The 56,497-nt window shown below is 61.2% G+C and carries 54 protein-coding genes (2 of these 54 only partly in view); 28 read left to right on the top strand and 26 right to left on the bottom strand.

The annotated features are described in order from the left end of the window. Together ACTJLB_RS15250 and ACTJLB_RS15245 are read right to left on the bottom strand one after the other, a co-directional pair. Positions 1-940, bottom strand: partial view of an FAD-dependent oxidoreductase gene (locus tag ACTJLB_RS15250; RefSeq protein ID WP_440783745.1) — the 5' portion only. It extends 779 nt beyond the left edge of the window; only the first 940 of its 1,719 coding nucleotides appear in the window; it begins with the start codon at positions 938-940; the stop codon falls past the left edge of the window. Between the two features lie 73 nt (positions 941-1,013). Then, positions 1,014-1,973 carry an MBL fold metallo-hydrolase gene (locus ACTJLB_RS15245; protein ID WP_020068808.1) on the bottom strand — a complete coding sequence of 320 codons (960 nt, stop codon included), beginning with the start codon at positions 1,971-1,973 and terminating at the stop codon, positions 1,014-1,016. A 276-nt stretch (positions 1,974-2,249) separates the two neighbouring features. Here ACTJLB_RS15245 and ACTJLB_RS15240 point away from each other — a divergent pair, with 276 nt between their 5' ends. Continuing rightward, positions 2,250-3,107 (top strand): IclR family transcriptional regulator, encoded by an 858-nt coding sequence (locus ACTJLB_RS15240; protein WP_440783744.1) that lies wholly within the window; start codon positions 2,250-2,252, stop codon positions 3,105-3,107. After that, the gene (locus ACTJLB_RS15235) at positions 3,104-3,949 is read left to right on the top strand and encodes an IclR family transcriptional regulator (RefSeq protein WP_408199980.1); all 846 of its coding nucleotides are present in this window, start codon (positions 3,104-3,106) and stop codon (positions 3,947-3,949) included. The genes ACTJLB_RS15240 and ACTJLB_RS15235 overlap by 4 nt, the downstream gene beginning before the upstream one ends. A gap of 4 nt (positions 3,950-3,953) precedes the next feature. Here ACTJLB_RS15235 and ACTJLB_RS15230 read toward each other — a convergent pair whose 3' ends face one another. From ACTJLB_RS15230 to ACTJLB_RS15220, 3 genes are all read right to left on the bottom strand, one after another. Next, positions 3,954-4,814, bottom strand: a complete 861-nt coding sequence (locus tag ACTJLB_RS15230; protein ID WP_440783743.1) for a MurR/RpiR family transcriptional regulator — start codon at positions 4,812-4,814, stop codon at positions 3,954-3,956. 63 nt (positions 4,815-4,877) lie between these two features. Next, the gene (locus ACTJLB_RS15225; RefSeq protein WP_408130400.1) at positions 4,878-5,960 is read right to left on the bottom strand and encodes an ABC transporter ATP-binding protein; all 1,083 of its coding nucleotides are present in this window, start codon (positions 5,958-5,960) and stop codon (positions 4,878-4,880) included. Positions 5,961-5,987: 27 nt separating this feature from the next. Then, positions 5,988-6,761 carry an SDR family oxidoreductase gene (locus ACTJLB_RS15220; RefSeq protein ID WP_204523237.1) on the bottom strand — a complete coding sequence of 258 codons (774 nt, stop codon included), beginning with the start codon at positions 6,759-6,761 and terminating at the stop codon, positions 5,988-5,990. Between the two features lie 333 nt (positions 6,762-7,094). Between ACTJLB_RS15220 and ACTJLB_RS15215 the strand changes: the two genes are divergently transcribed. From ACTJLB_RS15215 to ACTJLB_RS15205, 3 genes are all read left to right on the top strand, one after another. Next, positions 7,095-8,327 carry an ABC transporter substrate-binding protein gene (locus tag ACTJLB_RS15215; RefSeq protein WP_027778172.1) on the top strand — a complete coding sequence of 411 codons (1,233 nt, stop codon included), beginning with the start codon at positions 7,095-7,097 and terminating at the stop codon, positions 8,325-8,327. A 204-nt stretch (positions 8,328-8,531) separates the two neighbouring features. Next, complete coding sequence (locus ACTJLB_RS15210) at positions 8,532-9,422, top strand: carbohydrate ABC transporter permease (RefSeq protein ID WP_020068801.1); 891 nt, start codon at positions 8,532-8,534, stop codon at positions 9,420-9,422. Continuing rightward, entirely contained in the window at positions 9,419-10,270 is an 852-nt protein-coding gene (locus tag ACTJLB_RS15205; protein ID WP_020068800.1) for a carbohydrate ABC transporter permease, read from the top strand. Before ACTJLB_RS15210 ends, ACTJLB_RS15205 begins: the two co-directional genes overlap by 4 nt. Before the next feature lie 100 nt (positions 10,271-10,370). Here ACTJLB_RS15205 and ACTJLB_RS15200 read toward each other — a convergent pair whose 3' ends face one another. Continuing rightward, on the bottom strand, positions 10,371-10,664 hold the full coding sequence (locus tag ACTJLB_RS15200; protein ID WP_020068799.1) for a DUF1330 domain-containing protein: 294 nt from the start codon (positions 10,662-10,664) through the stop codon (positions 10,371-10,373). Between the two features lie 342 nt (positions 10,665-11,006). Between ACTJLB_RS15200 and ACTJLB_RS15195 the strand changes: the two genes are divergently transcribed. Next, entirely contained in the window at positions 11,007-11,795 is a 789-nt protein-coding gene (locus ACTJLB_RS15195) for a hypothetical protein (protein WP_440783742.1), read from the top strand. 192 nt (positions 11,796-11,987) lie between these two features. On the opposite strand, the gene ACTJLB_RS15190 is transcribed toward ACTJLB_RS15195, so the two are convergent. Next, on the bottom strand, positions 11,988-13,301 hold the full coding sequence (locus tag ACTJLB_RS15190) for an MFS transporter (protein WP_440783741.1): 1,314 nt from the start codon (positions 13,299-13,301) through the stop codon (positions 11,988-11,990). A 311-nt stretch (positions 13,302-13,612) separates the two neighbouring features. On the opposite strand from ACTJLB_RS15190, the gene ACTJLB_RS15185 reads away from it, so the two are divergent. From ACTJLB_RS15185 to ACTJLB_RS15175, 3 genes are all read left to right on the top strand, one after another. Next, entirely contained in the window at positions 13,613-14,503 is an 891-nt protein-coding gene (locus ACTJLB_RS15185; RefSeq protein ID WP_440783740.1) for a LysR family transcriptional regulator, read from the top strand. A gap of 125 nt (positions 14,504-14,628) precedes the next feature. Beyond that, positions 14,629-15,795, top strand: a complete 1,167-nt coding sequence (locus tag ACTJLB_RS15180; RefSeq protein ID WP_440783739.1) for a CaiB/BaiF CoA transferase family protein — start codon at positions 14,629-14,631, stop codon at positions 15,793-15,795. Then, positions 15,792-16,556 (top strand): enoyl-CoA hydratase, encoded by a 765-nt coding sequence (locus ACTJLB_RS15175; RefSeq protein WP_440783738.1) that lies wholly within the window; start codon positions 15,792-15,794, stop codon positions 16,554-16,556. The genes ACTJLB_RS15180 and ACTJLB_RS15175 overlap by 4 nt, the downstream gene beginning before the upstream one ends. Before the next feature lie 56 nt (positions 16,557-16,612). On the opposite strand, the gene ACTJLB_RS15170 is transcribed toward ACTJLB_RS15175, so the two are convergent. The 4 genes from ACTJLB_RS15170 to ACTJLB_RS15155 form a co-directional block, all read right to left on the bottom strand. Beyond that, complete coding sequence (locus tag ACTJLB_RS15170; protein ID WP_020068793.1) at positions 16,613-17,053, bottom strand: hypothetical protein; 441 nt, start codon at positions 17,051-17,053, stop codon at positions 16,613-16,615. 150 nt (positions 17,054-17,203) lie between these two features. Then, complete coding sequence (locus tag ACTJLB_RS15165) at positions 17,204-18,892, bottom strand: purple acid phosphatase family protein (RefSeq protein WP_440783737.1); 1,689 nt, start codon at positions 18,890-18,892, stop codon at positions 17,204-17,206. An 88-nt stretch (positions 18,893-18,980) separates the two neighbouring features. Beyond that, a complete protein-coding gene (locus ACTJLB_RS15160; RefSeq protein WP_440783736.1) occupies positions 18,981-19,424 on the bottom strand; it encodes a hypothetical protein in 444 nt (147 codons plus the stop codon). Positions 19,425-19,478: 54 nt separating this feature from the next. Next, on the bottom strand, positions 19,479-21,413 hold the full coding sequence (locus ACTJLB_RS15155; RefSeq protein WP_440783735.1) for a putative bifunctional diguanylate cyclase/phosphodiesterase: 1,935 nt from the start codon (positions 21,411-21,413) through the stop codon (positions 19,479-19,481). Between the two features lie 353 nt (positions 21,414-21,766). On the opposite strand from ACTJLB_RS15155, the gene ACTJLB_RS15150 reads away from it, so the two are divergent. The 6 genes from ACTJLB_RS15150 to ACTJLB_RS15125 all read left to right on the top strand — a co-directional run bounded on the left by ACTJLB_RS15150 (position 21,767) and on the right by ACTJLB_RS15125 (position 27,790). Next, positions 21,767-22,861, top strand: a complete 1,095-nt coding sequence (locus tag ACTJLB_RS15150; protein ID WP_440783734.1) for an ABC transporter ATP-binding protein — start codon at positions 21,767-21,769, stop codon at positions 22,859-22,861. Continuing rightward, positions 22,848-23,972 (top strand): ABC transporter ATP-binding protein, encoded by a 1,125-nt coding sequence (locus ACTJLB_RS15145; RefSeq protein ID WP_310070306.1) that lies wholly within the window; start codon positions 22,848-22,850, stop codon positions 23,970-23,972. Before ACTJLB_RS15150 ends, ACTJLB_RS15145 begins: the two co-directional genes overlap by 14 nt. Continuing rightward, positions 23,969-24,865, top strand: coding sequence for a carbohydrate ABC transporter permease (locus ACTJLB_RS15140; RefSeq protein ID WP_020068787.1), 897 nt, complete (start codon positions 23,969-23,971; stop codon positions 24,863-24,865). The genes ACTJLB_RS15145 and ACTJLB_RS15140 overlap by 4 nt, the downstream gene beginning before the upstream one ends. Next, positions 24,855-25,667: a carbohydrate ABC transporter permease gene (locus ACTJLB_RS15135; RefSeq protein WP_027801006.1), complete on the top strand. Its 813-nt coding sequence runs from the start codon at positions 24,855-24,857 to the stop codon at positions 25,665-25,667. The genes ACTJLB_RS15140 and ACTJLB_RS15135 overlap by 11 nt, the downstream gene beginning before the upstream one ends. After that, complete coding sequence (locus ACTJLB_RS15130) at positions 25,667-25,948, top strand: DUF2160 domain-containing protein (RefSeq protein ID WP_027778187.1); 282 nt, start codon at positions 25,667-25,669, stop codon at positions 25,946-25,948. Before ACTJLB_RS15135 ends, ACTJLB_RS15130 begins: the two co-directional genes overlap by 1 nt. Positions 25,949-26,050: 102 nt before the next feature. Continuing rightward, positions 26,051-27,790 (top strand): ABC transporter substrate-binding protein, encoded by a 1,740-nt coding sequence (locus ACTJLB_RS15125; RefSeq protein WP_087751810.1) that lies wholly within the window; start codon positions 26,051-26,053, stop codon positions 27,788-27,790. 116 nt (positions 27,791-27,906) lie between these two features. Here ACTJLB_RS15125 and ACTJLB_RS15120 read toward each other — a convergent pair whose 3' ends face one another. After that, positions 27,907-28,416: a DUF1697 domain-containing protein gene (locus ACTJLB_RS15120; protein WP_410802715.1), complete on the bottom strand. Its 510-nt coding sequence runs from the start codon at positions 28,414-28,416 to the stop codon at positions 27,907-27,909. A gap of 33 nt (positions 28,417-28,449) precedes the next feature. Continuing rightward, complete coding sequence (locus ACTJLB_RS15115; RefSeq protein WP_440783822.1) at positions 28,450-29,013, bottom strand: DUF2182 domain-containing protein; 564 nt, start codon at positions 29,011-29,013, stop codon at positions 28,450-28,452. Positions 29,014-29,026: 13 nt separating this feature from the next. Here ACTJLB_RS15115 and ACTJLB_RS15110 point away from each other — a divergent pair, with 13 nt between their 5' ends. Continuing rightward, entirely contained in the window at positions 29,027-29,212 is a 186-nt protein-coding gene (locus tag ACTJLB_RS15110; protein ID WP_440783733.1) for a hypothetical protein, read from the top strand. Positions 29,213-29,303: 91 nt separating this feature from the next. On the opposite strand, the gene ACTJLB_RS15105 is transcribed toward ACTJLB_RS15110, so the two are convergent. Beyond that, positions 29,304-30,071, bottom strand: a complete 768-nt coding sequence (locus ACTJLB_RS15105; RefSeq protein WP_440783732.1) for a DUF899 domain-containing protein — start codon at positions 30,069-30,071, stop codon at positions 29,304-29,306. Positions 30,072-30,200: 129 nt separating this feature from the next. On the opposite strand from ACTJLB_RS15105, the gene ACTJLB_RS15100 reads away from it, so the two are divergent. Together ACTJLB_RS15100 and ACTJLB_RS15095 are read left to right on the top strand one after the other, a co-directional pair. Further along, positions 30,201-31,421: a helix-turn-helix domain-containing protein gene (locus ACTJLB_RS15100; RefSeq protein ID WP_440783731.1), complete on the top strand. Its 1,221-nt coding sequence runs from the start codon at positions 30,201-30,203 to the stop codon at positions 31,419-31,421. Between the two features lie 9 nt (positions 31,422-31,430). Continuing rightward, on the top strand, positions 31,431-32,084 hold the full coding sequence (locus ACTJLB_RS15095) for a Vgb family protein (protein WP_440783730.1): 654 nt from the start codon (positions 31,431-31,433) through the stop codon (positions 32,082-32,084). Positions 32,085-32,120: 36 nt separating this feature from the next. Here the strand turns inward: ACTJLB_RS15095 and ACTJLB_RS15090 are convergent, their stop codons facing one another. Beyond that, positions 32,121-33,068 carry a GlxA family transcriptional regulator gene (locus tag ACTJLB_RS15090; RefSeq protein ID WP_020068778.1) on the bottom strand — a complete coding sequence of 316 codons (948 nt, stop codon included), beginning with the start codon at positions 33,066-33,068 and terminating at the stop codon, positions 32,121-32,123. Between the two features lie 119 nt (positions 33,069-33,187). Here ACTJLB_RS15090 and ACTJLB_RS15085 point away from each other — a divergent pair, with 119 nt between their 5' ends. Continuing rightward, positions 33,188-33,985, top strand: coding sequence for an SDR family NAD(P)-dependent oxidoreductase (locus tag ACTJLB_RS15085; protein WP_440783729.1), 798 nt, complete (start codon positions 33,188-33,190; stop codon positions 33,983-33,985). 115 nt (positions 33,986-34,100) lie between these two features. On the opposite strand, the gene ACTJLB_RS15080 is transcribed toward ACTJLB_RS15085, so the two are convergent. From ACTJLB_RS15080 to ACTJLB_RS15065, 4 genes are all read right to left on the bottom strand, one after another. Beyond that, positions 34,101-35,003, bottom strand: a complete 903-nt coding sequence (locus tag ACTJLB_RS15080; RefSeq protein ID WP_087751816.1) for a DMT family transporter — start codon at positions 35,001-35,003, stop codon at positions 34,101-34,103. 161 nt (positions 35,004-35,164) lie between these two features. Beyond that, a complete protein-coding gene (locus ACTJLB_RS15075) occupies positions 35,165-36,535 on the bottom strand; it encodes an MFS transporter (RefSeq protein ID WP_440783728.1) in 1,371 nt (456 codons plus the stop codon). Positions 36,536-36,854: 319 nt separating this feature from the next. Then, positions 36,855-37,787, bottom strand: coding sequence for an MBL fold metallo-hydrolase (locus tag ACTJLB_RS15070; protein WP_440783727.1), 933 nt, complete (start codon positions 37,785-37,787; stop codon positions 36,855-36,857). Positions 37,788-38,152: 365 nt separating this feature from the next. Further along, positions 38,153-38,563 carry a rhodanese-like domain-containing protein gene (locus ACTJLB_RS15065; RefSeq protein ID WP_440783726.1) on the bottom strand — a complete coding sequence of 137 codons (411 nt, stop codon included), beginning with the start codon at positions 38,561-38,563 and terminating at the stop codon, positions 38,153-38,155. A gap of 126 nt (positions 38,564-38,689) precedes the next feature. On the opposite strand from ACTJLB_RS15065, the gene ftrA reads away from it, so the two are divergent. Beyond that, a complete protein-coding gene (gene ftrA, locus ACTJLB_RS15060) occupies positions 38,690-39,718 on the top strand; it encodes a transcriptional regulator FtrA (protein ID WP_440783725.1) in 1,029 nt (342 codons plus the stop codon). Between the two features lie 59 nt (positions 39,719-39,777). On the opposite strand, the gene ACTJLB_RS15055 is transcribed toward ftrA, so the two are convergent. Beyond that, entirely contained in the window at positions 39,778-40,653 is an 876-nt protein-coding gene (locus ACTJLB_RS15055) for a LysR family transcriptional regulator (RefSeq protein WP_440783724.1), read from the bottom strand. Between the two features lie 453 nt (positions 40,654-41,106). After that, entirely contained in the window at positions 41,107-42,051 is a 945-nt protein-coding gene (locus ACTJLB_RS15050; RefSeq protein WP_440783723.1) for a LysR family transcriptional regulator, read from the bottom strand. Positions 42,052-42,184: 133 nt separating this feature from the next. Here ACTJLB_RS15050 and ACTJLB_RS15045 point away from each other — a divergent pair, with 133 nt between their 5' ends. After that, positions 42,185-42,949: an SDR family oxidoreductase gene (locus ACTJLB_RS15045; protein ID WP_440783722.1), complete on the top strand. Its 765-nt coding sequence runs from the start codon at positions 42,185-42,187 to the stop codon at positions 42,947-42,949. A 73-nt stretch (positions 42,950-43,022) separates the two neighbouring features. Further along, positions 43,023-43,814, top strand: coding sequence for an SDR family NAD(P)-dependent oxidoreductase (locus tag ACTJLB_RS15040; protein ID WP_392394833.1), 792 nt, complete (start codon positions 43,023-43,025; stop codon positions 43,812-43,814). 160 nt (positions 43,815-43,974) lie between these two features. Here ACTJLB_RS15040 and ACTJLB_RS15035 read toward each other — a convergent pair whose 3' ends face one another. From ACTJLB_RS15035 to ACTJLB_RS15020, 4 genes are all read right to left on the bottom strand, one after another. After that, positions 43,975-45,105, bottom strand: a complete 1,131-nt coding sequence (locus ACTJLB_RS15035; RefSeq protein WP_440783721.1) for an amidohydrolase family protein — start codon at positions 45,103-45,105, stop codon at positions 43,975-43,977. Positions 45,106-45,107: 2 nt separating this feature from the next. After that, positions 45,108-46,415, bottom strand: a complete 1,308-nt coding sequence (locus ACTJLB_RS15030; RefSeq protein WP_408175751.1) for an MFS transporter — start codon at positions 46,413-46,415, stop codon at positions 45,108-45,110. A 72-nt stretch (positions 46,416-46,487) separates the two neighbouring features. Beyond that, positions 46,488-47,762, bottom strand: a complete 1,275-nt coding sequence (locus ACTJLB_RS15025; protein WP_020068764.1) for a CaiB/BaiF CoA transferase family protein — start codon at positions 47,760-47,762, stop codon at positions 46,488-46,490. After that, on the bottom strand, positions 47,759-48,745 hold the full coding sequence (locus ACTJLB_RS15020) for a hydroxymethylglutaryl-CoA lyase (protein ID WP_440783720.1): 987 nt from the start codon (positions 48,743-48,745) through the stop codon (positions 47,759-47,761). Before ACTJLB_RS15020 ends, ACTJLB_RS15025 begins: the two co-directional genes overlap by 4 nt. Before the next feature lie 337 nt (positions 48,746-49,082). Here ACTJLB_RS15020 and ACTJLB_RS15015 point away from each other — a divergent pair, with 337 nt between their 5' ends. Continuing rightward, a complete protein-coding gene (locus ACTJLB_RS15015) occupies positions 49,083-49,859 on the top strand; it encodes an IclR family transcriptional regulator (RefSeq protein ID WP_033379624.1) in 777 nt (258 codons plus the stop codon). Positions 49,860-50,074: 215 nt separating this feature from the next. Here ACTJLB_RS15015 and ACTJLB_RS15010 read toward each other — a convergent pair whose 3' ends face one another. Then, complete coding sequence (locus ACTJLB_RS15010; protein WP_440783719.1) at positions 50,075-50,710, bottom strand: DJ-1/PfpI family protein; 636 nt, start codon at positions 50,708-50,710, stop codon at positions 50,075-50,077. Between the two features lie 82 nt (positions 50,711-50,792). On the opposite strand from ACTJLB_RS15010, the gene ACTJLB_RS15005 reads away from it, so the two are divergent. The 5 genes from ACTJLB_RS15005 to ACTJLB_RS14985 all read left to right on the top strand — a co-directional run. Continuing rightward, complete coding sequence (locus ACTJLB_RS15005; RefSeq protein WP_440783718.1) at positions 50,793-52,124, top strand: PLP-dependent aminotransferase family protein; 1,332 nt, start codon at positions 50,793-50,795, stop codon at positions 52,122-52,124. Between the two features lie 174 nt (positions 52,125-52,298). Continuing rightward, positions 52,299-54,671 (top strand): bifunctional salicylyl-CoA 5-hydroxylase/oxidoreductase, encoded by a 2,373-nt coding sequence (locus ACTJLB_RS15000; RefSeq protein ID WP_440783717.1) that lies wholly within the window; start codon positions 52,299-52,301, stop codon positions 54,669-54,671. Continuing rightward, positions 54,668-55,441, top strand: a complete 774-nt coding sequence (locus ACTJLB_RS14995; protein ID WP_440783716.1) for an SDR family NAD(P)-dependent oxidoreductase — start codon at positions 54,668-54,670, stop codon at positions 55,439-55,441. The genes ACTJLB_RS15000 and ACTJLB_RS14995 overlap by 4 nt, the downstream gene beginning before the upstream one ends. Then, positions 55,438-56,010, top strand: a complete 573-nt coding sequence (locus tag ACTJLB_RS14990) for a MarR family winged helix-turn-helix transcriptional regulator (protein ID WP_440783715.1) — start codon at positions 55,438-55,440, stop codon at positions 56,008-56,010. Before ACTJLB_RS14995 ends, ACTJLB_RS14990 begins: the two co-directional genes overlap by 4 nt. A 24-nt stretch (positions 56,011-56,034) precedes the next feature. Then, positions 56,035-56,497, top strand: the 5' portion of a protein-coding gene (locus tag ACTJLB_RS14985) for an enoyl-CoA hydratase family protein (RefSeq protein WP_440783714.1). Its footprint extends 389 nt past the window's final position; 463 of the gene's 852 nt are visible here — the first part of the coding sequence; it begins with the start codon at positions 56,035-56,037; its stop codon lies off the right edge, out of view.

Raw genomic sequence — 56,497 nt, 5'->3', positions numbered from 1 at the left:
TGCCGTGCCGGAAGCGCTCCATGCGCAAACACGAAAACGTATAGACGCTGACCCATTCCAGTTCGAACTTTGCATCCGGTCCGAGCAACGCGCGCACACGCGGAATGACGCGCTCCGGCGTTTTTTCCAGCACCGGATCGGCGTCCCATCCAAGCTGGAAATCGATTCGCCACACGTTGTCCGGCTGACGGTGCAGCAGCACCGATTGATTCGGATGAAACGGCGGATCGAACCAGAACCAGCGCTCGGTCGGAAAGTCCGCTTCCATTTTCACGTCGGCGATCAGGAACCGGTCTTTGAACGTGACGCCTTTGCTATCGAGTCCCATCAAATTGCGAATCGGACTACGCGAGCCATCGGCGGCGACCACGTAGCGGCCGCGCAAAGCGTACTGACCGTCGGACGTGTCGACGGTCAACGTCACGGTTGCGTCGCACGTTCCCGGCGTTCCGCTTTGCTCCACACCGACGACTTTGCTTTTCCAGCGAATCTCGATGTTCGGCATTTGCTGCGCGCGTTCGAGCAGAAAGCCTTCGACGTAATACTGCTGCAAGTTGATGAACGCGGGCCGATGGTGGCCCGCTTCCGGCTGCAGATTGAACGAATAGACGAGTTCGTTTTTGAGGAACACTTTGCCGACATTCCAGCTGATGCCCTTGTCCACCATTCGCTGACCGCATCCGAGGCGATCGAAAATATCGAGCGAGCGCTTCGAGAAGCAGATCGCGCGCGAGCCCGTGGACAACGAACAGTCGTCGTCTACAAGTACGACCGGCACGCCCTGCTGCGCGAGGTCGATCGCCGTGGCGAGGCCCACCGGGCCCGCGCCAACCACGATCACCGGGTAGGCCGGCTGCTCCGCGCCGCTGTGCATGTCTTGCGCGCTCTGTTCGCGGCACGGCCGGTATTCGAACGAAAGCCTCTGGTAGTCGATGCTCATCTTGTGTCTCCGTCCTTCTCCGCTTGGCTCTGCTGTGCTTCCCTGCTTTTATTCGCTTCTATTCGTATGCAGATCAGGCTTGCAGTGCGTCCCACATTTCCTTGTCGCGTTGCGCAGTCCAGACGCGCGGATGTGTGATGCCGCTCGCTTCATCGAAAGCACGCGAGACGTCGAACGGCAAGCAATGTTCGTAGATGAACACGTGCCCGAACTTCGGGTCCATTGCTTTACGCGTGTGCGCCATCGCGGCTTTCAGATCGAGCTTCTGTGCGACGGCTTCGCGACCTTGCTGCAACAGCGTGGTGACGAAATCCTTCGTGTAATCGAGGCCCTTGTTAACATCTTCCGGCGTGGTCAGCGCTGGGCCGCGGCCCGGCACCAGCTTCTCCGCATTGAGCGCACGCAGTGCTTCGAGTGTGGCGGGCCACTGTTCGAGCTGGGCGTCGCCGCAATAGCAAGCCGCGTCGTATTCAACGAGATCGCCTGAAAACAGCACCTTCTGCGACGGCAGCCACACCACCGTGTCGCCCTTCGTGTGACCCGCGCCGAGATGCGCGATGCGGACTTCGAGCTTGCCGAGGAACAGCGTCATTTCCTTTTCGAACACGAGCGTCGGCCACGTCAGGCCCGGCACGGTTTCGACGCCGGCAAAGAGACGCGGGAAGCGCTCGATCTCCGACTTCATGTCCGCTTCGCCACGCTCGACGATCATCTCGTACGTGCCGCGACTCGCAATCACTTCCTGCGCGCCTTCCTTGAAATACGCCGACGCGCCGAGCACGCGCACCGCGTGATAGTGCGAAAGCACGACGTATTTGATGGGTTTGTCGGTCACGCTGCGAATCTTCGCAATGAGGTCTTGCGCCATGGCCGGCGTGGCGGTGGTGTCGACGATCAGCACGCCGTCGTCGCCAATGATCACGCCGGAATTCGGATCGCCTTCCGCCGTGTACGCATAGGCGTTCTCGGACAACTGCGTCCACGTGACTTTCTTGACTTCCAGATCGGCCTGAGATGCGAATGCCTTTGCCATGCTTGTCTCCCTCAAAAGTTGGACGTGAGGCGAGACGGCCGGCGGCGCGCCTTGGCGCGAACTGACGGTATTGGAGGTTGTCTCGCCCCGTTTTTGACTCTATGACTGCGCCGGTGTATCGGGGTGAATGCATCTTATGGCGGCGTTAGTTTATTTGTCAATAGCGAAATCTATCGCTATACGCAAATTATCGAACGTCTAACATGATGGTGTGAACAGGCAGGGTTTGCAGCCGGGCTTCGGTTAACATGGACGCTTTTTCGGACGAACACGGGCGTGGGCAAAGCAGCGAAACCATCTGCGAGCGAAGGCTCGGGCGGCAGCCAGACGACAGACAGCGGCAAGACGCAGCGCGGCATTCAGAGCGTCGAAGTCAGCGGCCGGGTGCTGCTCGCGCTGGCACGGGCGCGCGCGCCGTTGGCACTGTCGGACCTCTCCACCGCCGCCGAGCTCGCGCCGGGGCAGGCGCACGCGTATCTGGTCAGCTTGAGCCGCCTTGGCCTCATCAAGCGGGATGAACTCTCAGGCCGCTACGAGCCCGGTCCGTTGTCGTTGCGCCTGGGGCTCTTGCATCTGGAGAATCAACCGGCATTTCGCGCCGCCGTGCCGCGCGTGGCCGCGTTGGCCGAAGCAATCGGATTTAGCGTCGCGATCTGCATTGCGGGGCCGCAGGGGCCGACCATTGTCCGCTACGAACATGCGGGGTTTCCATTGCATGTGAATCTGCATGTGGGCACGGTCATGTCGCTGCCGGCCACGTCCACGGGACGCGTGTTTTCCGCCTATCTGCCGCGCGAGACGCTCGACACGATGTGGGCGAATCAGTCGGGCGCTGCGCCGGGCATGTCCACCAAACCGGGCGAAGACGCCGCTTTTCAGGCGGCGGTAGACAAGATTCGCGCGCGCGGCTTGGAGTGCAGCGTCGACGCGCCGAGTCCGGGCATCAGCAGCCTGAGCGCGCCAGTGTTCGATCCGGACGGTCATTTAACCTTGGCGTTGACGGTGATCGGCTCGACCGGCGCAATCGACGCGACCGTCGATGGCCCCATCGCTCGCGCGTTGCTCGCAACGGCTCGCGACATCGGCGGTGAACTCGCCGCCGGATCTTCCCTGCTTGCATCGACCGCACCGTGACCGCGCCTACCGACACGTCTTCTCTACCGCCCGCTTCCGCCGATGCGAAGCCGCAGCGCGGCATCCAGTCGCTCGACAGCACCGGCGAGTTGCTGGCGGCACTCGTCGCCGCCGCGCGGCCGTTGACGCTGCGCGATCTCGCCGCCGCGGCCGGGATGCCGCCGGCGAAAGCGTTCCCGCATCTGGTGAGTCTGCTGAAAATCGGCTTGCTGAGCCGCGACGCGTCCGGCTGTTTCGCCGCGGGGCCGCTGGCGCTGGAACTCGGTTTGATCGGCCTGCAGCGACTCTCGCCCACGCGCGAGGCGGAGCCGGAAGTGGTCGAACTCGCGGCATCGACGGCCATGAGCGTCGCGATGGCGGTGCTCGGGCCGCTTGGACCGACAGTCGTGCGGCTGGAAGAATCGGCGCGCCCGTTGCATGTGAGCCTGCGAGTGGGCACGGTGATGTCGCTGGTGAATACGGCGATCGGCCGCGTGTTCGCCGCCTATGTAGCGGACGACGTGCGTGCTGGTCTGCTCGCGCAGGATCATTTGCGGCTGGCGGGCTCGAACGCTGCCGATGCGCTAGCGGACAAGCACGGAGCAAAGCTGAAGGAAGCGTACCGGGAGCGTCTCGCGCAAGTTCGCGCGGGCGGCATGGACAGTGCGCTGAGCCGGCCGGTGCCCGGCATCGACACATTGGCCGCGCCTGTGTTCGACCACACCGGCAGCATCTGCCTCGTGCTCGCGTTGATGGGACCCAGCGGCAGTTTCGACAGCGACGCGACGGGCGAACCCGCGCAAACGCTGTGCGCGGCGACGTTGAGGTTGTCGCGGAGATTTGGGTGGATGGGAGCGGGGTGAGCGCCTAATCGCCGGTCTGCGGCTCATGCGACGACAGCCTCGCCTTCGCATGCCGCATCTTCTCCAGCGTCTTCGGCCCGGCTTTGAGCGCGACGCCGATTGCCAGCGCGTCCATGATGCAAAGATGCACGAGCCGCGAGACGCCGGGCGTATTCGGATCGATCGGGCTCGGCACGCGCAGCAGCAGCGGTATATCCGCGAGCCACGCGAGGCGCGAGCCGACGTTGGTGAGCGCGATTGTGGTCGCGCCGCGCTCTTTCGCGATCTGGATGCTTTCGTTCACTTCCGTGCTGCGTCCGGAATGCGAAATGGCAAAGGCGACGTCGCCCGGCTCCATCATGCCCGCATACAGGCGCTGCAAGTGACCGTCGGTAAAAGCCGTGGCGGCGATGTCGAGGCGCAGGAAGCGCAACGCCGCGTCTTGCGCGACCAGCCCCGAACCCGAGCCGACGCCGAAGAAGAACACGCGCCGTGCGCTCGATAGCGCTCCAATCGCGCTTTCGACCACCGCAGGATCCAGCGCGCCGCGCGCATGCGTGATGCCATCGACGGCGGCTTCGCCCACTTTGTCCATCAAGGTCTGCACGTCGTCGTCGCGCGCGATTGCCGCCGACGCATACGGCAAGCCGCCCGCCACACTCTGCGCCAACTGCATCTTGAAGTCGCGCAGACCGCGCGCGCCGATCGCACGGCAAAACCGCGTGACAGAGGGCTCCGACACGTCCGCTCGCTGCGCAAGTTCAGTGATGCTCGCACGCATCGCGAAGTCGACGTCGCTCAGCACCATGTCCGCGACCTTGCGTTCGGCTGGCCGCAAATTGGCGAGTGCGCTGCGGATGTGGGGAATCAAGTTCGGTGCGGACACCCGGTGTTCCTTAAGGGTTAAATGAATCCGCGTGGGTCGCAGCTTCGATCGGCAACACGCGGCTCAGACCAGTCTGCGCCCACTCTCCGTATCGAACAGGTGAATATGTGCGGCCGGCAAGCGCAGCGTGACGCGCTCACCAGGCTCGACCTTCGAACGTTGACGTGTCGTCACACACCACGTGTCGCCGCCTATCTTCCCGTACAGATGCGTTTCGGCGCCAGTCGGCTCCACGACTTCGACTTGCATTGTCACGTCGGGTGTCTGCGTAATTGTCTCGATGTGTTCGGGCCGCACGCCCAGCGTGATCTTTGCGCCGACCGCCGCCGAAGCAGGCGCGCCTTCGAGCACGATCTCGCCGCCGTCCGCGAGTTTCAATGCGAGTCCCGAACCTTGCGTGCGGTTCACGAGAACGCCTTCGGCAAAGTTCATCGACGGAGAGCCGAGAAAACTTGCGACGAACAGATTCGCGGGGTGATCGTAAAGCTCCAACGGACGCCCGATCTGTTCGATCCGCCCGGCGTTCATCACGACGATGCGATCGGCCATGGTCATGGCCTCGATCTGATCGTGCGTCACGTAAATCACCGTGTTTTTCAGGCGCTGATGCAATGCCTTGATCTCCGTGCGCATTTGCACGCGCAGCTTCGCGTCGAGATTGGACAACGGTTCGTCGAACAGAAACAGCGACGGCTCGCGCACCACCGCGCGGCCCATCGCGACGCGCTGGCGCTGACCGCCCGACAACGCACGCGGCAGGCGATCGAGATAGCCGCCCAGATTGAGCATCTTCGCGGCAGCCTCGATTCGCGGCTTGAAATTGGCCGGCGACTCCTTGCGGATTCGCGGGCCAAAAGCGATGTTTTCGTACACCGACAAATGCGGATACAGCGCGTAGCTCTGGAACACCATCGAGATATTGCGCTGCTGCGGTGCGAGATTATTCGCGCGCGTGCCGCCGATCATCAGGTCACCGCCGCTGATCTCCTCGAGGCCCGCGACCATCCGCATCAACGTGCTCTTGCCGCAGCCCGACGGACCCACGAGCACGACGAACTCGCCGTCGTCGATATGAAGGTCGATGCCGTGCACGACCTGCGTGTCGCCATAGCGTTTGAAGATGCCGCTCAGTTGCACTGCTGCCATGCTTTCCTCATCGTCTTGCGGTTTCTATCAAAGCGATTCGAGCGTCAACTCTTGAGCCATCAGACGGTTGCCGGCCATCAATCCGCCGTCTACAGGCAACGCTACACCGGTGATCACACGCGCCATTGGCGAAGCGAGAAAGAGCACGGCGTCGGCGATATCGTCGGGCGTTGCGAAGTCGCGCAACGGGTACCACTTCTTCAGATCTTCGAAGACCTGCGGATTCTTGTCGACGCGCGCCTGCCATGCCTGCGTCTTCACGGTGCCGGGACAGACGATGTTCGCGCGAATCCCGTAACGGCCCAATTCCACAGCAAGAGCCTTTGTGTAACTGATGAGCCCGGCTTTTGCCGCGCTATACGCGGGATGTCCGAGCGCCGCCAAACCGTTCACGGAACCGATCAGCACTAGCGCTCCGCTCTTGCGTTCGATCATCGACGAACGCACGGCCTCGACAGTGTGATAGGTGCCGTTCAGGTTCAGGTGAATGTCGCGCTGCCAGCTCGCGGCATCGGTCGTGGCCAGCGTCAGACCTTCGGCTGCGCCCGCATTGGCGACGAGCACATCCACCGGTCCGCGTTTTTCCACGGCGGATGCAACGGCTTGCTGCACCGCGGCCGCGTCGCCGAGATCGACCGCTATCGGGCTGACCTGCGTTTCGCCGAGTTGCTTCGTCAAGCGCTCCAGCGCCGCCGCATCGATGTCGAGCGCGAGGACCGTGTCGCCCTGCTCGACGAAACGCTTGCACAACACGCTGCCGATGCCGCCGCAAGCGCCCGTCACCAACACCACACGATTCATGTCCGCCTCGCTTTTCACGCTTGCCGCGTCTATCTAAATCGTCTGTAAATTTATTACAGCATGGAAGCCGCGTCGCACTTCGTCATCCCGAATATTGGGTTTTCGCACTGCATGCAGCGCGCAGAATATGCCTTGCCTACAGGCATCTTATGCACAAAACCATCGCGAACGAAATATCGCAGACCCTACGTGACAATGCATTTTTAGCCGTGTAGGATTTTTTCAAACAATTCAACCACAGCGGCCGGCGACGGCAGCGGACCATCCCACCAATCGTTGATGGGACCTTGGTAAGCGCTAATGCACTCACTAAGGTCGACACAGGAGAGAGAAATGTCGTTGCATGCCCGTGCTTCCCTCGCGCTCGGCAAAGTTGCCGTGGCGCTCGCGTTTGCAGGTATTGCCGTGGCGGCTCACGCCGACACGGTTCGCGTGACCGTCGCGCACTACAGCGATGCAACCGCGCCGTACTTCGAAAAGATGGCTCGCAACTTCGAGAAAGCCAATCCCGGCACCACCATCAAGATCGAAGACGTAAACTGGGACACGCTGCAACAGAAACTCCAGACGGATATTTCCGGCAACGCGAACGCCGATCTCGCGATCGTGGGCACGCGCTGGCTGCTCGACTTCGTGAAGGACGACGTGGCGGAGCCGCTCGACGGCTACATGGATGCAAGCTTCAAAGGCCGCTTCATTGGTCCGTTCCTCGCGCCGGGCGAGATCAACGGCAAGGTCTATGGTCTGCCGATTGCGGCTTCCGCACGAGCGCTCTACTACAACAAGGATCTGCTTGCGAAAGTCGGCTATCCCGACGGCCCTAAAACATGGAACGACGTAATCGAAGCGTCGAAGAAGCTGAAGGCGCAAGGTATTGCCGGCTTCGGCCTGCAGGGCAAAGAAATCGAAACGGACGTCTACTTTTACTATGCACTGTGGACGAACGGCGGCGAAGTAATCGGCAAGGACAACAAGGCGGCGTTCAACTCGCCCGCGGGCATCAAGGCCGCGACGCTCTACAAGTCGATGATCGATCAGGGGCTGACACAGCCTGGCGTCACCGGCTATAGCCGTGAAGACGTGCAGAACCTCTTCAAGCAGGGCCGCGTTGCGATGATGATCTCCGCACCGTTCCTCGCTAAACAGATCAAGAAGGAAGCGCCGAACCTGAAGTACGGTATCGATCCGATTCCGATGGGCACCACTCACGCCACCTACGCGGTCACGGACTCGATCGTGATGTTCAAAAACTCGAAGGTGAAGAAATCCGCATGGAAGTTCCTCGACTATCTGTTCACGAAGGAACCGCGTGTCGAGTTCACGACGACCGAGGGCTTCCTGCCGACCACCAAGGCTGAATCGTCGGACCCGGCGTTCAACGATCCGGATACCAAAGCATTCGTCGCACTGCTGCCCACGGCCCGCTTCGCGCCGACCGTGACAGGTTGGGAAGACACCGCGAAGGCCGTGACCGACGCAATGCAGTCGATCTATCTGGGTAAAGCCAAGCCCGCTGACGCGTTGAATGCGGCGGCCACGCAAGCCAACAAGTCGCTCGGTCATTGAGCGGCGCTACGCGGTGAGGTTGCGGTAATTCGTTGTACACGGGACGCACGCCGCGCGGCTGCAATAGCAGCCGGATAGAAACGCGCGGCGCGCATTCCGACCATCATGCTGGCCGTAATCGACTGTCATCGACCGTTATCGACTATCCGGCCCATTCCGTCGCGCCCGCTCCGTTGTGTAGGCGCGTCTCACGATCGAGCACGTATGAGCCGTTCCGCGTCTTCACGCCTGCAAGCGCCCTGGTTGCTGATTGCGCCGAGCCTCGTGCTGGCGCTTTTTATCATCAGCTATCCGATTTTCAACATTGTCTGGCAATCGCTGCATGAGGTGTCGCGCTTCGGCGCCATTCGCGATTTCACGGGCCTGCAGAACTTTTACACGATCTTCGGCGATCCCGCGTTTCTCGCGGCAGCGAGGCGCACGATAGTCTGGACCGTGTTTGTAGTAGGCGGCACGGTGCTGATTTCCGTGCCCGTTGCGCTCGTGCTGAATCAGGATTTCTATGGACGCGGCGTCGCGCGAACGATCGTCATGCTGCCGTGGTCTGTCTCGTTGACGATGACCGCCGTTGTGTGGCGCTGGGCCTTCAACGACGACTACGGCATGGTCAACGTCACGCTTCAGCGCCTCGGCCTGATCGGCGGACCGATTCACTGGCTCGCGACGCCCGAGTTCGCTTTTCCGGTAGAGATCGCGGTCGGCATTCTCGTATCCATCCCGTTTACTGTGACGATTCTGCTCGGCGGATTGTCATCGGTGCCAGGCGACATCTACGAAGCGGCGCGCATCGACGGCGCCAGCGCATGGCAGCAGTTTCGCAAGCTGACGCTGCCGCTGCTGCGGCCCTTCATCAATATGACCATCTTGTTGAACGTCATTTATGTGTTCAACTCGTTTCCGATTATCTGGGTCATGACGCAAGGCGGACCCGACAACAGCACGCATATTCTCGTCACGTATCTGTATGAACTGGGCTTCAGGCTCGGACGTCCAGGCGAGGCCGCGGCCGTTTCGCTCATCATGCTGGTCATGCTGTTCGTTTTCTCGATGGCGTATCTGCGCTTGCAGCCCGCGAAAGAAGGAGAACCGTCATGACGCTCAGCGCAAAAGCGAAACGCTCGTTGTGGTGCTGGCTCGCATTGTCGCCGCTCGTGGTGGTCGTGCTGTTCCCGTTCGCCGTCATGCTCTTCACCGCATTGAAGCCTGCTTCGGAGATCTTCGTATATCCGGCGCGCTGGCTGCCGGTGCATTGGCAATGGAGCAATTTCGTCGATATGTGGCAAGCCGCGAATTTTGGCGTGGCGTTGCGCAATAGCACGGTAATCAGCTTGCTTTCGACGCTGCTCGCGCTCGCAGTGAGCTTGCCGGCGGCTTACGCATTGGCGCGGTTCCCGTTTCGCGGACGCGGAACGTATCGCCAGTTCCTGCTCGTCACGCAAATGCTGTCGCCTATTCTGCTGGTGGTCGGCCTGTTCAGGCTCGCGGCCATGATTCCTTATGGCGACGGCAATCTCGTCGATTCGAAAATCGGCGTGATCGTTTCTTATGCCGCGTTCAATATTGCATTCGCTGTGTGGATGCTGTCGTCGTATTTCCAAACGGTGCCGCGCGATCTCGAAGAATCAGCGTGGCTCGAAGGATGCGGTCGCACGAAGGCCGTTTTCAAGGTGTTTCTACCGCTTGCCGTGCCCGCCATCGTCGTCACGGCGATCTTCACGTTTATCAACGCCTGGAACGAGTTCGCGGTGGTGTACACGCTGATCCGCTCGCCGGAGAACAAGACGCTCACCGTGCAGGTGACCGATATGGTCGCCGGCAAGTACGTGGTGGAATGGCATCTCGTGATGGCCGCTACGCTTTGCGCGACGTTGCCTGTGTCGATCGTGTTCGCGTGGTTGCAGCGGTATCTGGTGAAAGGGCTGGCGTTGGGCGCGGTGAAATAGGTCTTTGCGGACCGCGCTGTTGTGCCCTGCCCCAAGTGCAGTCACGGCGGTCGAGGTGTCGGCCGCCATAAACAGCACTATTTAGCGCACTCTCAGCGAATTACTCGGCGCCGCGGACGATCCGCAGATCGCGCTCCACCGCATCGCCCAAAGCCGCGAGCGCCTTCTTGTAGTCGTCGCGGTCGTACGCGGCGACTGCGTCTTCATACGACGGGAACTCGATCACCACCGTCCGCTCCTTCAGGCCCTGCTCGTGAACTTCGTCCGCGACACCGCGCACGAGGAACTTGCCGCCGGCAGCGGCGACGGCGGGGCCCGCCAACTGACCGTAGGCAGCCAGCTTCGACGGGTCTTTGATCTTGCGATACGTGGTTACCCAATACCCCTTGCTCATTTGACGCTCCTTCTACGTGTTGGCGATGAGTCGAGCAGCGTAACAGAGAATGCCCAGGGCGCCTCTAACGCCCCGATGTGTTGCGGGTTCTCCGGAAAACCAGCAAAGCGCCGGTAGTCGCCTCTACAAATAGCGCCACACTTCAAAAAAAGATGGCCCGAAACGTTGAATAACGGCGGGTGACAAATAGCCGACTTCTCTAGAAACTCTTCGTACGATCCACGTAATGCGTCGACGCCTGGCCGCTCCTGCATGATTTGCAACCGAGTGCGTCACGGTGAGGCAACGAGTCGTCGTTTATCATGGACCTTACACTGCCTTGAATGAAGCTTCAGTTTAGATATGACGAATACCGGCAAGACGTTGATTATCGGTCTGGTGCTAGCGGACCTGGTGGTCTGCGGCTATTTATTTTATCCGCGTGAGGACAGGAAGTCGGCGCCTCCAGCCGAGGCGGCCTTGACCGCGCCAGACACGACCGAGTCGCGCTCCTACGGCGAAAGCCATGTGATCGCAGGCAGTATCGCGCGTCCTGGTTCGCCGGACGCTAATGCGAACGCGAGCGCTAAATCCAATAGCGGCACGATTGTGAGTGGCGGCGATGTGCGGGCGCCCGCACCGGCCGCACCTATGCCGACGACGCCTGCAGCCACGGCGGCACCTGCTGCCACAGTGGCGAATATCCCAGCGGCGGAGATGCAACCTCAAGCACAAGTCGCCCAGCCCGTACAACCGCAGGCGCAGCAGACGCAGGTGCAGCAGACGCAGGTGCAACCTCAACCTCAATCGCAGCCTCAACAGCAACCGCAGCCTCAGCGCTACAGCGCCAGATCTAAGGCCACGCAGCATGCGGACGACGCGCGGAGCCATGAAGATCTGCGTCGCCATGGTTCCAGCGACGTCGGCGCCTTGATGACGGAGTTGCTCGTCCGCGAATCCGCGAAGCTCGATCCGTCGTTGCCACCGCCGCCCGCGTCTCCGACACCGCCGCCGTCGTCCGTGACGGATCGGGAGCCGATCAATCGGCGCAACTCGAATCCTGTCGCGGCTGCAATGACCGATCAGCTGGTCAAGGAGTCGGCTCGGGTGACGCCCGCTTCAGGCGCTCAGAGGCAACCGGGCACGCAATAGCCACCGACTGCTCGAGCGGATGGCCGCCTGGGCTGCGCCAGCAATCTCGATGTTCGGGCGCGCATCTTCATGTGAAACGGCATCCGGCGGTTTTCTCGCTGGATGCCGTCGACGCTACCTGGTGGCTGCTCAGTCTCCCGACGTTCGGCCTGTCATTCCCCGCAAGACAGCCCCTTTCTCGAGCCATCTCGTTCACGCAGCCTCGTCCTCCAGAATCGGTTCGCGAGCCATGAACCAGTAGAACAGTGCCGCGCATCCGGCAATGGCGCCGCCCGAGATGAAGGCAAGCGCATAGGAACCGGTACGGTCCACGATGAACCCAGCGACGACCGGCGAGAACGCACCGCCAAAATATCCGCCGAAGTTCTGGATCGAACTGACAGACGCGATCATCGACGACGGCGCAATGTCCGCCGCCAGCGCCCACGCCGAACCGACCACGGCCGCAATGAATGCGAGCCCGACGGTGAACAATGCGAGGGTAACGTTCAACGCGTGAGTGAACGGCAACGCAATTGCACACACGGCGGCGCCCACCGCGCAGCACGCAATCAATAACCGTTTCGCGGCAATCGGCGACGCGAATCCACGGTCCGCCATCTTCTTCGCAAGATAACCGACCGCGATCTCGCCGAGGGCGCCGCCCGCCCAGGGAATGCCCGCATACACGCCAAGCTGCGCGAACGAAATATGGAACCGGTCGAGCAGATAGAGCGGCAAGAACACGAGGAAGATATTCCACAGCCAGATCGTGCAGAAGTAGCCGAGAATCATGCCCCACACGCTGCGTCGCGCGAACAGCGACCGCCACCGCAGCTTTGAATTGACGAGCGACCGTTCGTGACCGCCGCCACCTGCTTCGATGTATTCGAGCTCGTCTTTGGAGAGACGCTTACTGTCCATCGGGTTGCGATACAACATCAGGAACAGCAGCGCAAACGCAATGCCGAAAGCGCCCGTCACGTGAAAGAGCGAGCGCCAGCCGAACGCGACCATCAGCGCGACGAGCATGGCCGGCGCGATGGCCGGTCCCCACTTTGAAGACGAATCCCATACGCCCGTCGCAAAGCCGCGCTCTTTCGCCGGAAACCACGCGGCAGTGATCTTCGCCGACGTCGGCCAGCACGGCGCCTCGCCCACCGCGAGCAACGCGCGCATCACGATGAGTCCGGAGATCGAACCGACCACGCCGGTGAGCCACGTCGCGACGCTCCACCAGATCATGGCGAACGCATAAGCGCGTTTCGCGCCGAAGCGGTCGATCACCCAGCCCGCCGGCAATTGCATCACCGCATACGTCCACGCAAAAACGCTGCCTAGCAGGCCGATCTGCGTGCGCGTCAGGCCGAGTTCCTGAATCATGCCCGGCGCTGCAATGGAAAGACTCGCGCGGTCCATGTAGTTGATAATCCCGCCGATCAGCAACCAGATGAGCACATGCCAACGAAAGTTGAACCGGGCGGGACGCACTGCGGCGGCCGTGAGCGAACTGGTGGGCTTGTCCAAAACGTGTCTCCGTCAAGATGGCCGTTGAAGACCATTCGTCGTTGTCGGTATGCATGTGCGGTGCAGCGTGGCGCTGTACTTGTATGCACATGCTGAATGACAAGTGTACGGACGCAAACGCGAGAGCTCCAATGTCGAAACGGTATGTGGCGATAGCGTTTTCGTTATCGTTACCGTCAGAACACCATGGTCGATGCGGCGATCGGTGCGCGGCGTTCATCCGGCGCACCGGTTCCGGATGCCGCCTGTCGCGGCACACTAAACTATCGGGCGACGCGCGCCCATCCTCGTTCGACACAAGTGGAGACAAAGTGAAATTCGACACGACAACCGTCCGGCTGATGCTGACCATTGCGGAAGAAGGCAGCATCTCGCGCGCTGCCGACAAGCTGAGCCTGGCAGTCGCGGCAGCGTCGCGACGCGTGTCGGACCTGGAGGATCAACTTGGCGCGAAGCTCTTCAGGCGCGTGCCGCACGGCGTGGAGATCACCGAGTCAGGCGCGAAGTTGCTGGCGTATGTCCGGCAGATCGACAACCTGATCGACCGCATGGAAGGCGACGCACAGGCGCTCAATCATGGGCTCGACGGACGCATCATCATCGGCGCGCCGAAAGCGGTTGTCATCCAGTTCCTCGCCCGTGAAATCGCCGCGATCCAGCGCAAGTACCCTCGGATCGCGCTGAAAATCGTCGAGGAAAACAGCAAGATCGTGCAGCAACTGCTGCGCGACAAAGTGATCGACGTGGGCATCTACGAGAAGAAAAGCGGCTTCCTGGATCTGGACAAGTTCGCGTACAGGGAGGATCGGCTCGTGCTGGTTTATAGCCGCGCACATTTCACATTCGAGCGGGAGCCCGTGGGCGTGGACGACATTCTCGACCTTCCCATTGTGAGTCTGGGCAAAGGCTCGGCGGTGCTGTCCGCGGTCGAGCGCGCATATCGCAGCCGCGGGCGGCTGTTCCCGAACAACTTCACGGTGAACGGCTTCGACACGATGCTCGCCATGGTGCGCCACGGTCTCGGCGTCGGCTTGATGCCGCCCGATGTTCTACAGAGCTTCCATCCCGAGGATTCGCTCGCTTCGGTCGAGCTCGACGCAGACTGGTCCCGGCGTAGCTACGTGTTGTCCTGCGTCGAAGGACACGCTCAGGAGCAAACGCTGCGCAACGTCGTGGCTCAATTGCTGGAGGGCGGCGCCTAGCCAAACAACGGGCGAAGGTTTCGCGAACCGCGAAACCAGCCATGACGCGGCGATTCTTGCGGCGGCCGTCGCACTCGGCGACAGTGGAGCTACAACACACCACTTATCCGAGGAGGAAGCTCGACATGACGCAATCTGCGCATCTCCCACTGCAAGGCATTCGCGTGCTGGACGTGAGTCAGGTCATGGCGGGCCCGTTCGCCTGCATGATGCTCGCCGACCTCGGCGCGGATGTCATCAAGGTCGAACCGCCAGAAGGCGATCAGACCCGCGGTTCAATGGGCTTCAAGATGAAGGGCCCCGACAGCATGGGCTTTCTTAATCTCAACCGCAACAAACGCTCCGTCACGCTCGACCTGAAGAGCGACGAGGGGCGCGAGCTGTTTTATAAGCTTGCCAAAACGGCCGATGTGATCGTGGAGAATTATCGCCCCGGCGTCGTGCAGCGTTTGCGCATCGACTACGAGTCGATCAAGGCGATCAACCCGAAGATCGTCTACGCGAGCATCTCAGGCTTCGGGCAAAGCGGGCCCTGGGCGTCGCGGCCCGGCTTCGATCTGATGGCGCAAGCCATGTCCGGTGTGATGAGTGTGACGGGCTACAAAGGCGGCAAGCCTGTCAAGGCGGGCGTGCCGGTGGCCGATGTTGGCTGCGCGATGTTTGCAGTGTACGGTCTCCTGTCGGCTTATATCGGTGCGCAGAAGACCGGGCAAGGCCAGCATATCGACGCGTCGCTGTTCGATTCGATCATGGCCTTCTCGATCTGGGACATGTCCGACTACTGGGGCACGGGCGTGCCGCCGACGCCGCTCGGCACGAGCAACAAGATGAGCGCGCCTTATCAGGCGGTGAAGGCCCGGGACGGTTACTTCGTCATGGGCGCGACGAACCAGAAACTGTGGACCAAGCTGTGCCGCGTGCTGGAGCGGCCCGATCTGATCGATCATACCGATTACGCCAACGTGTCGCTGCGTCTGAAAAATCGCGAGGCGATGATCGAAGTGCTGGAGCAGGAATTCGGCAAACGCGACAGCAACGAATGGGTCGACATATTGCTCGCTGCGGGCATACCAGCCGGTCCCATTCTTTCGTATCCCGAAGCGTTTGAAAGCGACCACGCCCGGCATCGCCACATGTGCATGGAAATCGATCATCCGAACGAGGGCAAGGTCAAGAACATCGGCTTCCCCGTCAAGCTGCTCGGCACGCCGCCGACCGTGCGCCGCCATCCGCCGCTGCTCGGTGAACATAACGACGAGATCTTTGCGGAGATCAACGGAGCCGCATCATGAGCGAACTGGTCAGCCTGAGCGTCGACCCTTCGGGCGCGGCGGAGATCCTGATCGACAGACCCGAGCGGCACAACGCGATGACGCTCGACATGTACGAGTCGCTACTCGCACTCGTCGCGCAGTGCGAAGCGGATAGCAGCGTGCGCTGCATTCTGTTGCGGGGGGCCGGCGGCAAGTCTTTTATCTCCGGCACGGACATCGGCTATTTCACGGGCTTCCGCGATGGTCGCGACGGCGTTGCATACGAAGCGTTCGTCGAGCGCGTGATCGGCACGGTCGAGCGAATTGCGAAGCCGACCATCGCGGTGATAGACGGCTGGGCCGTGGGTGGCGGTCTGGCGCTTGCCACGGCCTGCGATTTCTGTGTTTGCAGCGACGCATCGCGCTTTGGTGCGCCGATTGCCAAGACGCTGTCCAATACGCTTTCATCGCGCAACATCGCGCGGCTCCAGGCGGCGTTGGGCGCGCCGCGCGTCAAAAAAATGCTGCTGCTCGCCGACTATCTGACGGCCGACGAAGCGCTGGCCTGCGGATACGTCTATCAGGTCTGCGCGCCTGGCCTGTTGCAGGAAGCGGCGCGTACGCTCGCAGAGCGGTTGATGGCGCTCTCGCCCGTCACGCAGAAAGCCGTGAAGGAGAGCTTGCGCCGCATCGTAGTCGAAAAACGACTCGACGATGACGACCTGATCGAAGAAGTGTATGGCAGCGCCGGCTTCAAGGAAGCGGTGCTCGCGTTTACGTCGGGATCTTCGAAGGCGTAAGTGTCCGGGCCGCACGTGTATTGCCGGTGCGGTCCCGAAGCACTCAGGCGTACCGCTTAGTCGTAATGCCGATGCTTATGATGCTTCTTGCCCGAGCGGTAATCGCGCGAGTAGTCGTCGGCATACGAGTTCGAGCGCGAGATATTGCCGCCGAGCGCGGAGCCCGCGCCGCCGCCTAGCGCCGCGCCGATCAGGCCGCCGCCACGTCCGCCCATGGCGTTGCCGGCCGCGGTGCCCGCACCGCCGCCCAGCGCGCCGCCTACGATGGCGCCCGTGCGCTCGCGGCGGTTCGACGTCACCGCGCCGCCCGCGCCGCCGCCCACGGCGCCGCCGATCACAGCGCCCGTGCTGCCGCCGACCGCGCCGCCCAGTGCCGCACCCGCTACGCCGCCGAGCGCGCCGCCAAGCGCATTGTTCATATCGCCGGCCACAGCCGACAACGACGCCGCGCTCGTGAGCGCTGCAACAGCCACAATTTTCAGGATTCGCTTCGACATAAGAGGTCTTTGGTTTTTATGAGACGGCGCGAGTATAACCGGCGATTCGAAAGGCTTCTGTAACCGCCTCATCGCGTACCGGTAAGACGTGTAACAAAACCTGCCGCGCCGTCTCTTCCCCTTGCTTCTTGCCTCTCCCCGGCTCGCGCGTCAGCGCTTGCGTTTCTTCTTCAGCTCGATGGTTTCGAACAGTTCATAGTTCGATGTAGGCGTCTGGTCCGCGCCGGGTGCGTGATAGTAGTTCATCGTGATGGTCGTCTCGCCGCCCGGATGGCCCGGCTCATGATCGAACACGGCGATGCCGTAGCCGGTGCCGGTGTCTCGTTGCGCGGACCAGATTGCGTCTTCCACCGCATCGGCGCTTGCCCGCACGAACGTGCCCGCCGTGCTGCCTGGAACCGGACGGTTAGGCCGCGTGAAAATGCGCGCTTGCGGCAGGCCCGTGCCCGCGTCGAGGCCATACACGTCGAGCGGTGCGCTCGTGCCGCCGCCGCCGAGAATCAGGTGGATCGTGCCGTGGCTCGTATCGAATGTCGACGCCCCAGCGGATATTGCCGACATGACCGGCTTGGGCTGCAATGGATCGACCGGACGACCCGTGGCGATGTCGGTGCCCTTGTTGTGATTGCAGCCGCGCACCGGATAGCTGCGCTCATAGTCGTGATCGTGGCCGCACAGCACGAGGTCCACGCCATAACGATCGAAAAGCGGGAGCCAGGCTTCGCGGATGCCTTTGTCCGAACCGTTGCCCGTCTTCGAAGAACTCAACGCGTCCTGATGCATCTGCACGACGATCCAGTCGACGTCGTCGTCCTGGGCCGCGTGGCGGAGCGTCTTCTCCAGCCAGCGCGTTTGCTCGCCGCCGCTGTAGCCTCGCACATAAAAGGACGTGCCAGGCTCGATCGGCGGATTGCCGGTGCTCGCTGCCGGCACGAGCGGTGCCGGCCCGCCCACGAACGCAGCGGCGTCCTGATAGACGACGTCGTCGGCATCGAGCGAAATGAACAGCACCGAGCTCACGCGGAAGCTGTACCAGCGCCCCTGAAATCGCGTGTGATTGTCAGGCAACGCGTAACGCGCGAGGTACGACGCGAACCCTTGCTCGCCGTTGTGAAACTCGATCTCGTGATTACCGGGGCATGGCATCCACGGTCGATTCGCGGCTGAAGTTTGACAGTTGTTGCCAAAGTCGCGCCACACTTCCGGCTGCTGTGTCGGGTTCAGATTTGCATAACAAAGGTCGCCGTTGAGCAGGTGAAAGAGCGGCTGAAAGCGCTCGACCGCCTGCACGGCGAACCGGCTTTGCGGCGACGAGAGCACCCATCCGGTATTCGGCGTGGCGAGGTCGCCATAACTCGTCCAGCGAAACGGTGCGCGGCCTCGCGGTGCCGTGCGGAAGCTGCCGCTGAAGGGCTGCGCCGCGTTGCTGTCGTTATCGGCCGTGACCTCGTATTCGTAACTCGTGTCCGGCTTGAGATCGCGCAGACGCGCGTGATAGTTGAATACCACTTCGCCGTTGAGGCCGTCGGTGTACGTGGTCTGCACGCCATGTACGATCCGTTTGCCGTCTCCAACCCGGCCAATACACAAATGCGGCTTCACGGCAGCCGCGAGCGACGCCCACGATACCGTGACTTCATTGGATGGATCGTTGCCCCAGGTTAGGTGTACCTGCTCCGGTGTGCCGTCCGGCGTTGTGCCTGCGGCGCGCGCCGTTGACAGCGCGTTGGCTGCACTAGCGAGACTCGATGCGCCGGCGAACTTCAGGAACCCGCGACGCGAAACGATGGAAGCGCCCTGATCGGCTGGCGAAGCCTTAGCGTTTTTTGTGTTCGACATGTCTATGTTTTGTGGGTAGGAAGGACTGGCGGCTTGACCAGTGATCCTAGTCGCGAAACAGTGACAGTTGAATGAAACGGATCAAACGCTAACGACTGGGAGGCTGCGGGTTGCTGGCAGGATTCGTATCGAACTTCCAAATGCGCTCGATACCGCTTTCAACACCGCCGGATGCGCCGCTCTCACCGCATAGCGCTAATAGTTCGGTCTCCATTGCATCGGCGGTTTGCTTGTCGTAGATCTGTTCGCCATTCACGTAGACCGTGAACGAGCGCAGGTACTTCGCTTTCTTCTCCGGGTTTTCGATCGTCTCGCGCGTCCACTGATAGAGCGGATATTTTTCGATGCCGAGCCGCTCCGCCTCGCTCACATAATCCGCGAATGCGTCGTACTGACAAATTACGGTCGCGTTATGGTGGTGCAAAATCCGTTGAAGCGGGACATGCGCCGCGCCGGAAGAATCGGCGCGCAATGCGCTGGCAAGTTCTGGCGAGACGGTGAGCCGTAGCTGGAATTTGAGTGTCGAGTCCACGTGTTCCTCACTGTCGGATAAAGGCGCCGCATTGCGCCGCGGTCACGAAACCGCCTAGGCCGGATTCACCGACTGCGCCGGCAGCTTTTCGTCGATGCGCGCGATCTCGCAGCCTTGCACCGGTCTGCCGAGTAAAAAACCCTGCGCATGTGTGCAGCCGGAACGGCGCACGAAGTCGAGTTGCTCTTCAGTTTCGATGCCTTCCGCCGTGGTCGGCATACCGATTTCGCGCGCCAATGCGACGATCCCTCGCACGACCGCAGCAGATTCGCGCCGATGCACCGACTCCTTGACGAACGAACTGTCGATCTTCAGCTTGTCGAATGTGAAACGCACGAGCGTCGACATCGTCGAGAAGCCCGTGCCGAAATCGTCGAGTGCAAGGCCGATACCCAATGCACGCAACCGCGAAATATTGCGCCGGGTCACGACGTCGTCGTTCAGCAGTACCGTCTCCGTCACCTCGATGTTAAGACGCTCGGGCGGAAGACGCGTCTTGCGAAGCACGCCCGCAACGATCGACGCAAACGTCTCTTCACGTAATTGCACCGGCGATACATTGACCGCAACCGGAACCTTGTCGCGCCACATGACCGCTTCCTTGCACGACTGCAATAGCGCCCATTCGCCGAGCGCGAGGATCAGGCCGGTGCGCTCCGCAGTCGGAATGAAGGCCGAGGGCGACAGCTCGCCGCGTGTCGGATGCTTCCAGCGAATCAGCGCCTCGCGGCCCGTCACAAAGCCGCTGGCCACATCGACAATCGGCTGATACTCCATGCGCAGTCCGCTGAACGAACGCAGCGCCCCTTCAAGGTCACTGCGCAGCAGGCTCAGGTTTTCGTCGGATACATGTTGCTCCGCGTCGAAAATGACGTACGCGCTCTTGCCGCTGCGCTTGACCGCATACAACGCGCGGTCGGCGCAGATCAGCAATTGCGGCCCGGTCGTCGCGTGCTCGGGACACAGCGCGACGCCCACACTCGCGCCAATATGCACGAGCGCCTCACTCAACGCGAAGGGCCGGGCCAAGGTTTTGACGATTCTGTCCGCGAGCACGCGGACATCGCGGGACGGGTCGGGTGCTTCTGAAATGACCACGAATTCATCGCCTGCAAGGCGTCCGACGATGTCGGCGGCAGGCAGCACTTCGCGCAAGCGGACCGCGGCCTCTTGGAGAATCTGGTCGCCGGCGGCATGACCCAGGCTGTCGTTGATTGCCTTGAAGCCGTCCAGGTCGATCAATAGAACGGCGAACAATGGCTCGCGATGCGACGAGCCTACCGCCGTGCGCTCCAGCAGCAGTTCGTTAATGCGCGCCCGATTCGGCAAGCCCGTCAGGCTATCGTGATGCGCAAGCCGCTGACTGTTTTCGCGCGCGAGCAGCAGCGCGACCGTATCGCGATTACTGCGCAGCGCAACGGTCAGAAAACCGGCGGCACAGAACGGCGCCTGAAACAGCAGCACGAGTTTTCCTGAGCCGGGCGACAGCGCGGCGCCGACTCCCAGTAAACCGAGAATAAAGAGGATCTGCAGCATGACCAGCCGCGGCGTGGCCGCATTGCGTCCGGCCAGCCCGCCGACAACGCCGACGGCGCAAACATTGCCAAGCAGAAAGAGCGTCGCGTCGCCGCTGATATTGCACAGCAAACTACCGAAGCCAAACAACGCGCTCCACAGAATACTTGCGAACACAAACGCGGAGGTAGGCGTGGGCAAATCCCGCGCACTACAGCGGCGACACAGCCAGATAAGCCAGAGACGCACCATGAGCAGCGCAACAACGGCGCCTGTCCAACTCGCATATAGCAGGTTTGGATACAGATAGTAGGCCGTGGCGCAGACGCTGATTTCGCAGATCGACGCGAACACGATTGACCACGTTCGCGTGAAAAGATTGGCGAGAAGTATTTGCCGGTTCTCGGTGCTCAGGTTTTGAGCCGAAGAGACGATCCACCTGAAAAATGGAGACCTTGGTTCGCTAAAAGCCATGACCTGCGCATTTTTAATGGTTAGTGAATCGAAACGGCAGCGTGGCCGATTATTACGTAAACCTAAGTCGAAAGGTTAAATCGGACAGGGAAGCGGCGTAAATCGCCTTCCCAATTGTTGGGCATCCAGAGCAAACCGAAGGCTGCTGGTCGTGCTTACGAACACCCAAATCGACTAGGTTCTCTATTTCCGCCTTTCGTAAGGTTAACCCCGATTTAAACGCAAACCAACAAAAGGGACATTCTGTTTGCTGCGTGTAATCAGAGTGCAAACCAATTGACGCCTCCGCGAAGCTCCGGCTCCGCGGCTGGCGCAGACACCCAGACATATCTCGCGCCCGAAAGGAGAGCAATTTGGTCCTGGAACTGGAGCAAGTGAGTGTCGTTTCTGGCGGGCAACCGTATCTGTACGGCGTGAATTTGCGTCTCGTGCCAGGCGCCATCAATGTGTTGCTCGGTCCTACCCAGGCCGGCAAGACAACGCTAATGCGCGTCATGGCGGGACTGGACAGGCCAAGCGCGGGCCGCGTGCTCGTAGACGGCCAGGACGTGACAGGCGTGAGTGTGCGCCGGCGCAACCTTGCAATGGTTTATCAGCAGTTCATCAATTACCCGGCGATGACGGTGTTTCAGAACATCGCCTCGCCGCTCCAGCTTCAGAAGACCGACCCCGCCGAAATTCGCCGGCGCGTGCAGGAAGTCGCGGCAAAACTGCATATCGAGCATCTGCTGGAGCGGCGGCCGAGCGAACTGTCAGGCGGCCAGCAGCAGCGGTGCGCGCTGGCGCGCGCACTCGTGAAGCGCACATCGCTTGTATTGCTCGACGAACCGCTCGTCAATCTCGACTACAAGCTGCGCGAAGAATTGCGCATGGAACTCGCCACGCTTTTCGCGGACGGCAAGACGACCGTGGTGTACGCGACCACGGAGCCTCTTGAAGCATTGCTGCTGGGCGGCTATACGGCAATCGTGGATAAAGGCCGCGTGCTGCAATTCGGCCCGACGCTCGACGTCTACAACGCACCGGTCGACGTGGACGCCGCGGCCGTCTTCAACGATCCGCCTATGAACATGCTCACGAGCGAACTGAACGGTAACGGCAGCGCGAGACTGCCGATCGGCATCGACGTGCCGATCCGTCGCGGCACCGCTGCGAACGGCACATGCCGCATCGGTATCCGGCCGGGGCACTTGCGTCTTGCGGCGAAGACATCGCATGCGATTGCCGTTCCATGCCGGCTCGAACTCGCCGAACTGAGCGGTTCGGAAACCTATCTGCATCTGCACACGCTCAACGGCGGCATCGATCTCGTCGCGCAGTTGCAAGGCGTGCATCAGATCGAACTCGGCACGCAACTCGACATATTCATCGACCCCGACGAACTGTTTGTGTTCGGCGCGGATACGAAGCTCGTGTCCAGTCCGGAGGCCGCCTATGGCGCGCATTGAGTTTCAGAATCTCGCGCACGCGTATCGTCCGAATCCGGCGACGCTCGACGACTACGCGCTGCAACCCATGAGCATGGTCTGGGAAGACGGCGGCGCTTACGCGTTACTCGGACCATCCGGTTGCGGCAAGACCACGCTGCTGAACATCGTCTCCGGTCTCGTCAAGCCTTCCGAGGGCAAGGTGCTGTTCGACGGACGCGACGTGACCGCGCTAGGCGCACGCGAGCGCAACATCGCGCAAGTGTTCCAGTTCCCGGTGATCTACGACACCATGAGCGTGTTCGACAACCTCGCGTTCCCGCTGCGCAACCGCAAAATACCGGCAGCCGAAGTCAGGAAGCGCGTGCACGAAGTCGCCGAAATTCTCGACATGACGCGGGATCTGCCGCATAAGGCGAGCAACCTCGCAGCGGACGCGAAGCAAAAGATTTCGCTGGGACGCGGCCTTGTGCGTCAGGACGTCGCAGCGATCCTATTCGACGAGCCGCTGACCGTGATCGATCCGGCCATGAAATGGATGCTGCGCCGACAACTGAAGAAGATCCATCAGCAACTCAAGCTCACGCTCATTTACGTTACGCACGATCAGGTCGAGGCACTCACCTTCGCCGACGAAGTCGTGGTCATGACAAACGGTCGCGTGGTTCAGAAGGGCGGCGCCGATGCGCTTTTTCTACGGCCGGATCACGCGTTCGTCGGCTACTTCATCGGCAGTCCCGGCATGAATCTTTGCCCAATCGAGCTTGACGCGGAAGGCGTGAAGATCGGCGCCCAACGGCTTGCTCTGGACACTGACACACTCGCCACGCTAAGACACGCGCATGAGCATGCAAACGGCTCGCTCACACTCGGCATTCGCCCCGAGTTCGTGCGGCTCGCACAGGAAGGCGAAGCGGGTGCGGTCAAGGCGCAGGTACTGCGCGCGCAACAGCTCGGCAACTATCAACTCGTCACCGCGCAATGCGACGGCCATCTGTTCAACGCCAAGCTCGAGCCGCATGTGCGGGTGGTCGACGGACCGGCCTGGCTGCGCCTCGCCGCGCCTGAAACAGTGTTCTTCTGCAACGACGAAAGAATCGACGCACGCATCTCCGAAGGGGCCGCGCGATGAATAAGCCCGTCAATCAGAAAGCGTGGCTGCTGGTCGTGCCCGTGTTTATCTGCGTCGCGTTCTCCGCGATCCTGCCGCTGATGACAGTGGTCAATTATTCGGTGCAGGACATTATCAGCCCGACACAGCATGTGTTCGTCGGCACCGAGTGGTTTCGCAACATCATGACCGATCCCGACCTGCGCGACGCGCTCGGCAGGCAGATCATATTTTCCGCTTGCGTGTTGCTGTTCGAAATTCCGCTCGGCGTGGGCCTCGCGCTTGCGATGCCGGCTTCGGGTTGGCGCGCATCCGCGGCGCTCGTCATACTCGCCATGCCGCTGCTGATTCCATGGAACGTGGTCGGCACGATCTGGCAGATCTTTGGACGCCCGGATATCGGTCTGCTCGGTTATTGGCTCAATAGCCTCGGCTTCGACTACAACTACACGGCGAGCCCCACGGCCGCGTGGCTCACCGTACTCGTGATGGACATCTGGCACTGGACGCCGCTCGTCGCACTGCTGTGCTATGCGGGCCTGCGCGCGATTCCAGACGCGTTCTATCAGGCCGCCGAAATCGACGGCGCAAGCCGCTTTGCCGTGTTCCGCTACATCGAATTACCGAAGATGCGCGGCGTGCTGATGATCGCCGTGCTGCTGCGCTTCATGGACAGCTTCATGATCTACACCGAGCCGTTTGTATTGACAGGCGGCGGTCCCGGCGATTCCACGACGTTCCTCAGCCAGTACCTGACACAGAAAGCCGTCGGCCAATTCGACCTCGGCCCAGCCGCCGCATTTTCGCTGATCTATTTCCTCATCATTCTGCTGCTGTGCTTCATTCTCTATAACTGGATGAGCCGTGTAGGCAAAGGCGGCCCCGCTGCGGAAGGAGACGAACATGCAGGATAAGCGCCGCTGGATGCGCACGTTGGTGCTCGTCGTTTATATGTTGTTCGCGCTGATTCCGCTGTACTGGATGCTCTCGATCTCGTTGCGCACGAACGAAGAAACTATGTCGACGTTCGCCACACTGCCGCAGCATGTGACGTTCGAGAACTACAAGATCATTTTCACCGATCCGTCCTGGTACTGGGGCTACATCAATTCGATCATCTACGTGTTGATGAATACGGTGATGTCGGTGCTCGTCGCGCTGCCTGCCGCTTATGCGTTCTCACGCTACCGCTTTCTCGGCGACAAGCACATGTTCTTCTGGCTGCTCACCAACCGGATGACGCCGCCCGCCGTGTTCCTGCTGCCGTTTTTCCAGCTCTATTCGAGCGTCGGGTTGACCGACACGTACATTGCCGTTGCGCTTGCGCACATGCTGTTCAACGTGCCGCTCGCGGTGTGGATTCTCGAAGGCTTCATGTCGGGCGTATCGCGCGAAATCGACGAAACAGCGTATATCGACGGCTATACGTTCCCCGCTTTCTTCGTGAAGATTTTCCTGCCGCTGATCAAGTCGGGCGTCGGCGTGACGGCTTTCTTCTGCTTCATGTTCAGCTGGGTCGAACTGCTGCTCGCACGCACGCTGACCTCCGTGAACGCGAAGCCGATTGCAGCGGTGATGACACGCACGGTGTCGGCGGCCGGCATGGACTGGGGCGTGTTGTCCGCGGCGGGCGTGCTGACCATCGTTCCTGGTGCGCTAGTGATCTACTTCGTGCGCAACTACATCGCGAAGGGCTTTGCGATGGGGAGAGTCTGATGTTCACGTGGATGTACTGGACGCCCGAAGTGGCGCTCTTCTTCGGCTGCATTGTCGTAATGCTGGCCGGCATGACGATGTGGGAACTGCGCTCGCCGACGACTGAACGCAAGGGCTTTCTGCCCATCTCGACCACGCGTGGCGACCGCCTGTTCATCGGTCTTCTCGCGGCGGCGTATGTGAACCTCGCATGGATCGGCATCAGCGCCGAAGGCTCGAATTCGTGGCCGGGATTCGTGGCTTCGGTGCTCGTTCTGCTCGCGATCATGTGGAAAGGCTAGCGAGTCGACACATGCAATGAAGGCTGGCAACTCCCGGTTCCGCTGATGCCCCGAGCGGGCTCCGGCCAGATTTAAGGGGCACGAAAGACACAGGAGAAGACCATGCAACAGAGGAGACGGATCGTCGCGCTCGCAGTGGCAGGCATCGTGTCGGGTGCCCTTGCGAACCAGGCGCAAGCGGGCATGCCCGAAGCGCAAAAATGGGTCGATAGCGAATTTCAGCCAAGCACGCTTTCGAAACAGCAGCAGATGGACGAAATGAAATGGTTCGTCGACACGTCTGCCAAACTGAAGTCGCAAGGCGTCAAGGAGATACACGTGGTGTCGGAAACTATCGACACGCACATCTATGAATCGAAAACACTCGCGAAAGCGTTCACCGAAATCACCGGTATTCAGGTAAAGCACGACATCATTCAGGAAGGCGATGTCGTCGAAAAATTGCAGACGTCGATGCAATCCGGGCAAAGTATTTACGACGGCTGGATTTCCGACTCCGACCTGATCGGCACGCACTATCGCTACGGCGTGATCGTGCCGCTGTCCGACTACATGACAGGCGAAGGCAAGGACTATACGAACCCTGGCCTCGACATCAAAGACTTCATTGGCACGAGTTTCACGACCGCGCCAGACAAGAAGCTCTATCAACTGCCCGACCAGCAGTTCGCCAACCTTTACTGGTTCCGCGCCGACTGGTTCGCGCGCAAGGACTTGCAGGACAAGTTCAAGGCGAAGTACGGCTACGAGTTGGGCGTGCCGGTGAACTGGTCCGCGTATGAAGACATTGCCGAGTTCTTTACCAACGACGTGAAGAACATCGACGGTGAAAAAGTCTACGGTCATATGGACTACGGCAAGAAAGACCCGTCGCTCGGCTGGCGCTTCACGGACGCATGGCTTTCAATGGCGGGCGAAGCTGACAAGGGCATCCCGAACGGCATGCCGGTCGACGAATGGGGCATACGCGTGACGCCGGACGGCTGTCATCCGGTGGGCGCGTCGGTGTCGCGCGGCGGCGGCACCAACAGTCCCGCAGCGGTCTATGCGACGACCAAGTACATCGACTGGCTCAAGAAATACGCGCCGCCCGAGGCCTCGGGCATGACCTTCAGCGAGGCGGGCCCGGTGCCTGCACAAGGCAAGATCGCGCAACAGGTCTTCTGGTACACGGCGTTTACCGCGTCGATGCTCAAGCCCGGCAATGTCACGAATCCGGACGGCACGCCGAAGTGGCGCATGGCGCCGTCGCCGCACGGCGCATACTGGAAAGACGGCATGCAGAACGGCTACCAGGACGTTGGCTCGTGGACCTTCTTCAAGTCGACGCCGCCCAATCAGCGCGCCGCAGCCTGGCTCTATGCGCAGTTCGTAACGGCAAAGAGCGTGTCGCTGAAGAAGTCGATTGTCGGTCTCACGTTCATTCGCGACTCCGACATTCATAGCGACTACTTCACGAAGAACGCGGACAAGTACGGCGGTCTGATCGAGTTCTATCGCAGCCCGGCACGCGTCGCGTGGACGCCGACCGGCAACAACGTGCCCGACTATCCGAAGATGGCACAGCTGTGGTGGAAGAACGTCGGCACGGCAGTCGCCGGTGAAAAGTCGCCGCAGGCCGCAATGGATAACCTCGCGAAGGAAATGGACCAGGTGTTGTCCCGTTTGCAACGCGCCGGCATGAAAGTGTGTGCGCCGGAGCTGAATGCGCAAAGCGATCCGTCGAAGTGGTTGTCCGATCAACACGCGCCGTGGAAGAAGCTCGCCAACGAGAAGCCGAAGGGCGAGACGGTCAAGTACGAGCAGTTGCTGTCGGCGTGGAAGGCGGGCAAGGTGCGCTAGGCGGCTGATCTGGAAATTGGCAGTTAATAGAAGGGCGGCACCATGCGTGCCGCCCTTTTTCATGCCGCCGATGCCGCCGATGCCGCCGATGCCACCGATGCCGCAACCTGCATGCGCTATTCGTTCGCCATGTCTACCAGCTTCGCAACCGTGTTCATGTTGCGTGCGGTTCCCGTTCTGGCGGCCGGGATTTTCAGCTTCGTGTCTGCCATTCCGTTGTTGTAATGCACGTAGATTTCTCGCGCGCCGAGCGCCATTTCTTCTTCGCGCTGGCCGCTTGCGTGAGTCAGCGCGTCGGCGGGCGGCGGTGTGTCGAGAAAAATCGCGACCGTCCGATTCGGCGCGGCGGACTTGAATGGATTGGCGGTCAGCACCTGCGCAAGTTCCTCACGCGTTCGCACCGCAACACCCACCGGCTTGCCCGCGTACTCTTCAAGGCAACGCTCGAGCCGGCTTTTCACCGATGCCTCGGCAAGCTTGCTGTCGAACACGACGTTGCCGCTTGCAATGTATGTGCGCACATTGGTGAAGCCAACGGCTTCGCACATGGTTCGCAATTCAGCCATTGGAAGCCTGCCGGTGCCGCCAACATTCACAGCGCGCAGAAAAGCAACGTATCGGGTCATCGAGTGAGTTCTTTTGATGTCGAATACAAGTCTTTACACGAGCAAGGCGGCTCGCACGATCATAAACAAGCCAGCGCCGATCACCACAAATCCAATGCCCCGCGCGAAGAATTCGCCGTGTGGCGCCACGCGTTCGAGCGTAATAGCGGCCGTGACCGCCACCATTGCACGCAGATCCATCACGCCGGCCACGGCAAGCACCGCAGTCAAGCTTGCGCAGCACACACAGCAATGGAGGCCTAGCCGCACACCATATCTTATCGCGGCGACCGCGCGCGCAGGCAGTGCATGAAGGCCGGATTGAGCCGCGTGACGGCAACAGCGAAGATAACGCGCCTTCAGCGCCGTGAGTTGCAACGCGCCCGCGCTGAGCACGATTACGCCGGCCACAATGGGAACAACGCGAGAATCCGCGGGCATGCGCATCACAAGCGCCGCTAACGTCGCGCCGAACACAAACAGCGCTGTACCCAACGCGGCCCACACAGCGAAATAGCCCACGCCGGCAAGCAACGTCATAAGTGCTGCGCGCGCGCGCCCTGCTCTGCGAAGCGCCTCGTCATATCGCCACAACACGGGTGCGAGCGACGGCAGCATCATAGCGATCATCATGACGACCCACATGCCGACGAACCTTGCCGCCACGCCCGGCCACGTGCGGCCGCACATGGGCATCCACGTCATCGACATGGCCCAGCCGCCGGGCATGGGCATGTCGTCCATGGTCGACATGGACCCGCATGCAACGACAGTTGCCGCCGCGCAGACTGCGAACAGCAACGCACAGACACCGTAAAAGAATGCGCGCGAACGAGGAGCGCGCATGTCGAGGTATTGCGTCGGGAAGTCGCCGCATCGGCTTACGTGCACGGGCTTCATCATGCACCTCAGCCCATTGCGTACTCGTCGTGACGGCGCCACCAGATGCCCGTTTCGTTGCGGCCCTTCGGCGCGCGGTCGAGCCATTGGTACATGCCCCACAGGCCGTCGAGTCCACGCGCGTAGGTGGAATACGTGTGGTACACCGCGCCGTCTTCCAGAACGAAGGCGCTTAGTCCTGGCCGGTCGCGCGCGTAAGTGGATGCGTCGGTACCGCAAGTCGCCGCGAATTGCGCGACGGGCTCCGGCGCCGGTACCGCGTCCATTGCATGACGGCCGCGCTGATAGTTGTATTCGACGGTGCCCTCGCGCTGTTGCTCCTCGGTAAAGGAGATGTTGAAGTCGAAGTTGAAGTCACTGCCCGCCGACGAAGCCCACGGAAACGTCCACCCCATGCGCCGCTTGTACTCCTGCAGCTTCGCGAGCGGCGCACGGGATATGGCTGTCAGCGCCACGTCGTGATTGGCCAGATGAATCGCGATGCCGTCGAAACCATCCGCGATCGACGAGCATGACGGGCATCCTGCCTTGTAGTCCGGCCCGAACATGAAGTGATAGACGAGAAGCTGCGAGCGTCCGCCAAACAGGTCGGCAAGCGATGCGACGCCCTGCTCCGTCTCGAACCGGTATGTCTTGTCGATGCGGACCCAAGGCAATTCCTGGCGTCGGCGCGCCAGTTCGTCGCTGCGCCGCGTGAGCTCTTTTTCAGCGTTGAGCAGATCGATGCGCGCTGCCAGCCACTGCTCGCGTGTTCCGGTCGTATGTGTCGTCGTCATGATTCTCTCCGTTCTGTTTTCCTCGTCGCTCGATCGCTTTCGATGCGACGTACTGGTTGGCGGTCGTGCTAGATTAGTGTCGGGATTCCGGACGGTGGGAGTGACAAGTGTGGCGCGATTTCAATCAGCATGGACCCGCTAATCCAGGCCGCCGCTCAGGCGCTCGCAGCGGGTGATCCGCTCGGCGCATTGAAGCGCGTCGCGTTACGCGGCGACGCGCCGGCGCTCGCGCTTCGCGGCATCGCGATGGCGCAACTGGGCGATTTCATCCGGGCCAAGGCGCTCGTGCGAAGCGCGGCGCGCGCGTTCGGTTCGAAGCAAGCCGTGGCCCGCGCGAGGTGTGTCGTGGCGGAGGCAGAGATCGCGCTGGCGTCGCGCGATCTTGCGTGGCCGGCGAAAGCGCTGGGCGCTGCGCGCGCGACGCTCGAAGCACACGGCGACCGTGCCAATGCCGCACATGCGGGCTATCTGGAAGTTCGCAGGCTTGTTCTGATCGGACATATCGACGAGGCCGAGCGCATGCTCGGCACATTCGATTCCGCGACTTTGCCGCCCATGCTCCGAGCGGCACACCAGCTCATGGTGGCGAGCATCGCGCTACGGCGTTTGCAGGCCAACAAGGCTCGCGCCGCCTTCACACGAGCCAGACGTGCGGCACGAGCTGCCGAGATTCCCGCGCTGATCGCCGAGGTTGAGAGCGCATCGAATACGTTGAACGTGCCGGCCGCGCGCCTGATCGAAAGAGGCGAACAGCGGCTGTTGCTGCTCGATGAAGTCGAAGCACTGTTAATGTCGAACGCGTTCGTGGTCGACGCCTGTCGCAATGTCGTGCAGAAATCCGGTACGGCTGTCTCGCTGGCAAGGCGTCCGGTACTGTTCAATCTCGCGTACCAGCTTGCCGAAGCATGGCCCGCCGATGTATCGCGCGACACGCTGATCGCACGCGCATTCAGAACGAAAGATGCCGATGACTCGCACCGCGCGCGTCTGCGAGTGGAAATCGGCCGCCTCCGCATGGTGCTTGGCACGTTGGCCGATATAAGCGCGACGCCGCATGGCTTTGCATTGGCGCCGCGCGACGGGCAAGAGGTTCGGGTACTCGCGCGGCCCGTCGACGAGACTCATGCGGCCATGCTCGCGCTGCTCGCGGATGGCGAGTCGTGGTCGAGTTCTGCGCTCGCGCTCGCACTCGGCGCAAGTCAGCGTACCGTACAGCGCGCACTCGATTCGCTCGCCGCCGTTGGCAAGGCCCAGTCGTTCGGCAGAGGCCGCGCGCGCCGCTGGATGGCCCCGCCAGCGTCTGGATTCGCGACAACGTTGTTACTCCCCTCGCCCGTCACGCTCAATTAGGATGGCAGCATGAATCGATCGAACGCCACTATCATCCGCGAATACGGTCCGTTCCCGGACGTGCAGCAAGTGGCTGGCGTCACCTACGACGGCCAGCAGGTCTGGATTGCAACGGGCAAGACGTTGAACGCATTCGATCCCGCGAGCGGGGAGACTCTGCGCGCAATCGAAATCGCCGCCGATGCGGGCACAGCCTTCGACGGCCAGCATCTGTTTCAGATTGCCGCGGGCCGCATCCACAAGATCGACCCGTCAACCGGCCACGTGCTTTCGAGCCTCCCTGCGCCGGGAGGCAATGGCGCGTCGGGACTCGCATGGGCCGAGGGATCGTTGTGGGTCGGCGAGTATCGCGAGCGCAAGATCCATCAGGTCGATCCCGAGACCGGCGTCGTGCTTTCGAGCATCGAGTCGAACCGTTTTGTGACGGGCGTCACGTGGGTAGACGGCGAGCTTTGGCACGGCACCTGGGAAGACGATGCAAGCGAGTTGAGGCACGTCGACCCACGTACCGGCGAGGTACTGGAAAGCCTTGAGATGCCCGAGGGCGTGGGCGTGTCAGGTCTCGAATCCGATGGCAGCGGGCAGTTCTTTTGCGGCGGCGGAAACAGCGGGAAGGTGCGCGCAGTGCGCCGTCCGCAACGCGAGACGGGCGACGTCAGCTGATTCGCTCTGCTTTTGCGCCGCGAACCACGGTCTTTTTCACGCTGCACTACGCACTTCGCGACGCACCGCCTGCGGCGGCACGCCAAACCCGCGTATGAACGCCTCGCGCAAATGGCGGCGGTCGCGAAAGCCAGTCTCTTTCGCAATGACGTCGAGCGGATGCCGGCTTTGCTCGATCATCAGGCGCGCGGCTTCGAGGCGAAGGCTTTCAATAGCACGCGCGGGCGATTGCCCCGTTTCTAGCGTGAACACACGACTGAACTGCCGCGGACTCAGGTTCGCTTTATCGGCCAGTTCATCGACGGTAAGTGGCCGGCTCAGGTTCTCACGCGCGTAGTTCAACGCGCTCTGAATGCGGTCAGACTTGGGCGCAAGGTTGAGCATTTCCGAATGCTGCGATTGGCCACCCGAGCGCCGCTGATGCATGACGAGCTTGTGCGCAACGGAACGCGCCACTTCGGCGCCCAGATCTTTTTCGACCATCGCAAGCGCGAGATCGAGCCCGGCAGTCATTCCGGCCGACGTCCAGATCGGACCGTCGACGATATAAATGCGGTCGTCTTCCACGCGAACGTCGGGAAAGCGCTTCTGCATTTCACGCGCGTAAGCCCAGTGTGTCGTGGCGCGACGCTGCGATAACAGACCCGCCTCAGCGACCACGAAGCCGCCTGTGCAAATACCGCCGATGCGCCGCGCGCGCGGCCCGGTCTTGCGCAGGAACGCGAGCACGTCTTGGGGCGCCGGCGATGCCAGCGGATCGTTAACGCCTGCAACGATCCACGTATCCGTTTGACGGCGCGATTTGAGCGGACTCGTGCTCATGGTCATACCTAGCGACGAACGCACCTCGCCGCCCGCAGGCGAAAAATTCTCCACCTGATAGAACGGCTCGCCCACTACGAGGTTTGCGTATTCGAAAACAGCTTGCGTGGCGATCGCCATGACCTGAAAGCCGTCGCTCAGCAAATATCCCACGCGGTGCATATCCGTTCTCCGTCCAAGTGGATGTCCTGAAACCTAACCATATATGTCATTTGCGTCGCCGTCAAAACGGGACAGAATTCGTTCACACCATCAACGGTTGATTGCAAAGGAGTGACATCATGACTGAAGCACACAAGGGCACTGCACTGATTACGGGCGCGTCGTCGGGCATCGGTGCAATCTACGCGGACCGCCTCGCGCGGCGCGGCTACGATCTCGTCCTGGTCGCCCGTAACCGCGAGCGCCTCGCCGCGCTGTCCAGTCGAATCACGACCGAAACGCGCCGCAGCGTCGAGATACTGGACGCCGATCTGGGCGACAAAGCTGGGCTCGCAGCGGTAGAAGCGAAACTGAAACAGGACGCGAGCATTACGCTTCTGGTCAATAACGCCGGTGTCGGCACGCATACGCCGCTCGTCGACAGCGACGTCGATGCAATGCAGCGCATGATCGACCTGAATGTGAGCGCGCTGACGCGGCTCACGTATGCGGCCGTGCCCGGCTTCGTCGCGCGTGGCAAGGGGGCGTTGATCAACATTGCGTCCATCGTGGCCATTGCGCCGGAGGTTCTCAACGGCGTGTATGGCGGCAGCAAGGCGTTCGTGCTGGCCTTCAGCCAGTCGCTGAAGCACGAACTGGCCGACAAGGGGGTTCAGGTGCAAGCGGTTCTGCCGGGCGCAACCGCCACCGAGTTCTGGCAAACGGGTGGCCTGCCGCTCGAAAACCTCGACAAGGCAATCGTGATGTCCGCCGACGACATGGTCGACGCAGCACTGGTCGGCTTCGATCGCGGCGAGCTGATCACCATTCCGTCACTGCATGCGGTTGAAAAGTGGGAAGACTACGAGGCTGCGCGCCGCGCGATGTTCTCGCTGTTGTCGACCAATGCGCCGGCGCCGCGCTACAAGGTAGCTTGACCCGCGACAGTGGAAAGTGGCGGCGGATCGCGGCGAATTCGTGCAAATTGCATCGGCAGCGCAATTCGCCGGGTCGCCGCAAGTTGCATTGATTCGGCGCCCGCAGGCCATCGCATCAGGCGAGAGGTCCTTCGGGCGCTTTGCGGCGCACCGCGACCGCAATGGCGCTGCCCACGATCATCAATATGCCCGCCACCGACAGAAGCTCTAGCGTTTCGCCCCACAGCACATAGCCGAAAAGCGCCGCCCAGACGATGCTCGTGTAGTTATACGGAGCCAGCGCGCCTGCGTCCGCGCGGCGGAAGGCCACCGTCATCAGCATTTGGCCCGCGGTCGCGAAGACGCCGAGGGCAGCCATCACGAGGAGTGCGTCCACCGAAGGCGTGCGCCATTTGAAGAGCAACGTGCAACCCATGACCACGGTGCCCATTGCCGTGAAGAAGAGAACGGTGGTCGCGGAGTCGTCGGTCGGCCGAATGCGTTTGATCTGGACGATGGAGAGCGCGCCGCAAAACGCGCTTGCCAGCAGGATCACGGGCCCTAGCCAGGACGTCTGCGCGCCGCCGGGCCGTACCACGAGCAGTACGCCGAGAAAACCCACAATTGCGGCTGCGGCGCCGCGTGGCGTCAAGCGCTCGTTGAGCATTAGCGGGGCCAGCACGATGACGATCAGCGTCTCCGAATAGGCAAGCGCGACTGCTTCGCTGAGCGGCACATAAGGCAGGCCGGCAAAGAACAGAGCCGAGGCGCCGAGGAGTGCGATCGCGCGCGTGGTCTGCCCTTTAACGTCGATATTCCGCAAGCGGTCGGACAGCGGCCGGCTTCCTCCGCAACACAGCAAAATGGCGGGAAACAGGCCGAAAAGCATGCGGAAAAACGTGACCTCGTTGGCCGGATATTGCAGCGCAACCGACTTGGCCAGCGCATCGACCACTGCAAAGCAGAACATCGAGGCAAGGATGGTGCCGACGCTGCCAAGCGAAAGTGAACTACCGTGGGTGGACGCGGAAGTCGGCATGTGAGAACGCTATCCGTATGGGGATTTGCATGATCTCACAGACGCACGGGTTGGCGCTTCACACTACGTGGTGTCGGAAACCGGCAGCGCAGCAACGGCTTCGCCGGCGGCAAAGCGCGAGTTACACGATGCGGCGGGCTTTGCCGCGCCGCACCTGACAGTCAGGCGTGACGATGACCGTGCCCCCGGTCGCCCATCGAGCGCGGCTCGTCGTATTCCTGCGAAATGTCCTTGTTCGTGTAGTCGCCGAGTCGCGAAGCGGCGAACAGGCTGAGCACTCCGCAAACGAACACGTAAACCGCGATTGCGTAGCCGGAATGATAGTAAGCGAATAGTGCAGTCGCGATCAGCGGCGCAGGACCGCCCGCGATTACCGAGGCCAGTTGATAACCGAGCGACGCCCCGCTGTACCGCAGGCGCCCCGTGAACGACTCTGCGATCAGTGCGGCCTGAGGCCCGTACATCATCGAATGCGGCACTAGCGAGAGTACGATCGCGAGGAAAATCAACGTCGGATTGCGGGTGTCGACCATGGCGAAATAGACGAAACCGAACAAGCCCGCTGCGGCGGCTCCGATCATATACATGCGGCGACGTCCGATAAGATCGGAAATATGGCCGAACAGCGGAATGGTGCCGAATTCCAGCACCGAAGCCGCCAGCACCGCTGTCAACAATAGATCGCGCGACGCCCCGAGTGTCGTCACGCCATACGTGAAGACGAAGGCCGTGAAAATGTAGAACGGCGCTTGCTCCGCCATACGCGCCACGGCCGAAAGAAGAATGTCTTTCGGCTGGCGGCGCAGGACTTCGAGCATCGGTGTCTTTTCGATCTTGCGCTCAGCGAGAAGCTTCGCGAAGATCGGCGTCTCCAGGATGTTCAGCCGGATATAAAGCCCGATACCAACCAGCAGGATGCTCAGAAAGAAAGGCACACGCCAGCCCCAGGTGACGAAGGCGTCGCCCGAAATCGCGCTCATTGCCAGCACGGCGAGATTAGCGAGGAACAGCCCCGCGGGTACGCCAAACTGCGGCCACGATGCGACGAAGCCACGATGCGCGTTGGTGCGGGCCCATTCCATCGACATCAACACGGAACCGCCCCACTCGCCACCCACGCCGACGCCTTGAATGAAGCGCAGCACGGTAAGCAGCACGGCGCCCCAGATGCCGATCGACGCGTACGTCGGAACAAATGCCACGGCGAATGTGGCGAGTCCCATCAGCAGGAGCGTGACGATCAGGGTAGCCTTGCGCCCTATTCGATCGCCATAGTGTCCAAAAATGGCAGCACCGACCGGCCTCGCGATGAAGCCGACCGCGTAGATCAAGAAAGCTTGAAGTGTGCCGACCAATGGATCCGATTGCGGGAAGTACAGCTTCGCGAAAACGAGACCCGTAACCGTACTGTAGAGAAAGAAGTCATACCATTCGATCGTAGTACCGATCGTACTGGCGACGACGGCGCGACGCAGCTGCCGCCGCGCGTCCTCTTCGGAGAGGGGCGCAGCCCCCGGTTGAGTGACAGTCATTTGGCATCCCCTGATAAAAGGGCGACATTTCATATTGACCGCGGGGACGCGCAGAGGTTCCGGCTATGCCGCTGTTTGATCAGATATGCTTACTAACGGCGTGGCATTGCTAATGCTCATGGGCTTTGAGCGAACGCGAACGCGCTTGAGGCCTGATCGGCGCACCGCGCGCTATCGTTTATCGTGTGAAGATTCGGCGCGTCCTGCCCGTCACGGGCCCGTTCTACACAAAAACGGCCGCGAGTCTCGTGAACTCGCGGCGGTTTTCTGCCACCCGTCATTGCAATCTATACGACGACGATCGATAGTCAGTTATCGATCAGTAGTCCCACTGAACCGGCACAAAACGGAAGCCGTCGCCGTTCTTTGCGATATGACCAATCGACGGGAACGCGACATGCGCTGCGGCCACCAGAGCGCCGGTTCTGGCGGCGTCGTTCAGCAGCGACATGCGCACGTCCACAGCTCCTTCAGGATCGTGTTCGAAGCCGTTTTGCCATTGCGGATTATCGAAGTTGACTTCGAAAATCGCGTCGCCGACGAACGTCAGCTTCTCGCCGTTCGATGCGACGTCCACGACGCAGTGCCCCGGCGTGTGGCCACCCGTCACGCGTGCCGATACGCCCGCCGCCACTTCCACGGTCTGATCGAACTGTACGATGTTTTCGCTGTATAGCTTGACGAACTTTGCAGCGGCCTTGCGCAGCGCGGGAGGAACCGTTTCCGGCATCACCGTCTTGCTGAAGTCCGGATTTTTCCAGAACTCCACTTCGGCGCGCGATACGTGAATGCGCACGTCCGGGCGCAGCCTGGCTTTGACGCCGTCGACATTCAGTCCGCCGACGTGATCCATATGCATGTGCGTAATCACGATATCGGTGATTGCAGCCAGGTCGATGCCAGCCGATTCCAGGCGCATCACCGACCGGCCGGCGCGAGAAAAGTATTCGAAACCATCGCCCACGCCGGAGTCGATCAGGATCAGGCGTTCGCCGCTGCGCACGAGTGCGACGTTCAGTGCCCAGTCGAACATGTCACGTTGCAGGAAGCGGCCATCGAACCATTCGTTGCGGTCCGCTTCGCTCACGTTGGTGGACATGGTCGAGGTCGGCAGCGGCAGAACGCCGTCGCTGATCAGCACGACGTCGACAGCGCCCACGCGCACGGCATAGCGGGAAGACACGAGTTCGCCTGCACCCTCTTTACCAAGGCCGGCGATCACGGACTGCACATTGCGGGTTGTTTCGCTCATCTTCAATAGTCCTGTTGATTAAGTGGGGTAAGCCGCACGGTGCGGCTCACGAGCACGACCACGAATCTCGCGCGCTTCGGTTGCTCGCCTTTCGACCGAGCCTGCGACGCATTGTAGGTAGGGCCCGCGAACGCCACTAGCACTGCGAAGGTGTTCACCATGTTGTCTCGATGACAACAATCGGCGATGAGCGGGCGATTAGAGCGACGCGAGTAGCAGGCTTATTGAGGAGCAGTTACAGAGGACACGCGCGGCCTTGCGGTGGATGACCGCGCCACGCGATCTGGAGCAGTCGGACGATGCCGTGGGCAGGCATCGTCCGTTCCGAATCGGGAGCTAACGTTGACGGCGAGCTAGAAAAGCCACTACTCCACTTCGCTCACAGTGAGGCTGCCGCCTTCGTCGAGCCATCCGGTGATCCCGCCAATCATTACTTTCACCGGCCGCCCCAGCAAAGCAAGCCGTATTGCACCACGCGTAGCGCCGTTGCAATGGGGACCCGCGCAGTACGTGACGAAGACCGTTTCAGGCGGATAGTTCACCAACTTGGACTCGACTATTTTGCCGTGTGGCAGATTGACCGCGCCCGGCACATGACCCCGCGCGAAGAGCGTCGGGCTGCGCACATCGAGCAGCACGAATCCGGGCGTGCCGCCAGCGAGCGCGCTGGCGACATCGGAGCAATCGGTCTCGAATTGCAGCGTCGCGCGGAAGTGGGCAAGCGCGACTGCGCTGTCCGCTGGGGGCACGGCGGTGACGGCGTTGGTAGTCGACATGTTTGAACTCTGCATAAATCCTCGGATGAACATAGCGCCTGGCGATTTGATCCAGGAGCCCCATTCTGGCGTCGAGCGGCGATCCGGATAAGTGGCGCAATCGTCAATCTTCGGTAACATCACGCCATGGACAGTCATCTCGTCGTTGCGCTGGCTTACGACCGGCTTTGTACTTTCGAATTCGGCTGCGTGACCGAACTGTTCGCGCTCGAGCGTCCAGAGCTCGGTGTCGACTGGTATCGATTCGCGGTTTGCGCGAGCGAGCCAGGCCCGCTCCGCGCCGCGGGCGGCATCACGGTCGCTGCGCCCTACACGCTCAAGGTGCTGGATCGCGCAGATACCATCGTGGTGCCAGGTTGGCGCGATGCGGACGAATTGCCGCCCGAGGCACTGCTTAAGAAGATTCGCAATGCTTACCGCCGTGGAGCGCGTCTTTGCTCGATCTGCTCCGGCGTGTTCGTGCTGGCAGCGGCCGGCGTGCTCGACGGCAAGACTGTGACGACCCACTGGCGATACGCCGCGAAACTGCAGGAGCGCTACCCGCAAATTCGCGTGCAGCCGGATGCGTTGTATGTGGACGAAGGACAGATCATCACGTCGGCGGGCTCCGCTGCGGGGCTGGACATGCTGCTCCATCTGGTGCGACGCGATTACGGTGGAGCGGTGGCAAATCGGGTTGCACAGAGGCTCGTGGTGCCGCCTCATCGGGAGGGTGGACAGGCGCAGTTCGTCCCGCGTCCAATGCCGCAGGACGACAGCGGGCGTCTCGCGAAATTGATGGATTGGGTGCGCCAGTATCCCGCTTTGCCGCATACGCTGCGCTCGCTTGCAGAACGGGCTGCAATGAGTCCGCGCACGTTGCAGCGGCAATTTCATGACGCCACCGGCATGGCGCCATACGAATGGCTCGTGCGTGAACGCGTGACTGTGGCCCGTGAGATGCTTGAGGCACAGTCAGCATTACCCATTGGCCGCGTCGCCGAGTTAGCAGGGTTTGGCTCGGAGGAGTCAATGCGCCGGCATTTCCGACGTATCGCGCTCACGAGTCCGGCCGCATACCGGGCAAAGTTTGGCCATGGCGCGAGGGCCCAGAAACCTGGTTCTGGAATCGGGGGACGGTCGGGCGGAATTCGGGTTGACGCGCAGCTGGACTGATCGCAAATGCAATGCGCAGAAAGTCGGTTGCGATACAAGGCCGACGCCGGGAAGAACGGTTAGAGGTTTTTCAACGCGGCCCGCACGAATGGGACGAATCGTGATGTAACCGGGTTTTTCTGGGCATCCGCCCACACAAGCCCTACACGCCACTTCGCGTGCGCTCCGCGCAGCGGCAGGACGGTAGCGTTCCGGAGCAAATGCTGCGCACGTGACGGCACAAATGCCACGCCGACGCCTGCGGCAACAGATGCCAATACGGACTGCACATCATCGGCTTGTTGCGTCACATTGGGTACGAAGCCCTGTTCGCGACACCAGGCGTCGACTTGAGCAGCGAGTCCGGGCCCGCGCCCACGCCGCAACGCCAGGAAACCCATTTCGTTCAGCTTGCCGAAATCGGCAGGCAAACGCACTCGCTCAAAACTGGGGGGCAACGCCAAGGCCAATGTTTCGTCAATCACGCGAACCGACGAAAGACCCTCGACCGACAGCACCCGCATGAACCCCACATCCAGCTTCCCCGACAGAATGCGGCGAGATTGCTCATCGGAAGACAGATCGCTCAATGCAATCGCAACACCCGGATATTGCTGGCGGAAGTCGGCGATGATCTGCGGCGCAATTGTCAGCACCGACAGGCAAATACCAATTCGCAATTGCCCACGCCTGCCGCTGCCTGCCTCTCTCGCACGAGCGAGAATCTCGTCCGCATCGTCGACGAGCGCGCGTGCGTCGGGCAAAAAGGTTTCTCCGAACCGCGTCAACTCTGCGCCGTGACGACCCCGTTCGAACAGCTTCGCGCCCAGACTCGCCTCGAGTGCGCCAACCTGCTTGCTCAACGCCGGCTGGCTGATGTGCAGAGCGTCCGCCGCCCGCCCGAAATGACGCAGTTCGACGACGGACAAAAACGTCCTTAAGAGCTTCAGTTCCATTCTCTGCCGTTATCGTATTGATCAAATCATTCATTTTACTAATCGATGGCCGAGTTGTTCAATGCGAGTACGTCTTTCAGCGAGCGACTATCAAATGGCTTCGACAAACTCCAGGCGTCAATCACACGGGCCTATGCCTGCAGATGTCACGGCAGGTGACGACACGGGAGAACCTGATTCGACGCCGCGCTGTTCGGCCGATCACGAGCGCCGCTCCCGTCGCTCTCGCCTCGCTGACCTTATAGAGGCGGAGGAAAGCCACGCTAAAGGAGGGGCGATCGCGGTGAGCTTCGCCGTCGTCTCCAGGAAGCGATGGCCGCGGTAATGGAGACCTCCCAACCGCGATGAACGTCGTCGTCAGTCGAGGCTCGGCTTGCGGCATGACATGGGCTACTGACGAGGCAGCAGACCGTCATCGTCCGCATGTGTGGGTCGCACGTTCCAGACGCGCGTTCAACTGGCCCTCGACGTGACGGCTGTCCGGCTTTCGTCGTCCCGATCCCATGGCGGCGTCCCGCCGAATGCATCGACCAGGAAATCGATCATCACCCGCACCCTGGCGCTCAGGTGTCGACGGCTCGGATACATGGCGAGTATGTCGATCTCAGGCAGACAATACTCGGGCAACACGCGAACGAGCGTGCCGGCACGTAGGTCGTTGCCGATCAGGAATGTGGGTTGCCAGATCACTCCTTGCCCGGCGAGTGCTGCTGCGCGCGCTGTATCGCCGTTATTCGTATGCAAGTGACAGTCGACCTTCACCGTGTGGGTCTTGCGGCCAGCATCGATCAGTTGCCACTCATCGCCGGTGGCTGCATACGTGTACCCGATGCAGCGATGTTCCATCAGGTCCGCTGGCGTCGCCGGCACTCCCGCGCGAGCCAGATAGTCCGGCGACGCGCACAGAATGTTCTGCGATGTCGCCAGTTTGCGGGCTGCATGGTTCGATGAACCGGCACGCGAAATGCGAATGGCGAGATCGTAGCCTTCATCGACGATATCGACGATGCGGTCGATCAGTCCAACGTCGATTTCGATGCCGGGATATTTCCGCATGAACTCCGGCCATAGCGGCGCCAAATATTGAATGCCGAAGCTCACAGGCGCGTTGATACGCAGGCGTCCGCGTGGCTGCACCGACGCCGACGACACCAGCCCTTCTGTATCGGCGACATCGTCGAGAATGGATTTGCAGCGGGCGTACAGCGTCTCGCCGCCCTCGGTTAGAGAAAGCGTGCGGGACGTGCGATTCAACAGGCGCGTGCCCAGGTGTGTTTCCAGTTCGTTCACATAGCGGGTCACGTTGGCAGGCGACGTGCCTAGTACTTCCGCCGCGCGCCCAAAGCCGCCACGGCTCACCACGGTCACGAAAACTTCAAAGGCGCGCAAGCGGTCCATCTCGACTCCGATCATTCACAAAAGCTGACTGATACGACCATGTTTTTGGCCTTTCCGCTATCGGGACTGAAGCCTATATTGCTTCCACGGGCCAAGGCATAGGGCACTGGCCGAATGCATCAGGAGAGAGAACATGCAACGCTTGACCGGAAAAGTCGCTATCGTGACAGGTGCCAGTGCAGGTATTGGCCGCGCTACTGCAAAGTTGTTCGCGAAGGAGGGCGCCAACGTCGTCATTGCCGCCCGGCGCGCGGCGGAACTCGAAGCGCTGGCTGCGGAGATCGCAAGCGAAGGTGGCGAAGCCGCATATCTGGCGGGCGACGTGCAATCGGAAGAGTTTGCGAAGGCGCTGGTGGAACTTGCCGTTGGGCGCTTTGGCCGTCTGGATATCGCCTACAACAACGCCGGTACGCTGGGCGAGATGGGCCCGAGCACCGGCATTTCCGAAGCCGGCTGGAACGCCGCGCTTGCGACCAATCTAACGAGTGCGTTCCTCGGAGCGAAACACCAGATACCTGAAATGCTCAAGCAAGGTGGCGGATCGATCATCTTCACGTCGACGTTCGTCGGTTACTCGTTCGCGTTTCCGGGTACCGCGGCTTACGCGGCGAGCAAGGCCGGACTGATTGGCCTGACGCAGGCGCTCGCCGCCGAATACGGCGCGCAAGGCGTGCGCGTCAACGCGGTGTTGCCGGGCGCCGTGGATACGGAGATGTATCGCGGCATGAACGACAGCGACGAATCGCAGGCATTCGTGACCGGGCTGCACGCGCTGAAGCGCGTCGCCAAGCCGGAAGAACTGGCGCGGTCGGTGCTCTATCTCGCCTCGGACGATTCGTCCTTCGTGACCGGTACCGCCTCACTGGTCGATGGTGGCGCATCCATTACACGTACGTGAACCCTTTGGCGGCATCCGGCATCAAAGCTTCGACGCCGCCGTACTTACTTCAACCACGGAAAGGAATTCACTCATGGACTTGAATCTCACAGGCAAACTCGCACTCGTAAGCGGCAGTACAGCCGGCATCGGTTTCGCTATCGCGAGCACGTTGGCGCAGGAAGGCGCACGTGTGATCGTGAACGGCCGCTCGCAGTCATCCGTGGATGACGTGGTCGCACAGCTGAAAGCGGAGACCGGCACCGACGTGCAGGGATTCGCGGGCGACCTCAGTACGGCCGCTTCGGCAGAAGAACTCGCACGACGCTATCCGAACGTGGAAATCCTCGTGAACAATCTGGGCATCTTCGAGCCGAAGCCGTTTGAAGAGATTCCCGACGCGGACTGGCAGCGTTTCTTCGACGTCAACGTCCTGAGCGGCGTACGTCTCGCTCGCCTGTTTTTGCCCGCGATGAAAAAGGCCGACTGGGGCCGCATTATTTTCATTTCGAGCGAAAGCGGGGTGCAGATTCCCGCAGAGATGATCCACTACGGGATGACGAAAACCGCGCAACTGGCGGTTGCGCGCGGACTCGCGGAGGCAGTTGCGGGCACGGGCATTACGGTGAACAGCGTGCTGCCCGGACCGACGAAGTCGCGGGGCGTGGGCGATTTTGTGGAGTCTCTTGCCAAGGCCGACGGCAAGTCGTTCGAAGCGTTTGAGAAGGAGTTCTTCGAGAAGGTGCGTCCCACATCGCTCATCAAGCGATTCGGCACGCCGCAGGAAGTCGCCTCGCTCGTGGCCTATGTCGCCAGTCCGCTTGCGTCGGCCACGACGGGAGCTGCGTTGCGGGCCGACGGAGGGGTCATAAAGAGCGCATTTTAAGGGGGCGCTCGGGTTGGTGCCGGGCTCTCTGCGTGTTTGGTGGGTCGCTTTTTTGGACGCAGTGGGCCCGGTTGATGCGTTTTCTTTTGATGCGGGACGAAGCGGCATTGTCGAATGCGCATCGCCAGATTCACCTAGTCGCTCGTGCTTCGCATTTCGCTCAAGCAAGCCGATACACTGTGGATGCCGTCCCGCCGAAGAGCGCAGCACGTTCACCAACGCTGGCTTGCGCAGTCAGCCGCTTGAAGGCGTTCCAGCCATTGCTGTACGGGTACGAGCCTTTGTCGACAGGAAAATTGCTCTCAAACATGCAACGGCTCGCACCAAATGCCTCGATGCATGTATGCATCCACGGCTTCCAGGTTTCGGCCAGTTCAACAGAGGATGGCGGTCGCTCACCCTTTTCAAAGTCGAAGCCGTTGATCCGCATCCCCATGCCGCCAACCTTGACATAGACATTCGGCAACTGTGCCAGTTGACGCATGGACCGCGACCAGCTTTCGAACACCTCGTTTCGCTTGTCCGCGTAGCTGGCGATGCGCACGATTCCGCCACAATGGTTAATGATGATCGGCAGGTCAGGGAAAGTCTTTGCGAGGTCGTATAGTTCCGGAATTTGTGGAAAGAACAGCCACGCGTCGTATGACAGGCCGCGTGGCGCCAGCTGCGCGACACCTTCACGATATTTTGGGTCAAGCAACAGACCGCGCGGAACCGCAGACAGCGGATTGACCAGCGTTTGATCCGCGTCCCAGGTGACCAGATGCCGAACGCCCCGGAAGCGCCCTTTGCCTGCCTCAATATGGGCGTCCAGAACGCTTTGCACGGCAGCGCCGCGACGAAGGTCCGCGTAACCCACGATGCCCTTTGCGACCTGTGGCGAACCGGCGGGCAGCGCCCCAACGGCGTTCGCGACATACTCCGTTTCTCCCACGGGTCTTAGCTCCTCCGGCCCCGTCTGACGGTAGCGAGTGAGCCCCTGCATGAATACGGACGCCGTAATGTTGTGTCCGGAGCGAACGTCTACCAGATAGTCGTCGAGCAGGTAGATCCAGCCGGGACGCTCATAGAAATGATGGTGCGCGTCGATAATCGGCATCTCCGGCTCAATCGCGGCTTCAGTTCCTGACGCGAGCCATTCCGGGCGTACCGGGAGATAGTTGCTGGTCGTCTTCATGTTGCGCGTGTCCTCTGCGGCGAACGCATACCTGGTGTCGATGGCGGAGGCCGCAACCGATGCAGCGGCAACCGCGAGGAACCTGCGTCTGCCTCGTGAATGGATCATGTCCATAGTCATTTCTCGCGGTTGAACGCATACAGCGATAGGGTCAAGAGAGTCGTGATGCCGAGCACGATCGCAAGCCCCATCATTCCGGCCGTGAAGGTGCCGTAACTGTCTTTGAGGTAGCCGACCAGGTATGGTCCGGCGAAGCCTCCCAATGCGCCAATCGAATTGATCAGGGCGAAGCCACCAGCCGCTGCCTGTCCCGATAGAAAACGAGCGGGCAATGTGTAGAAGATTGTTCGTCCGGCAATCGTGCCAATGAGTGCCAGGGTTACGCCGACCATTGCAGGCCCGAGTTGGTGGAAATGGGTCGATACACCAAGTGCCACGCCACCAATAAGCAGGCCGGCAGCAAGGTTCGCAATGGCGCCTCCGCGGCGATCCACACGTTTGGCCCACCACAGCAGTGCGATCGTGGCAAAGAAATAAGGCACCGCAGAGAGCCATCCGGTCTGAGCGACGGTCATCCCGTGCGCCTTGAGCATCTGGGGCAGCCAGATGCCGATCCCATACGATCCCATCGTAAAACCGAAGGAGATCAGCGCGAGAATGTAGACACGCACATCCCTGAGTGCGGCACCGAAGTGCTTTTCCTTCCGGCTAGAAGACCCTTCCCTGTCAAACGCGCCCTGAAGAGCGTCGCGCTCCGCGGGTGACAGCCATTTGGCATCTGCAGGTCGGTCTGCGAGCATCTTGAGCACGAGAAAGCCGACTACGCACGCGGGCAATCCTTCGATGATGAACATCCACCTCCAGCCTGCCAGCCCCAACACGCCATCCAAATGGAGCAGCCACGTCGAAAGCGGTGCCCCGATCAGAGAAGAAAGCGGCGTGGAGACGGTGAACCACGCCAGCACGCGGGTGCGATATTGAGCGGGAAACCACAGGGCCAGGAAGAAGATCACGCCAGGAAAGAAGCCCGCTTCACCAATTCCCAACAGCAGCCGAATCACATAGAAGCTGTTCGGTCCCACAGCAAAGGAGGTCGCTGCAGCCATGAGGCCCCACGTGATCATGATGCGGGCAAGCCAGCGTCGCGCGCCGAAGCGATAGAGGGCGAGGTTGCTCGGGACTTCACAGATGCAATATCCCGCGAACATGATGCCGGCGCCCCAGCCGAATTGGGTCGCCGTGAGCCCCAGATCCTTGTTCATGGTCAGAGCGGCGAAGCCAACGCTGGTACGGTCGAGATAGTTGAAAAAGTATGCGAGCGCGAGCAGTGGAATAAAGCGCCACGCTGCTTTGCGCACCGCCTGCTGTTCGATCGAACTGGCGTTGAGGCTGTCGGAAACCATGCCGGGGGAAATTGATGTCATTGTCGTCTCCATAACTTCGCCGGTCCGCTGCAAGAATTGGCGCGGCCGGGTGATTTCTTGCGCTCAGCGGCTTCAGGCGCTGGCAAGCTCGTTTGCGGATGGGCTCGCCTGATCGCCCGGCTGCCATTCCTGACAGCGGACAACGCCGGCTTCAGCCAACTGCCTCAGGTCGTCGGCCGTGTATCCGAGCTCCTCGAGAAGCGCCTGCGTGTTCTGCCCGAGCGCCGGCGGCGCAGCGCGCAAACGCAGCCGTTCGCCGGCAAGGGTCAAGGGCAACAATGCGGTTCTCGTATTAACAGGCTCTCCGGCTCCGCTTGCATCCGGCGGCAACGTGACGTCCGCGAGTCCGCCGGTGGCGAGCAGGTGCGGATCGTCAAACAAATCCTGGGGTTTGGTGATCGGAGCGTAAGGCAGTCCAATCCGCTCGAAAATCTGGCTGATCTGCGCCGCGCTGAACCCTTCCATGTGCTTGCGCAACCGGGGCAGCAACCACTCCCGCGCCTGGACTCGCTGGTTGTTGGTGGCGATCCGCTCGTCCGCTTTGAGGTCATCCAGCCCGAGCGCATCGCAGAAGAGCGCCCACTGGGTGTCAGACACCACTGCAAGAAATATCTGCTCTCCATTCTTGACCGAGAACACGTCATAGACGGCCCATGCCGAGATGCGGCTTGGCATCGGCGCAGCGGCTTTGCCAGTGACTGCAAACTGCATCATGTGCTGCGCGACGAGAAACACGTTGTTTTCGAACAGCGCGCTCTGCACTTCCTGACCATGGCCCGTGCGTTCACGCTGAGCGAGTGCGGCCATCGCACCGATGGCGCCGAACATGCCGCCCATGATGTCGTTGACACTCGTCCCAGCGCGCAGCGGACGTCCTTCGGGGCCCGTCATATATGCGAGGCCGCCCATCATTTGCACGACCTCGTCCAGTGCCGTGCGATGGTCGTAAGGCCCCGGGAGAAATCCTTTGTGCGAGACGTAGATAAGGCGTGGATTGAGCTTCGACAGCGCGGCGTAACCAAGCCCCAGCTTGTTCATCGTTCCGGACTTGAAGTTTTCGCTGAAGATGTCGGCGCTGCCCAGAAGCTTGTGCACGATTTCCAGCCCACGTGGATCTTTTACGTCGACGGCGATGCTTTTCTTGTTGCGGTTGAAAGTGCTGAAGAAGCCTGCGCCGGAACCTCGGAGGGCACGCGTGCTGTCGCCAGCAATAGGCTCCACCTTGATCACCTCTGCTCCGAGATCTGCGAGCACCATCCCGCACGTAGGACCCATCACCATGTGGGTCATCTCGATCACACGGACGCCGCTATACGGCAGCGATTGATTCTGCTGCAGATCATTCATTGCGCAACTCCCTTCAGACAGCCGTCGGGCTGCACAGCGCTCGGGCTACGGCCGTCGGCATACTTGAATCCCTTAGGAAGGCCGGCGTCCTGAACGTGTCCGTATAAAGCTTCTCCGGGCAGGGCTTCGGTCAGGATCGAGCGCGCTGCTACGAGAGCATCAATGTCAATCCCGGTGTCGTGTCCCATGGATTCAAGGAGAAACGCGAGGTCTTCGGTCACGATGTTGCCGGTCGCCCCTGGAGCATATGGACATCCGCCAAGACCGGCCTGGCTGGAGTCGATCGTCTTCACTCCCGCCTCGAGTGCCGCCACTACATTGGCCAAGCCTTGCCCGCGTGTGTTGTGAAAGTGGGCACCACCCGCCTTGCTGCCGAACTCACTTTGCAGACGGCGGAACAGACGACGCACCTGCGTAGGGTTTGCGTAGCCGCTGGTGTCCGACAGGCCGATTTCATCGACACCGCACTCCGCCATCGCCGCACACATGCGGATCGTCTCATCGTCGCTAACCGCGCCCGCGATCGTGCAGCCGAAGGCCACTGAAACGCCGGCTTCGATTGCAATGCCCGGAAACTCACCATCTCGCAACGCGACGATCTGCCGGACCTCTTCGATCATCTGGCCGGTCGTCTTGCGGATGTTGGCCATCGAATGCTCGTTGGTTACCGATACCGGCAAGGTCACTTTGTGGACACTGGATTCGAACGCCGCCCGGCAACCGCGAAGATTCGGTGCAAGGACGGCAACGTGCAGACCGGGAATAGTCAGGGCGTGTGCCACGACCTCCCGTATGTCAGCCATCTGGGGCAGCAGTCTTGCTGGCACGAACGAACCCACTTCTATTTCTTTCAGCCCCGCTGCCGCGAGTGCCGAGATCCACCGCAACTTCGCCTGCGTTGGCATGACGCTTTTGATGCTCTGAAGGCCGTCGCGCGGACCAACCTCGCTGATCAGCACTGGAAAAGAGGGAGAGACATCCACGATATGCTCCTTTTCGTTCTGCCTAAGAGAACGCCGTTCTGTTGTTGAAAACTATACGGTTGAGGCGTGGGCTGATCAAGCGGGTAAACCCGCCAGATTGATCTGTTTAACGGAATATTGTTCTGTTAGACAGAACGATGGCGAGGGATTTAGCGCGTTTCTGGATCCATCGATCCGTAGGTGCCAATCGAGCCTGCCGGTATGACGCCGGCCGAGCGCCGCTGTTGGCCGTGACTTGCTGCTGATGGCTTGCAAGGTTTCACCCGTGACGCTTCCGTAATTGACGCGCGGCAAGCGAGTGTCTAGGATGGTTCTGTCTAACAGAACGGTATTCGGAATGCCCTCGAACGATGACGAAAAAGGCGGCGTGGCGGCACTCGACCGGGCGTTTGCCATTCTCGGAGTTTTCCAACCGGGCGAACGTGCGCTTTCCCTTGCGGAAATCGCTCGACGCACTGGCTTCTACAAAAGCACTATCTTGCGATTAATAGGTTCACTGGAACGTGGCGGTTTTATCCGCAGACTCGAGGACGGCAACTACTCGATTGGTCCTGAACCGCTCAGACTCGCGCAGATATTCCAGGAGTCGTTTCACATCCGCGAGGTCATTGAGCCGGTACTCCGGCAACTTTCTGCGGACTCCGGAGAGACGTCATCGTTCTATGTACGTCAAGGTGACTATCGCGTCGTTTTACATCGGGTCGAGCCGTCGCGGTCGGTACGTGTGTCGATCCGCGAAGGCGAGCGTTTTCCAATCGATCGCGGTGCGTCAGGAAAGATTCTCATCGCGTTTTCGAAACCCTCCCGGGCAAGTCACGATGCCGTGCGCGAAAGGTTGTGGGCTTTGTCTTATGGAGAACGGGATCCCGACACCGCGGCCGTGTCGGCTCCTGTGCTCGGTCCAAATAACGAACTTGCGGGCGCCTTGACCTTGTCCGGTCCGAAGGATCGCCTCGGAGCCACTGAGACAATGCGAGCTGCCTGCAACCTGTTGCTGACCGCTGCAGCAAGGGCGACCGCTGCCTTGGGAGGAGATCATCGAATCTTCGCATATGGAATGGCACTCGCCGCGCAGTTCGACTTTCCGCCGCCCACCGAAGTCCAGAAAGCCTGAGTGTGCAGTGACGGCTTATCGCGCGAAAACGGGTACCGGGGTGGCGATACCGCGTTCATCGTGACTGGCCGTTCATGGCCGACCACTGCCTGGCGCGATCGCGCGGCCCATGCCAGCTGCCACGTTGGCGATGCTTGCTTATCGTGATCGTCATGGGCACATTGACGCGCAACTATCCGATACCGGATCTGATGAGCGAACCGGTTTGAGGCGGCTCAACTCACGATTGATTGGCGCTGCCGGTCGCCGGCATCGGCAAGAAACGGTGCGATGTTCGCCATCGCGCGCTCGACGTAGATCTCCTTTTCACCCACGGGCGCCACGTAGTGAATCGCGTTGCGCGCAGCCTCAACGCCCTCCAGACGCGCAATCACCCACGCCGCCAGGTATTGCGACGACAAACATCCTCCCGCCGTTGCCACGTTCCGGTTTGCCACGAACGGCCGATCGAGCACCGCGACGCCGGCCTCCTCGACCCACGGCTTCGTGGTTGAGTCCGTACAGGCAGGCACGCCGTCGAGCAGCCCGAGCTTCGCGAGAATCAGCGTCCCCGAGCATTGCGCGCCCAACAGTTGGCGTTGCGGATCGAACGCGAGCCGCGACATCAGCCCCGTATCCGCCGCCACATCCCGCGTCCGGACGCCGCTGCCCACCAGCACGGCCTGCGCGTCCCTTGCCTCCTCCAGCGACGCTTGCGCTTCGACAACCACACCGTTCATCGACCGGACATGCGACGACGGGCTCGCTATCGACACCCGCCAGCCAGGCCTTTTGACCCGATTCAGAATGTTGAGCGCAATCAGCGAGTCGAGCTCGTTGAACCCGTCGAAGGTCAGAATGGCGATGTGCATGGCTTGCTCGCTGAACAGGGGTGAATTTGCATCGTAGATCCGGGTATCAATACAATCAAATAATTGTCATGGATACATTTCGATGCCCGAGCTCCGCTACAAACATCTCGTCGATCGATTGGCGGCCGAGATCCGCGCAGGCCGCTTGCAGCCCGGAACAAGATTGCCCACCCACCGCGAACTCGCCGCGCGCGAAGGCATCGCGTTGGTGACGGCCACGCGCGTCTACGCCGAGCTTCAGTCGATCGGCCTCGTGAGCGGCGAAACGGGGCGCGGTACGTTCGTGAAAGAGCCGCTGCCCCGTGGCGAAGGGATCGACTTGCATGCGTGGGACGCCGACACCGTCGATCTGAGCTTCAACTATCCGGCGAGTGCCGGTCAGGTTGCCTCGTTCAGGACGGCACTGCGCGACCTCGCGGGCGCCGGCGACCTGGCGGCGCTGCTGCGCTACCAGCCCCACGGCGGCCGCGAGCACCAACGCGCGACCGTCGCACGCCACCTCGCCGGAGCGGGATTGAGCGCCACGCCCGACACCGTCCTGCTCGTGAGCGGCGCACAGCATGGACTGGCGACGACCACGCTGGCGTTGCTGGAGCCCGGCGACGTGGTGGCCGTGGACTCACTGACCTATCCGGGATTCAAACTGGCCGCCGAGATCAACCGGCTGGAGCTCGTCGCGGTCCCGGCGGCGGGAAACGGTCCGGACCTCGACGCGCTGGCGGCGCTTTGCAAGCGTCGGCGTGTACGCGCTGTCTACACGATGCCGACGTTGCACAACCCGCTCGGCTGGGTGATGAGCGCGACGCGCCGGCGTGAGCTGGTCGCGATTGCGCGGCGGCACGGACTACTGATCATCGAGGACGCCGCTTACGCGTTCCTTGTCGAAAACGCGCCACTGCCGCTGGCATCGCTCGCGCCTGAGTTGACCGTCTACGTGTCGAGCCTGTCGAAAAGCGTCGCGACCGGGCTTCGTGTCGGATTCATTCATGCACCGGCCAGCTTCGTTCCAAAGCTCGAGCGAACCATCCGGGCAACCACCTGGAACACACCGGCGACCCTCACGGCGATCGCATGCGGCTGGCTCGAAGACGGCACGGTCGACCTGTTCGCGGCCGACAAACGCCGCGACGCCGCGGTGCGCCAGGCGATGGCCACTCGTTTGCTGAGCGGCGTGAAGCGGATCGGTCATCCGGTCTCGTACTTTCTATGGCTTCCGCTTGCCCAGGAAGTGCGCGCGGACGCGATTGCCATGGCCTTGAGGCGCGAGAAGATCGCCGTTTCGACTGCGCACCCGTTCGCCACGTCGCCGCATGTGCCGCATGCGATCCGGCTTGCGCTCGGCTCGGTCGGCTTGACGACGCTCGAACAGTCGCTGCAGACGGTTGCAGGGGTCATCGCCGATCAGACCTACTGACCGACGACAGTGCGACGCCGCGCTCGTCATCCCAGCGCGGCCGATCGCGCGTTGCGGCGTTTTGCCTGTGCCGGTTGCCAGAACGCCCGGGTAAACGCATCCACACATTTGCTTGACACCTAAACTATCTAGGCCTAAATTAACTCCACGAGCAAGTTCACAGTGGGGAGCAGCATGCGCATTGTCTGTATCGGCGGCGGCCCGGCCGGGCTGTACTTCGGCTTGTTGATGAAAAGCCGCGACCCGGCGCACGAGGTCATCGTCGTGGAACGCAATCGCCCGTACGATACTTTCGGCTGGGGCGTAGTGTTCTCGGATCAGACGCTGGGCAACCTGCGCGCCGCCGACGCCCCCAGCGCAAACGCCATACTCGACGCGTTCAATCATTGGGACGACATCGAAATCAATTTCCGCGGACGCCAGGTGCGTTCGTCCGGCCACGGGTTTTGCGGCATCGGTCGCAAGCGTCTGCTGAACATCTTGCAGGCCCGTTGCGAGGAACTGGGCGTAAAGCTCGTGTTCGAAACGCAGGTCACCGACGACACCGAATATCAGGCCGATCTCATCGTCGCGTGCGACGGAGCGAACAGCGCGATTCGTCAAAAGTACGCGTCGACCTATAAGCCCGACCTGGACATGCGCGATTGCCGCTTCGTCTGGCTCGGCACGCGAAAGCTATTCGACGCTTTCACGTTCGCGTTCGAAGAAACGCAGTTCGGCTGGTTTCAGGCGCACGCCTACCGTTTCGACGATCAAACGTCCACGTTCATTGTCGAAACTCCGGAGCGTGTGTGGCGCGCCGCCGGACTCGACGAAATGAGCAAGGAAGAGAGCATTGCATTCTGCGAAAAGCTCTTCGCGAAGTACCTGGACGGCAACGCGCTATTGTCGAACGCCGCGCATTTGCGCGGCTCGTCGCAATGGATTCGTTTCCCGCGCGTCGTCAACCAGGAATGGGTGCATTGGCGCAGCAATACCGACGGCACGCAAACGCCAGTCGTGCTGATGGGCGACGCCGCGCACACCGCGCATTTTTCAATCGGCTCGGGCACCAAGCTCGCGCTCGAAGATTCGATTGAACTCGCCAACAGCATCGGCGCGCATCCTGGCGATTTGCATGCTGCGTTGAAGCATTACACCGACGTGCGCAGCGTCGACGTATTGCGCATTCAGAACGCCGCCCGCAATTCGACCGAATGGTTCGAACACGTGGACCGCTACACATCGTTCGAGCCGGATCAGTTCGCTTATTCGCTGCTCACGCGCTCGCAGCGCATCTCGCACGAGAATCTGCGCGAGCGCGACGCGCGCTATGTGTCCAGCTTCGAAGATTGGCTCGCACGGCGTTCAGGCGTAGAACGCGCGCCGCAAAAACATTCGATTCCGCCAATGTTCACCCCATTCACATTGCGCGGCGTCACGTTGAAAAACCGTGTTGTCGTTTCGCCGATGGCCCAGTACTCAGCCGTCGACGGAATCGCTGGCGACTATCATCTGATGCATCTCGGCGCACGCGCAATGGGCGGTGCGGCGCTCGTCATGACCGAGATGACATGCGTGTCACCCGAAGCGCGCATCACGCCGGGATGCCCAGGCATGTATGCGCCGGAGCACCTCGCCGCATGGAAGCGAATTGTCGATCTCGTGCACGGGCAGTCCGACGCCAGGATCGGCATTCAGCTCGGACATTCCGGCGCAAAAGGATCGACGCGCGTGGCTTGGGAAGGCATCGATCAGCCGCTCACCGAAGGCAACTGGCCACTCATCTCGGCATCGCCGCAGCAGTATCTGCCGGGCATCAGCCAGCATTCGCGCGAAGCGACACACGAGGAGCTCCGCGAAATAGAAGCGCAGTTCGTGCGCGCGACGCAAATGTCGGCCGAAGCGGGTTTCGACTGGCTCGAATTGCACTGCGCTCATGGCTATTTCTTATCGAGCTTCCTCTCGCCGCTAACCAACCATCGCACCGATGAATACGGCGGCTCGCTGGAGAATCGTCTGCGTTATCCGCTACAGGTCTTCAAGGCGATTCGCGCAGTGTGGTCGCAAGACAAGCCCATTTCCGTGCGCATTTCAGCGAACGATTGGGTCGAAGGCGGCACCACGCCCGACGACGCCGTGCAGATCGCACGCGCGTTCAAGGCCGCGGGCGCAGACATGATCGACGTGTCGTCGGGCCAGGTCAGCAAGAACGAAAAGCCCGTATACGGCCGCATGTTTCAGACGCCGTTCGCCGATCGCGTGCGAAACGAAGCCGGCATCGCGACTATTGCGGTGGGCGCGATTTCGGAGGCGGATCACGTGAACAGCATTATCGCGGCCGGTCGCGCCGATCTGTGCGCGATCGCGCGTCCGCATCTCGCGAATCCATCGTGGACTTTGAACGAGGCCGCGAAGATCGGCTACTTCGACGTGACATGGCCGAATCAGTACACCGCCGCAAAGTCGCAACTCGAACGCAATCTGGAACGTGAACGCGCGCAGGTTGCGACAAATGCCGGCCTCTCGGCGCAAGAGCGCGCGCAGCGCGCGGAAGGAACCACGTGAACTCGATTCAATCTCCCCTTGCGGGACAACATGCCGTTGTTACAGGCGGCGGAAGCGGCATCGGCGCGGCCATTGCAGAGGCGCTGCTGCACGCCGGCGCGCGCGTTACGCTGATGGGCCGCAATTCGGCGCGGCTAGAGGCTCAGCGTGAAAAATGCCGCGCATGGGGCGACGTTGCATGCATTACCGTCGATGTCACGCAAGAAGAGTCCGTTGCACAAGCGTTCAACGAAGCTGGCGCCGTCGACATACTCATCAACAACGCGGGGCAGGCACAGGCCGCGCCGTTCACGCATACCGACATGCCGCTATGGCAGCGCATGCTCGACGTGAACCTCACCGGCGTTTTCCTCGGCACGCGCGCCGTGCTGCCGGGCATGCTCGAACGCAGACATGGGCGCATCGTCAACGTGGCGAGTACGGCGGGACAAATTGGCTACGCGTATGTCGCCGCATATTGCGCGGCAAAGCACGGCGTGATCGGTCTCACGCGCTCTCTCGCGCTCGAAGTTGCCACGAAAGGCGTGACGGTCAACGCCGTTTGCCCCGGCTATACCGAGACCGAACTGCTGCACGCGTCGCTGCAGCAGATCACCAGCAAGACGTCGCGCACGGAGGAGCAGGCTCGCGAAAGCCTGCTTCGCTCGAATCCGCAACATCGCTTTGTGAGTCCAGAACAGGTTGCCAATGCCGTGCTGTGGCTGTGTCAACCGGGTTCCGATGCAATCACGGGGCAATCCGTTTCCATCTCCGGTGGAGAAGTAATGTGACCAGGCCAGCCAACGTCAAGAGGATTGCAGCAAGCGATGCGAAGGCAGCAGAAACGAAAGCGCAGCGCAAAGGCGTTGCGAAGCCTGCGGAGAACGTCGTGGATCTGGAAATGAGCACTGGCGCGGACAGCCACATGGGCTTGCGCTTGTGGCTGCGCATGTTGACTACGACGAACCTCGTACAAGCCGAATTGCGCAAACGTCTGCGTAACGAATTCGACACTACGTTGCCGCGTTTCGACCTGATGGCCCAACTCGAACGTCATCCAGAAGGACTCAAGATGACGGAACTGTCGCGACGTCTGATGGTGACGGGCGGCAACGTGACCGGCATTACTGATCAACTGGAGAAAGAAGGGTTGGTCTCTCGCGATACCGACCCTAACGACCGCCGCTCAATCAGCGTGTGCCTTACTCCCGCAGGCCGCAAAGCGTTCGACAGAATGGCGGTCGCGCATGAGCAATGGGTCGTTGAATTATTTGGCGGACTCAGTCTCGAGGAAAAGTCGCGCACGCACCAGCGGCTCGGCAAATTGAAGAAACATCTGCTGGACAGTTTGAAAGACTAACGCCCAGCGACAGGAGACACGAACATGCCACATTCAAACGCCGACGCGCTGTTGGCCGGTAATCGCCTGACACTCGCAGGTTACGAAGCGCAGCACTTCGGCTGGTCGGTCGCGAACAAAGTCGCGACCATTACGTTGAACCGGCCCGAGCGCAAAAATCCGCTTACCTTTGAATCGTATGCCGAGCTGCGCGATCTGTTTCGCCAGCTCACGTATGCGACCGATGTGAAGGCCGTCGTGATCCACGGCGCGGGCGAAAACTTCTGCTCGGGCGGCGACGTGCACGACATCATCGCACCGCTGATCGATCTGCCGATGCCTGAACTGCTTCTCTTCACACGCATGACGGGCGACCTCGTCAAAGCCATGCGCCATTGTCCGCAGCCGGTGATTGCAGCGGTCGACGGCGTTTGCGCCGGCGCAGGCGCGATTCTCGCGATGGCCTCGGACATGCGTCTCGGCACTGCACGCAGCAAGCTCGCGTTTC

This window comes from Paraburkholderia sp. 22098, from assembly GCF_052045935.1.
In the GTDB taxonomy this organism is placed as follows: Bacteria; Pseudomonadota; Gammaproteobacteria; order Burkholderiales; family Burkholderiaceae; genus Paraburkholderia; species Paraburkholderia caledonica.
The sequence above is the reverse complement of the archived record's forward strand: the minus strand, read 5'-3'. Positions and strand labels throughout refer to the sequence as shown.

Bases quoted from the DNA above. Each gene is read 5' to 3' on its own strand.
- ACTJLB_RS15245 (WP_020068808.1), bottom strand. From the start codon at position 1,973: ATGGCAAAGGCATTCGCATCTCAGGCCGATCTGGAAGTCAAGAAAGTC.
- ACTJLB_RS15125 (WP_087751810.1), top strand. From the start codon at position 26,051: ATGCAACAGAGGAGACGGATCGTCGCGCTCGCAGTGGCAGGCATCGTG.
- ACTJLB_RS15225 (WP_408130400.1), bottom strand. From the start codon at position 5,960: ATGGCAGCAGTGCAACTGAGCGGCATCTTCAAACGCTATGGCGACACG.
- ACTJLB_RS15120 (WP_410802715.1), bottom strand. From the start codon at position 28,416: ATGACCCGATACGTTGCTTTTCTGCGCGCTGTGAATGTTGGCGGCACC.
- ACTJLB_RS15035 (WP_440783721.1), bottom strand. From the start codon at position 45,105: ATGGACATGATCCATTCACGAGGCAGACGCAGGTTCCTCGCGGTTGCC.
- ACTJLB_RS15080 (WP_087751816.1), bottom strand. From the start codon at position 35,003: ATGCCGACTTCCGCGTCCACCCACGGTAGTTCACTTTCGCTTGGCAGC.
- ACTJLB_RS15095 (WP_440783730.1), top strand. From the start codon at position 31,431: ATGAATCGATCGAACGCCACTATCATCCGCGAATACGGTCCGTTCCCG.
- ACTJLB_RS15220 (WP_204523237.1), bottom strand. From the start codon at position 6,761: ATGAATCGTGTGGTGTTGGTGACGGGCGCTTGCGGCGGCATCGGCAGC.
- ACTJLB_RS15065 (WP_440783726.1), bottom strand. From the start codon at position 38,563: ATGTCGACTACCAACGCCGTCACCGCCGTGCCCCCAGCGGACAGCGCA.
- ACTJLB_RS15030 (WP_408175751.1), bottom strand. From the start codon at position 46,415: ATGACATCAATTTCCCCCGGCATGGTTTCCGACAGCCTCAACGCCAGT.
- ACTJLB_RS15045 (WP_440783722.1), top strand. From the start codon at position 42,185: ATGCAACGCTTGACCGGAAAAGTCGCTATCGTGACAGGTGCCAGTGCA.
- ACTJLB_RS15170 (WP_020068793.1), bottom strand. From the start codon at position 17,053: ATGTCGAAGCGAATCCTGAAAATTGTGGCTGTTGCAGCGCTCACGAGC.
- ACTJLB_RS15105 (WP_440783732.1), bottom strand. From the start codon at position 30,071: ATGACGACGACACATACGACCGGAACACGCGAGCAGTGGCTGGCAGCG.
- ACTJLB_RS15215 (WP_027778172.1), top strand. From the start codon at position 7,095: ATGTCGTTGCATGCCCGTGCTTCCCTCGCGCTCGGCAAAGTTGCCGTG.
- ACTJLB_RS15040 (WP_392394833.1), top strand. From the start codon at position 43,023: ATGGACTTGAATCTCACAGGCAAACTCGCACTCGTAAGCGGCAGTACA.
- ACTJLB_RS15055 (WP_440783724.1), bottom strand. From the start codon at position 40,653: ATGGAACTGAAGCTCTTAAGGACGTTTTTGTCCGTCGTCGAACTGCGT.
- ACTJLB_RS15165 (WP_440783737.1), bottom strand. From the start codon at position 18,892: ATGTCGAACACAAAAAACGCTAAGGCTTCGCCAGCCGATCAGGGCGCT.
- ACTJLB_RS15100 (WP_440783731.1), top strand. From the start codon at position 30,201: ATGGACCCGCTAATCCAGGCCGCCGCTCAGGCGCTCGCAGCGGGTGAT.
- ACTJLB_RS15090 (WP_020068778.1), bottom strand. From the start codon at position 33,068: ATGCACCGCGTGGGATATTTGCTGAGCGACGGCTTTCAGGTCATGGCG.
- ACTJLB_RS15140 (WP_020068787.1), top strand. From the start codon at position 23,969: ATGAATAAGCCCGTCAATCAGAAAGCGTGGCTGCTGGTCGTGCCCGTG.
- ACTJLB_RS15015 (WP_033379624.1), top strand. From the start codon at position 49,083: ATGCCCTCGAACGATGACGAAAAAGGCGGCGTGGCGGCACTCGACCGG.
- ACTJLB_RS15025 (WP_020068764.1), bottom strand. From the start codon at position 47,762: ATGAATGATCTGCAGCAGAATCAATCGCTGCCGTATAGCGGCGTCCGT.
- ACTJLB_RS15010 (WP_440783719.1), bottom strand. From the start codon at position 50,710: ATGCACATCGCCATTCTGACCTTCGACGGGTTCAACGAGCTCGACTCG.
- ACTJLB_RS15115 (WP_440783822.1), bottom strand. From the start codon at position 29,013: ATGCTGCCGTCGCTCGCACCCGTGTTGTGGCGATATGACGAGGCGCTT.
- ACTJLB_RS15075 (WP_440783728.1), bottom strand. From the start codon at position 36,535: ATGACTGTCACTCAACCGGGGGCTGCGCCCCTCTCCGAAGAGGACGCG.
- ACTJLB_RS15110 (WP_440783733.1), top strand. From the start codon at position 29,027: ATGACGACCCACATGCCGACGAACCTTGCCGCCACGCCCGGCCACGTG.
- ACTJLB_RS15195 (WP_440783742.1), top strand. From the start codon at position 11,007: ATGACGAATACCGGCAAGACGTTGATTATCGGTCTGGTGCTAGCGGAC.
- ACTJLB_RS15175 (WP_440783738.1), top strand. From the start codon at position 15,792: ATGAGCGAACTGGTCAGCCTGAGCGTCGACCCTTCGGGCGCGGCGGAG.
- ACTJLB_RS15070 (WP_440783727.1), bottom strand. From the start codon at position 37,787: ATGAGCGAAACAACCCGCAATGTGCAGTCCGTGATCGCCGGCCTTGGT.
- ACTJLB_RS15000 (WP_440783717.1), top strand. From the start codon at position 52,299: ATGCGCATTGTCTGTATCGGCGGCGGCCCGGCCGGGCTGTACTTCGGC.
- ACTJLB_RS15155 (WP_440783735.1), bottom strand. From the start codon at position 21,413: ATGGCTTTTAGCGAACCAAGGTCTCCATTTTTCAGGTGGATCGTCTCT.
- ACTJLB_RS15145 (WP_310070306.1), top strand. From the start codon at position 22,848: ATGGCGCGCATTGAGTTTCAGAATCTCGCGCACGCGTATCGTCCGAAT.
- ACTJLB_RS15005 (WP_440783718.1), top strand. From the start codon at position 50,793: ATGCCCGAGCTCCGCTACAAACATCTCGTCGATCGATTGGCGGCCGAG.
- ACTJLB_RS15200 (WP_020068799.1), bottom strand. From the start codon at position 10,664: ATGAGCAAGGGGTATTGGGTAACCACGTATCGCAAGATCAAAGACCCG.
- ACTJLB_RS15050 (WP_440783723.1), bottom strand. From the start codon at position 42,051: ATGGACCGCTTGCGCGCCTTTGAAGTTTTCGTGACCGTGGTGAGCCGT.
- ACTJLB_RS15130 (WP_027778187.1), top strand. From the start codon at position 25,667: ATGTTCACGTGGATGTACTGGACGCCCGAAGTGGCGCTCTTCTTCGGC.
- ACTJLB_RS15205 (WP_020068800.1), top strand. From the start codon at position 9,419: ATGACGCTCAGCGCAAAAGCGAAACGCTCGTTGTGGTGCTGGCTCGCA.
- ftrA (WP_440783725.1), top strand. From the start codon at position 38,690: ATGGACAGTCATCTCGTCGTTGCGCTGGCTTACGACCGGCTTTGTACT.
- ACTJLB_RS15085 (WP_440783729.1), top strand. From the start codon at position 33,188: ATGACTGAAGCACACAAGGGCACTGCACTGATTACGGGCGCGTCGTCG.
- ACTJLB_RS15180 (WP_440783739.1), top strand. From the start codon at position 14,629: ATGACGCAATCTGCGCATCTCCCACTGCAAGGCATTCGCGTGCTGGAC.
- ACTJLB_RS15135 (WP_027801006.1), top strand. From the start codon at position 24,855: ATGCAGGATAAGCGCCGCTGGATGCGCACGTTGGTGCTCGTCGTTTAT.
- ACTJLB_RS15210 (WP_020068801.1), top strand. From the start codon at position 8,532: ATGAGCCGTTCCGCGTCTTCACGCCTGCAAGCGCCCTGGTTGCTGATT.